The 57,354-nt window shown below is 62.2% G+C and carries 53 protein-coding genes and 1 pseudogene (1 of these 54 only partly in view); 28 read left to right on the forward strand and 26 right to left on the reverse strand.

The genetic code is table 11. The features are described 5' to 3' along the window. Positions 1-397: 397 nt before the first annotated feature. A complete protein-coding gene (locus B3397_RS02505; protein ID WP_296246970.1) occupies positions 398-1,618 on the reverse strand; it encodes a CaiB/BaiF CoA transferase family protein in 1,221 nt (406 codons plus the stop codon). 17 nt (positions 1,619-1,635) lie between these two features. Continuing rightward, positions 1,636-2,817, reverse strand: coding sequence for an acyl-CoA dehydrogenase (locus B3397_RS02510; RefSeq protein ID WP_296246972.1), 1,182 nt, complete (start codon positions 2,815-2,817; stop codon positions 1,636-1,638). 151 nt (positions 2,818-2,968) lie between these two features. Between B3397_RS02510 and B3397_RS02515 the strand changes: the two genes are divergently transcribed. From B3397_RS02515 to B3397_RS02585, 15 genes are all read left to right on the forward strand, one after another. Next, on the forward strand, positions 2,969-3,895 hold the full coding sequence (locus tag B3397_RS02515; protein WP_296246974.1) for a LysR substrate-binding domain-containing protein: 927 nt from the start codon (positions 2,969-2,971) through the stop codon (positions 3,893-3,895). 409 nt (positions 3,896-4,304) lie between these two features. Next, a complete protein-coding gene (locus B3397_RS02520) occupies positions 4,305-5,426 on the forward strand; it encodes a Re/Si-specific NAD(P)(+) transhydrogenase subunit alpha (RefSeq protein ID WP_296246976.1) in 1,122 nt (373 codons plus the stop codon). 11 nt (positions 5,427-5,437) lie between these two features. After that, positions 5,438-5,764 carry an NAD(P) transhydrogenase subunit alpha gene (locus B3397_RS02525; protein WP_213877942.1) on the forward strand — a complete coding sequence of 109 codons (327 nt, stop codon included), beginning with the start codon at positions 5,438-5,440 and terminating at the stop codon, positions 5,762-5,764. Further along, positions 5,761-7,194, forward strand: a complete 1,434-nt coding sequence (locus B3397_RS02530) for an NAD(P)(+) transhydrogenase (Re/Si-specific) subunit beta (protein ID WP_296246979.1) — start codon at positions 5,761-5,763, stop codon at positions 7,192-7,194. The genes B3397_RS02525 and B3397_RS02530 overlap by 4 nt, the downstream gene beginning before the upstream one ends. A gap of 178 nt (positions 7,195-7,372) precedes the next feature. Continuing rightward, entirely contained in the window at positions 7,373-8,866 is a 1,494-nt protein-coding gene (locus tag B3397_RS02535; protein ID WP_296246981.1) for an acetyl-CoA hydrolase/transferase family protein, read from the forward strand. A 319-nt stretch (positions 8,867-9,185) separates the two neighbouring features. Then, entirely contained in the window at positions 9,186-9,398 is a 213-nt protein-coding gene (locus B3397_RS02540) for a DUF1127 domain-containing protein (protein ID WP_296246983.1), read from the forward strand. A 259-nt stretch (positions 9,399-9,657) separates the two neighbouring features. Then, positions 9,658-9,975 (forward strand): DUF2388 domain-containing protein, encoded by a 318-nt coding sequence (locus tag B3397_RS02545; protein ID WP_296246985.1) that lies wholly within the window; start codon positions 9,658-9,660, stop codon positions 9,973-9,975. A gap of 137 nt (positions 9,976-10,112) precedes the next feature. After that, positions 10,113-10,406, forward strand: a complete 294-nt coding sequence (locus tag B3397_RS02550) for a DUF2388 domain-containing protein (protein WP_296246987.1) — start codon at positions 10,113-10,115, stop codon at positions 10,404-10,406. A 25-nt stretch (positions 10,407-10,431) separates the two neighbouring features. Further along, positions 10,432-10,752 carry a DUF2388 domain-containing protein gene (locus B3397_RS02555; RefSeq protein ID WP_296246988.1) on the forward strand — a complete coding sequence of 107 codons (321 nt, stop codon included), beginning with the start codon at positions 10,432-10,434 and terminating at the stop codon, positions 10,750-10,752. Further along, positions 10,749-12,707, forward strand: coding sequence for a DUF4105 domain-containing protein (locus B3397_RS02560; RefSeq protein WP_296246990.1), 1,959 nt, complete (start codon positions 10,749-10,751; stop codon positions 12,705-12,707). The genes B3397_RS02555 and B3397_RS02560 overlap by 4 nt, the downstream gene beginning before the upstream one ends. Positions 12,708-13,057: 350 nt before the next feature. Continuing rightward, positions 13,058-14,365, forward strand: coding sequence for a CitMHS family transporter (locus B3397_RS02565; RefSeq protein ID WP_296246992.1), 1,308 nt, complete (start codon positions 13,058-13,060; stop codon positions 14,363-14,365). An 87-nt stretch (positions 14,366-14,452) separates the two neighbouring features. Then, complete coding sequence (locus B3397_RS02570) at positions 14,453-15,193, forward strand: TerC family protein (protein ID WP_296246993.1); 741 nt, start codon at positions 14,453-14,455, stop codon at positions 15,191-15,193. A 277-nt stretch (positions 15,194-15,470) separates the two neighbouring features. Beyond that, positions 15,471-17,144, forward strand: coding sequence for a Na/Pi cotransporter family protein (locus B3397_RS02575; RefSeq protein WP_296246994.1), 1,674 nt, complete (start codon positions 15,471-15,473; stop codon positions 17,142-17,144). A gap of 88 nt (positions 17,145-17,232) precedes the next feature. Next, positions 17,233-18,669, forward strand: coding sequence for a M16 family metallopeptidase (locus tag B3397_RS02580; protein WP_296246996.1), 1,437 nt, complete (start codon positions 17,233-17,235; stop codon positions 18,667-18,669). Between the two features lie 53 nt (positions 18,670-18,722). Next, positions 18,723-19,763 (forward strand): DUF5924 family protein, encoded by a 1,041-nt coding sequence (locus B3397_RS02585; protein WP_414704336.1) that lies wholly within the window; start codon positions 18,723-18,725, stop codon positions 19,761-19,763. Here the strand turns inward: B3397_RS02585 and B3397_RS02590 are convergent. The 6 genes from B3397_RS02590 to B3397_RS02615 all read right to left on the reverse strand — a co-directional run bounded on the left by B3397_RS02590 (position 19,733) and on the right by B3397_RS02615 (position 25,094). Next, complete coding sequence (locus B3397_RS02590; RefSeq protein ID WP_296246998.1) at positions 19,733-20,974, reverse strand: nucleoside recognition domain-containing protein; 1,242 nt, start codon at positions 20,972-20,974, stop codon at positions 19,733-19,735. The genes B3397_RS02585 and B3397_RS02590 overlap by 31 nt on opposite strands. A 132-nt stretch (positions 20,975-21,106) precedes the next feature. Further along, on the reverse strand, positions 21,107-22,438 hold the full coding sequence (gene gltP, locus B3397_RS02595) for a glutamate/aspartate:proton symporter GltP (protein WP_296247000.1): 1,332 nt from the start codon (positions 22,436-22,438) through the stop codon (positions 21,107-21,109). A 612-nt stretch (positions 22,439-23,050) separates the two neighbouring features. Further along, positions 23,051-23,512: an inhibitor of vertebrate lysozyme family protein gene (locus tag B3397_RS02600; RefSeq protein WP_414704337.1), complete on the reverse strand. Its 462-nt coding sequence runs from the start codon at positions 23,510-23,512 to the stop codon at positions 23,051-23,053. An 11-nt stretch (positions 23,513-23,523) separates the two neighbouring features. Next, positions 23,524-23,688 carry a DUF1328 domain-containing protein gene (locus tag B3397_RS02605; protein WP_296247004.1) on the reverse strand — a complete coding sequence of 55 codons (165 nt, stop codon included), beginning with the start codon at positions 23,686-23,688 and terminating at the stop codon, positions 23,524-23,526. Between the two features lie 96 nt (positions 23,689-23,784). Continuing rightward, on the reverse strand, positions 23,785-24,069 hold the full coding sequence (locus B3397_RS02610; RefSeq protein ID WP_296247005.1) for a hypothetical protein: 285 nt from the start codon (positions 24,067-24,069) through the stop codon (positions 23,785-23,787). Between the two features lie 179 nt (positions 24,070-24,248). Beyond that, positions 24,249-25,094, reverse strand: coding sequence for a BON domain-containing protein (locus tag B3397_RS02615; protein WP_296247006.1), 846 nt, complete (start codon positions 25,092-25,094; stop codon positions 24,249-24,251). Positions 25,095-25,305: 211 nt separating this feature from the next. On the opposite strand from B3397_RS02615, the gene algB reads away from it, so the two are divergent. After that, positions 25,306-26,652 (forward strand): sigma-54-dependent response regulator transcription factor AlgB, encoded by a 1,347-nt coding sequence (gene algB, locus B3397_RS02620; protein WP_296247007.1) that lies wholly within the window; start codon positions 25,306-25,308, stop codon positions 26,650-26,652. Further along, positions 26,649-28,436, forward strand: a complete 1,788-nt coding sequence (locus B3397_RS02625; protein WP_296247008.1) for a KinB sensor domain-containing domain — start codon at positions 26,649-26,651, stop codon at positions 28,434-28,436. Before algB ends, B3397_RS02625 begins: the two co-directional genes overlap by 4 nt. A gap of 126 nt (positions 28,437-28,562) precedes the next feature. Here B3397_RS02625 and B3397_RS02630 read toward each other — a convergent pair whose 3' ends face one another. The 6 genes from B3397_RS02630 to B3397_RS02655 all read right to left on the reverse strand — a co-directional run bounded on the left by B3397_RS02630 (position 28,563) and on the right by B3397_RS02655 (position 35,415). After that, positions 28,563-30,182: an EAL domain-containing protein gene (locus B3397_RS02630; RefSeq protein ID WP_296247009.1), complete on the reverse strand. Its 1,620-nt coding sequence runs from the start codon at positions 30,180-30,182 to the stop codon at positions 28,563-28,565. A 77-nt stretch (positions 30,183-30,259) separates the two neighbouring features. Next, complete coding sequence (locus tag B3397_RS02635; protein WP_296247011.1) at positions 30,260-31,033, reverse strand: N-acetylmuramoyl-L-alanine amidase; 774 nt, start codon at positions 31,031-31,033, stop codon at positions 30,260-30,262. A 100-nt stretch (positions 31,034-31,133) separates the two neighbouring features. Further along, the gene (locus tag B3397_RS02640) at positions 31,134-33,080 is read right to left on the reverse strand and encodes a GGDEF domain-containing protein (RefSeq protein WP_296247013.1); all 1,947 of its coding nucleotides are present in this window, start codon (positions 33,078-33,080) and stop codon (positions 31,134-31,136) included. Continuing rightward, positions 33,077-33,955 (reverse strand): endonuclease/exonuclease/phosphatase family protein, encoded by an 879-nt coding sequence (locus B3397_RS02645; RefSeq protein ID WP_296247015.1) that lies wholly within the window; start codon positions 33,953-33,955, stop codon positions 33,077-33,079. Before B3397_RS02645 ends, B3397_RS02640 begins: the two co-directional genes overlap by 4 nt. 15 nt (positions 33,956-33,970) lie before the next feature. After that, a complete protein-coding gene (locus B3397_RS02650; RefSeq protein ID WP_296247016.1) occupies positions 33,971-34,606 on the reverse strand; it encodes a thiol:disulfide interchange protein DsbA/DsbL in 636 nt (211 codons plus the stop codon). A gap of 200 nt (positions 34,607-34,806) precedes the next feature. Next, positions 34,807-35,415: a c-type cytochrome gene (locus B3397_RS02655; protein ID WP_296247018.1), complete on the reverse strand. Its 609-nt coding sequence runs from the start codon at positions 35,413-35,415 to the stop codon at positions 34,807-34,809. Between the two features lie 168 nt (positions 35,416-35,583). Here B3397_RS02655 and yihA point away from each other — a divergent pair, with 168 nt between their 5' ends. Further along, entirely contained in the window at positions 35,584-36,222 is a 639-nt protein-coding gene (gene yihA / locus B3397_RS02660) for a ribosome biogenesis GTP-binding protein YihA/YsxC (RefSeq protein WP_296247021.1), read from the forward strand. Positions 36,223-36,599: 377 nt separating this feature from the next. Here the strand turns inward: yihA and polA are convergent, their stop codons facing one another. Beyond that, positions 36,600-39,365 carry a DNA polymerase I gene (gene polA / locus B3397_RS02665; protein ID WP_296247023.1) on the reverse strand — a complete coding sequence of 922 codons (2,766 nt, stop codon included), beginning with the start codon at positions 39,363-39,365 and terminating at the stop codon, positions 36,600-36,602. Between the two features lie 125 nt (positions 39,366-39,490). Between polA and B3397_RS02670 the strand changes: the two genes are divergently transcribed. Together B3397_RS02670 and B3397_RS02675 are read left to right on the forward strand one after the other, a co-directional pair. Continuing rightward, on the forward strand, positions 39,491-39,727 hold the full coding sequence (locus B3397_RS02670; RefSeq protein ID WP_414704338.1) for a DUF2782 domain-containing protein: 237 nt from the start codon (positions 39,491-39,493) through the stop codon (positions 39,725-39,727). Positions 39,728-39,791: 64 nt separating this feature from the next. Beyond that, positions 39,792-40,742 carry a homoserine kinase gene (locus tag B3397_RS02675; RefSeq protein ID WP_296247027.1) on the forward strand — a complete coding sequence of 317 codons (951 nt, stop codon included), beginning with the start codon at positions 39,792-39,794 and terminating at the stop codon, positions 40,740-40,742. 72 nt (positions 40,743-40,814) lie between these two features. On the opposite strand, the gene B3397_RS02680 is transcribed toward B3397_RS02675, so the two are convergent. Next, positions 40,815-41,735, reverse strand: a complete 921-nt coding sequence (locus B3397_RS02680) for a zinc ABC transporter substrate-binding protein (RefSeq protein ID WP_296247029.1) — start codon at positions 41,733-41,735, stop codon at positions 40,815-40,817. Positions 41,736-41,801: 66 nt separating this feature from the next. Here B3397_RS02680 and zur point away from each other — a divergent pair, with 66 nt between their 5' ends. The 4 genes from zur (at position 41,802) to B3397_RS02700 (ending at position 44,690) form a co-directional block, all read left to right on the forward strand. After that, positions 41,802-42,284: a zinc uptake transcriptional repressor Zur gene (zur, locus tag B3397_RS02685; RefSeq protein WP_296247031.1), complete on the forward strand. Its 483-nt coding sequence runs from the start codon at positions 41,802-41,804 to the stop codon at positions 42,282-42,284. Continuing rightward, entirely contained in the window at positions 42,284-43,054 is a 771-nt protein-coding gene (gene znuC, locus B3397_RS02690; RefSeq protein WP_296247033.1) for a zinc ABC transporter ATP-binding protein ZnuC, read from the forward strand. Before zur ends, znuC begins: the two co-directional genes overlap by 1 nt. After that, positions 43,047-43,829 (forward strand): zinc ABC transporter permease subunit ZnuB, encoded by a 783-nt coding sequence (gene znuB / locus B3397_RS02695; RefSeq protein ID WP_296247035.1) that lies wholly within the window; start codon positions 43,047-43,049, stop codon positions 43,827-43,829. The genes znuC and znuB overlap by 8 nt, the downstream gene beginning before the upstream one ends. A gap of 153 nt (positions 43,830-43,982) precedes the next feature. Continuing rightward, a complete protein-coding gene (locus B3397_RS02700) occupies positions 43,983-44,690 on the forward strand; it encodes a PA5502 family lipoprotein (protein ID WP_296247037.1) in 708 nt (235 codons plus the stop codon). Here the strand turns inward: B3397_RS02700 and katE are convergent. Beyond that, on the reverse strand, positions 44,687-46,873 hold the full coding sequence (gene katE, locus B3397_RS02705; RefSeq protein ID WP_296247092.1) for a catalase HPII: 2,187 nt from the start codon (positions 46,871-46,873) through the stop codon (positions 44,687-44,689). The two genes, B3397_RS02700 and katE, sit on opposite strands and share 4 nt — an antisense overlap. 249 nt (positions 46,874-47,122) lie before the next feature. On the opposite strand from katE, the gene B3397_RS02710 reads away from it, so the two are divergent. Genes B3397_RS02710 through B3397_RS02720 form a run of 3 tightly spaced genes read left to right on the forward strand, consistent with a single transcriptional unit; the run spans position 47,123 to position 49,617 of the window. Then, entirely contained in the window at positions 47,123-48,130 is a 1,008-nt protein-coding gene (locus B3397_RS02710; protein WP_296247039.1) for a methionine ABC transporter ATP-binding protein, read from the forward strand. Then, the gene (locus B3397_RS02715; RefSeq protein WP_296247040.1) at positions 48,130-48,801 is read left to right on the forward strand and encodes a methionine ABC transporter permease; all 672 of its coding nucleotides are present in this window, start codon (positions 48,130-48,132) and stop codon (positions 48,799-48,801) included. The genes B3397_RS02710 and B3397_RS02715 overlap by 1 nt, the downstream gene beginning before the upstream one ends. A gap of 42 nt (positions 48,802-48,843) precedes the next feature. Then, positions 48,844-49,617, forward strand: coding sequence for a MetQ/NlpA family ABC transporter substrate-binding protein (locus B3397_RS02720; protein WP_296247042.1), 774 nt, complete (start codon positions 48,844-48,846; stop codon positions 49,615-49,617). A gap of 104 nt (positions 49,618-49,721) precedes the next feature. Here the strand turns inward: B3397_RS02720 and B3397_RS02725 are convergent, their stop codons facing one another. From B3397_RS02725 to B3397_RS02745, 5 genes and pseudogenes are all read right to left on the reverse strand, one after another. Continuing rightward, positions 49,722-50,354: an SCO family protein gene (locus B3397_RS02725; RefSeq protein WP_296247043.1), complete on the reverse strand. Its 633-nt coding sequence runs from the start codon at positions 50,352-50,354 to the stop codon at positions 49,722-49,724. 4 nt (positions 50,355-50,358) lie between these two features. Continuing rightward, the gene (gene cyoE, locus B3397_RS02730; protein WP_296247045.1) at positions 50,359-51,252 is read right to left on the reverse strand and encodes a heme o synthase; all 894 of its coding nucleotides are present in this window, start codon (positions 51,250-51,252) and stop codon (positions 50,359-50,361) included. A gap of 137 nt (positions 51,253-51,389) precedes the next feature. Next, a pseudogene (locus B3397_RS02735) lies at positions 51,390-52,361 on the reverse strand (COX15/CtaA family protein); the annotation flags it as partial. 9 nt (positions 52,362-52,370) lie between these two features. Further along, positions 52,371-52,955, reverse strand: a complete 585-nt coding sequence (locus tag B3397_RS02740; protein ID WP_296247047.1) for a hypothetical protein — start codon at positions 52,953-52,955, stop codon at positions 52,371-52,373. Continuing rightward, positions 52,921-53,664 (reverse strand): SURF1 family protein, encoded by a 744-nt coding sequence (locus B3397_RS02745; protein WP_296247048.1) that lies wholly within the window; start codon positions 53,662-53,664, stop codon positions 52,921-52,923. The genes B3397_RS02740 and B3397_RS02745 overlap by 35 nt, the downstream gene beginning before the upstream one ends. Before the next feature lie 260 nt (positions 53,665-53,924). Here B3397_RS02745 and B3397_RS02750 point away from each other — a divergent pair, with 260 nt between their 5' ends. Beyond that, positions 53,925-54,137 (forward strand): twin transmembrane helix small protein, encoded by a 213-nt coding sequence (locus B3397_RS02750; protein WP_296247050.1) that lies wholly within the window; start codon positions 53,925-53,927, stop codon positions 54,135-54,137. Here the strand turns inward: B3397_RS02750 and B3397_RS02755 are convergent. The 4 genes from B3397_RS02755 to coxB form a co-directional block, all read right to left on the reverse strand. After that, a complete protein-coding gene (locus B3397_RS02755) occupies positions 54,134-55,021 on the reverse strand; it encodes a cytochrome c oxidase subunit 3 (RefSeq protein ID WP_296247052.1) in 888 nt (295 codons plus the stop codon). The genes B3397_RS02750 and B3397_RS02755 overlap by 4 nt on opposite strands. 133 nt (positions 55,022-55,154) lie before the next feature. Continuing rightward, positions 55,155-55,664, reverse strand: coding sequence for a cytochrome c oxidase assembly protein (locus B3397_RS02760; protein ID WP_296247054.1), 510 nt, complete (start codon positions 55,662-55,664; stop codon positions 55,155-55,157). A 1-nt stretch (position 55,665) separates the two neighbouring features. Then, entirely contained in the window at positions 55,666-57,255 is a 1,590-nt protein-coding gene (gene ctaD, locus B3397_RS02765; RefSeq protein WP_296247056.1) for a cytochrome c oxidase subunit I, read from the reverse strand. Positions 57,256-57,277: 22 nt separating this feature from the next. Next, positions 57,278-57,354: the 3' end of a cytochrome c oxidase subunit II gene (gene coxB / locus B3397_RS02770; protein ID WP_296247058.1), read on the reverse strand. Its footprint extends 1,051 nt past the window's final position; 77 of the gene's 1,128 nt are visible here — the last part of the coding sequence; its start codon lies off the right edge, out of view — the gene reads right to left on this strand; its stop codon occupies positions 57,278-57,280.

Below are 57,354 nucleotides of genomic sequence, written 5' to 3' on the forward strand. Positions count from 1 at the left end.
ATTCAATTGTTAAAGAGCGGTAGGTTGATTCTTTCGTCTCAACCGAGGCGCGCATTCTACGCTAGCCTCACATCCTGTCAAGCGTTTATTTTGAAGTTTTTCCGGAGAAACCTGAACAACTTCAACCACTTGACTCGCTTCGATCACTCGTTAGCGGGAGGCGAATTCTACAGCGTTTCAAACCGCTGTCAACCACCTTTTTCACCGCTATCGATCCAGAAGACCGAAACACCACCTCGCTGCTTACTTCGGTTAACTCATTGATAATCAAGGAGTTTTCCGTTTCGTCTGCGCCGGAAGTGGGGCGAATTATAGAGAGATTGGCGGGGGCGTCAACCGCTATTTTCAAAAAACTGTCACAAAGACGTTTACGTGCCTTGTCTCTCTATATAGATAGTCAGATCACTCCAGCGGCCTCGAAGCGATCACAGTCCGCATCGCCATAGCCGAGCACGCCTTGCAGCACCGCACGGGTGTGCTCGCCCAGCAATGGGGGCGCTCGCCTGTATTCCACCGGGCTGGCTGAAAGCCGTATAGGACTCGCCACCATTGGAACTTCACCAGCCTGGGCATGGGGCAGGGTGAGCGCCAGCCCTCGCGCCAGCACTTGCGGGTCCTCGAACACCTGCGACAGGTCGTTGATGGGGCCACATGGCACACCCACCGTTTCCAGCGCTGCGACCCACTCATTGGTCGTCCTGAAGACCGTGACTTGGCGTATCAAGGGAATCAACACCGCACGATTGGCCACTCGCTGCCTGTTGGTGGCAAATCGCGGATCGCTCGCCCAGCCCGGCTGACCGGCTACCGCGGCGAACTTGGCAAACTGGGCGTCATTACCCACCGTGAGGATGAAATCTCCATCGGCGGTCGGGAAATCCTGATAGGGCACTATATTAGGGTGCGCATTGCCCAGCCGTTGCGGCGCGACACCGGTGGTGAGGTAGTTCATGGCCTGGTTGGCCAAGCACGCTACCTGGACATCCAGCAGAGCCATGTCGATGTGCTGCCCGCAGCCTTCCCGCTCACGGTGGGCGAGGGCGGCCAGCACCGCGACCGTTGCATACAGCCCCGTGAGAATATCGGTCAACGCGACGCCTACCTTCGCGGGCCCCGCACCGTCTTCGCCGTCGGCGCGGCCGGTCAGACTCATCAACCCGCCCAGCCCTTGCACCATGAAGTCATAGCCCGGACGGCCCGCATATGGGCCGGTCTGGCCGAAGCCGGTGATGGAACAATAGATAAGCCTAGGGTTGATCGCCTTCAAGCTGGCATAGTCGAGGCCATATGCCGCCAAGCCACCTACCTTGTAGTTCTCGATCAGGATGTCGGAGCGCAACGCCAGAGCGCGCACCAATTCCTGTCCTTCCGGACGGGTGAAGTCGATGGTCACCGACTGCTTGTTGCGGTTCGCTGCCAGATAGTACGCAGCCTCACTGGTGTTGTGACCGGCAGCATCGCGCAGAAACGGCGGCCCCCAGGCGCGGGTATCATCACCGCTCACCGGCCGCTCGACCTTGATCACTTCGGCGCCCAGGTCCGCCAGTATCTGGCCGGCCCAAGGCCCGGCGAGCACACGGGACAGATCAAGTACGCGCAGATCGGATAATGCCCCCATGCTTCGCCCTCCTCTTATTAATAGAAGGCCTGGATGCCGGTCTGCGCGCGACCCAGGATCAAGGCGTGCACATCGTGGGTACCTTCATAGGTGTTCACCACCTCCAGGTTGACCAGGTGACGGGCGATGCCGAATTCGTCGCTGATCCCGTTGCCCCCGAGCATGTCGCGCGCCATGCGTGCGATGTCCAGGGACTTGCCGCAAGAGTTACGCTTCATGATCGAGGTGATCTCTACTGCCGCGCTGCCGTCATCCTTCATTCGCCCCAGACGCAGGCATCCCTGCAACGCCAGGGTGACCTCGGTCTGCATGTCGGCGAGTTTTTTCTGGATCAGCTGGTTGGCGGCCAACGGACGGCCAAACTGTTGGCGATCCAGGGTGTATTGGCGCGCGGTGTGCCAGCAGAACTCTGCCGCACCCAGCGCACCCCACGAGATGCCATAACGGGCGGAGTTCAGACAGGTGAAAGGCCCTTTGAGGCCACGCACATCGGGAAACATGTTTTCGTCAGGCACGAACACGTTGTCCATGACGATCTCGCCGGTGATCGAGGCGCGCAGGCCAACCTTGCCATGAATCACCGGCGCACTCAGGCCCTGCCAGCCTTTCTCCAGCACGAACCCGCGAATATCGCCGGCGTCATCCTTGCCCCACACCACGAACACATCGGCGATCGGGCTGTTGGTTATCCACATCTTGCTGCCACTGACCCGGTAGCCGCCGTCGACCTTGCGCGCTCGGGTGATCATCGCGCCCGGGTCGGAACCATGGTTCGGCTCGGTCAAACCGAAACAACCGATCCATTCGCCGCTAGCCAGCTTGGGGAGATATTTCTGCTTCTGTGCCTCGGTACCGAATTCATTGATGGGCACCATGACCAGCGACGACTGCACGCTCATCATCGAACGGTAGCCAGAATCCACGCGTTCCACTTCACGGGCTATCAATCCGTAACAAACGTAATTCAGACCGCTGCCGCCGTACTGCTCTGGGATCGTGGCGCCCAGCAAGCCGACTTCACCCATCTCACGAAAAATGGCCGGGTCGGTGCTTTCATGACGGAAGGCCTCCAGCACTCTGGGCGCCAGGCTGCCCTGGGCGAACTGGGCAGCACTGTCACGCACCATTCGTTCTTCTTCCGTGAGTTGCTGATCGAGCAACAGCGGGTCGATCCAGTTGAAGCTTGCCTTGCCGGCCATGAGTGCACCCTCGTTTCGAATTGTAATGTCATCAGCCTAGGCGTGGATGAGCAGTCCAACAATCGATGAATGCGCATAGGGTTGTGATAATTTCTCACTCCAGACAGCAGGAGATAGCTCCATACGCTGGTCTTGAGTGAGGAACCCGTACATGCGTCGCAAAATTCCCAGCACCACGGCCTTGGTGTGCTTCGAGGCCGCCGCCCGACACGAGAGCTTTACCAAAGCCTCCCTGGAGTTATCCCTGACCCAGGGCGCGGTATGCCGACAGATTGCCGGCCTGGAAGCGTTTCTCAATGTAGAGCTGTTCAGACGCTCACGGCGAGGCGTGAAGCTTACCGACGCCGGGCTGTCCTACAGTCGCCGGGTAGCTGCCCAGCTGGATGCCGTCGAGCGCGAAACCTTGTCGGTGATGGGACAGCAGGGCGCGGGTACCCTCGAGCTGGCGGTGGTGCCAACCTTCGGTACCCAATGGCTGCTCCCGCGGCTCAAGCAGTTCCAGCAACTTCATCCTGAAGTCACCGTGAACCTGACCAACCGGACCCGACCCTTCCTGTTCGCCGATACCGACTTTGATGCCGCGATCTACTTCGGCGATGGAGACTGGTCGGGCACCCAAGGCTATCGCCTGATGGCGGAGAACCCGGTACCGGTGTGCAGCCCCGACCAAATGGACGGAAAAGAACGGCTGTCTCCGGCGCATATCGCTACGCTGCCTTTATTGCAGCAGAGCACCCGACCCTACGCGTGGCGCCAGTGGTTCGGCAGCCAGGCGCTGAATGTTGCAAAGGACATGACAGGCCCCCGCTATGAACTATTCTCCATGCTGGCCCAAGCGGCGATGCACGGGATGGGTCTGGCGCTGATCCCGCCGTTCCTGATCAAGCGAGAACTGGAGGAGCGGCGCCTGGTGATTGCCAACCCCCATGCATTGACCAGCACCCAGGCTTACTACCTGATCATTCCGGAGCGCAAGGTGGAATCCGCTGTGCTTCAGGCCTTCCGTCGCTGGCTCAGCCTCGAGGCGCAGCGCTATGCCCTTGAAAGCATTGGCGATAGCGGCGAAGGAAGTCCGTAGTACGGCTGCGGAAATACCTACAGATGTACGTTTTTGACGCATTGTTGACAACTGTACAGGCACTACCCGAAAACCTGCTCAAGGTCGCGCTGCGCTTGGCCTTGAAGCAGATTGCACACCTTAAAAGCGTGAGCACCGAGAAATAGCCAAAAAATATTTCTGACGATGGTTACCACGCTAGGCACCTTGATATACAAGGCTTTGAGCTGTGTTGTTGCGTCAATCGGTCACACCGTGACTTGTAGTCTATTCGACGTACCCTTTCATAATCTGTTGAAGCACCGGACGAAGGCCTGCAAAATGCCGCGCCCCGCTGTGTTAAGGCGGGATCGTGCTGATCGGCCGCCCCGGATGCGCCACACGCAGCGCCTCGGTTCCACTAAGAAAAAGATCCAGCAGGAGAATTAACGTGCACATTGGTGTTCCTCTCGAAACGCAGACGGGCGAGACACGGGTTGCCGCAACCCCGGAAACCATCAAGAAGCTGGTTGCCCAGGGTCATCGAGTCACTGTCCAGAGTGGCGCCGGCGTACTGGCCAGCGTGACCGACAGCGCTTATGAAGCAGCAGGCGCAACCATCGCAAGTGCTGCCGACGCCTTCGGCGCCGAATTGATCCTCAAGGTCAATGCGCCCTGCGACAGCGAACTGGCGCAGATCCCAGCCGGAGCGGTGTTGATGGGGATGCTCAATCCCTTCAACAACGACACCATTGCCCGAATGGCCGAGCGTGGCATCACCGCCTTCGCGCTGGAAGCCGCGCCGCGCACCTCACGGGCCCAGAGCCTGGATGTGCTGTCATCGCAAGCCAACATTGCCGGCTACAAGGCCGTGCTGCTGGCGGCGCATCACTACCCGCGCTTCATGCCAATGCTGATGACCGCCGCAGGGACGGTGAAAGCCGCTCGCGTGCTGATTCTGGGCGCCGGCGTGGCCGGTCTGCAGGCCATTGCCACGGCCAAGCGGCTGGGTGCAGTGATCGAAGCGTCGGACGTGCGCCCGGCAGTGAAAGAGCAGATCGAGTCCCTGGGCGCGAAGTTTCTCGATGTGCCTTACGAGACCGACGAGGAGCGCGAGTGCGCCGAAGGCGTGGGGGGTTACGCACGACCCATGCCGGCCAGCTGGATGCAGCGTCAGGCCCAGGCTGTGCACGAGCGCGCCAAGCAGGCGGATATCGTCATCACCACGGCGTTGATTCCAGGCCGCAAGGCGCCGACGTTGCTGAGCGCTGAAACCGTCGCGCAGATGAAGCCCGGCTCGGTGGTCATCGACCTGGCGGCGCTGCAGGGCGGCAACTGCCCGCTGACCGTGGCCGATCAGGTCATCGTGCAGCACGGTGTGACCATCGTCGGGCCTACCAATCTGCCAGCGCTGGTCGGCGCCGATGCCTCGGCGTTGTACGCGCGCAACCTGCTGGACTTCATGAAGCTGCTGTTCGACAAGGACGGTCAGTTCACCATCAACCTGGAAGACGACATCGTCGCCGCGTGCCTGATGTGCCGCGACGGTCAGATCGTGCGCAAGAACGGCTGAGGATAAAAACAATGGAAGACATGCTGATCTCTCACGGTATCTACAACCTGATCATCTTCGTGCTGGCCATCTACGTGGGCTACCACGTGGTCTGGAACGTTACCCCAGCGCTGCATACCCCGCTGATGGCGGTGACCAACGCCATTTCCGCCATCGTCATCGTCGGCGCCATGCTGGCGGCGGCGCTGACGGTCACACCGCTGGGCAAGACCATGGGCACCCTGGCCGTGGCATTGGCTGCGGTCAATGTGTTCGGCGGCTTCCTGGTCACCCGCCGCATGCTGGAAATGTTCAAGAAGAAAGCTCCAAAAGTTAAGGACGAGGCTGCCAAACAATGAGCATGAACCTGGTAACTCTTCTTTATCTGGTGGCATCGGTGTGCTTCATCCAGGCCCTCAAAGGCTTGTCGCACCCCACCACGTCGCGACGCGGCAACCTGTTCGGCATGCTGGGCATGACCTTGGCCGTGCTGACGACCGTTGCGCTGATCTACAAGCTGGGCGCCGAACTCGCCACGGCGGGCATGGGTTACGTGATCGTCGGTCTGCTGGTCGGCGGCACCGCGGGGTCGATCATGGCCAAGCGTGTCGAGATGACCAAGATGCCCGAGCTGGTGGCCTTCATGCACAGCATGATCGGCCTGGCGGCAGTGTTCATCGCCATTGCGGCAGTCGTCGAGCCACAATCGCTGGGCATCGTGGCACAACTGGGGGATGCGATCCCGACCGGCAACCGCCTCGAACTGTTCCTCGGTGCCGCCATCGGCGCCATCACCTTCTCCGGTTCGGTCATTGCCTTCGGAAAGCTGTCGGGCAAATACAAGTTCCGCCTGTTCCAGGGCGCGCCGGTACAGTTCTCCGGCCAGCACAAGCTGAACCTGCTGATCGGTCTGGGAACCTTGCTGTGCGGCCTGACCTTCATGTTTACTGGCAGCTACCTGGCATTCAGCGTGATGCTGGTGCTGGCGTTCGTGCTGGGCGTGCTGCTGATCATCCCCATCGGCGGCGCCGACATGCCCGTGGTCGTGTCGATGCTCAACAGCTACTCCGGTTGGGCCGCTGCCGGTATCGGTTTCTCCCTGAACAACTCGATGCTGATCATCGCTGGCTCCCTGGTGGGCTCCTCGGGTGCGATCCTGTCGTACATCATGTGCAAGGCCATGAACCGCTCGTTCTTCAACGTCATCGGTGGCGGCTTCGGTGCTGCGGCTGACGCTGGCCCGGCGGGCTCGAAGGAAGCGCGTCCGGTCAAATCCGGCTCGGCCGACGATGCGACGTTCCTGCTGACCAACGCCGACACGGTCATCATCGTGCCTGGCTATGGCCTGGCGGTGGCCCGCGCCCAGCACGCGCTGAAGGAACTGACCGAAAAGCTGACCCACGCAGGCGTCACGGTGAAGTACGCGATCCACCCGGTGGCAGGGCGCATGCCTGGCCATATGAACGTGCTGCTGGCGGAAGCCGAAGTACCTTACGACCAGGTGTTCGAGATGGACGACATCAACTCCGAGTTCGGTCAGGCCGACGTGGTCCTGGTGCTGGGCGCCAACGACGTGGTCAACCCGGCGGCGAAAAACGATCCGAAGTCGCCGATCGCCGGTATGCCGATTCTCGAGGCGTTCAAGGCCAAGACCATCATCGTCAACAAGCGCTCGATGGCCAGCGGCTACGCTGGCCTGGATAACGAGCTGTTCTACCTGGACAAGACCATGATGGTGTTCGGTGACGCGAAAAAGGTCATCGAAGACATGGTCAAGGCCGTGGAATAACCCCGCGACAGCACGCCATGAACCCCGCCATCCGGCGGGGTTTTTTACGCCTGGTGTAAAAGTGTTTTACGGCCAGAGCCGCCAAATAGACCCCTCCATGCGACCTTGGTAGCGGGACTTGGCATCCCTCGATTCACTAGACTTCGCACCACGTTTTTAGCTTCCCGAGATAATGACCATGTACCGCGACCGTATTCGCCTGGCATCCCTGCACGACAAGATAATGAGCGCGGCAGACGCCGCCGCACTGATCGAAGACGGCATGACCGTCGGCATGAGCGGCTTCACCCGAGCCGGTGAAGCCAAGGCCGTGCCCCAGGCCCTGGCCGAACGAGCCAGGCAGACGCCTCTGAAAATCAGCTTGATGACCGGGGCCAGCCTCGGCAACGACCTGGACAAGCAACTGACCGAAGCCGGCGTGCTGTCCCGACGCATGCCCTTTCAGGTCGACAGCACGCTGCGCAAGGCCATCAACGAAGGCTCGGTGATGTTCATCGACCAGCACCTGTCCGACACCGTGGAGCAACTGCGCAACCGCCAGATCAAAGCAGTGGACCTGGCGGTGATCGAATGCGTGGCCATCACCGAGGACGGCCATCTGGTGCTCAGCACGTCAGTGGGCAACTCGGCCAGCTTTGCCATTCTGGCCAGACAGGTGATCGTCGAGATCAACCTCGCCCAGCCGCTGGAGCTCGAAGGCCTGCACGATGTTTATATTCCAAGCTACCGCCCCACGCGATTGCCCATCCCGGTACTGAAGGCCGACACCCGAATCGGCAATGGCGCGGTGCAGATCGACCCCGCAAAAATTGTCGGTATCGTCATCGGCAACCAGCCTGATTCGCCCTCCACGGTACTGCCTCCGGATGAGGACACCCAGGCCATTGCCCGTCACCTGGTGGAATTCTTCAAGAGCGAAGTGGATGCCGACCGATTGAGCAGTAGCCTGATGCCGTTGCAGGCGGGCATCGGTACCATCGCCAACGCCGTGATGCACGGATTGCTGGATTCACCGTTCGAGAACCTCACCATGTACTCGGAGGTACTGCAGGACTCCACCTTTGACCTCTTCGATGCGGGCAAGCTGGCGTTTGCCTCGGGCAGTTCCATGACGCTGTCGGCCCGCAAGCACGCCGAAGTGTTCAGCGACTTCAACCGCTACAAGTCGCGCCTGGTGCTGCGCCCACAGGAGATCTCGAATCATCCTGAAGTCATTCGACGGCTCGGTATCATCGGCATCAACACCGCACTGGAATTCGACCTGTACGGCAATGTCAATTCCACCCACGTCTGTGGCACGCGCATGATGAACGGCATCGGTGGCTCGGGCGATTTTGCCCGCAATGCTCACCTGGCAATCTTCGTCACCAAATCCATCGCCAAGGGTGGCGCGATTTCCAGCGTGGTGCCCATGGTCAGCCATGTCGACCATACCGAACACGATGTGGACATTCTGGTGACCGAGCAGGGCCTGGCGGACCTCCGTGGGCTGGCGCCGCGAGAGCGGGCCCGGGCGATCATCGACAACTGCGTGCATCCGAGCTATCGGACAGCGCTGAACGACTATTTTATCGCTGCCTGCGAGCGCGGCGGACATACGCCGCATATCTTGCGTGACGCACTGGCCTGGCACAGCAATCTGGAAGACACAGGACGCATGCTGGCCGTGTAAGGCGTTACAGTTTCAGGCTGCTTCCCACGCAGCGGGGGCAACGCCCTTGCGAGAAAACAGCATATTCATATAACTGTACTACTGTACTGGTGATTAAACCCTCCAATTGCCGCTCCATAACCGGCCGCGAGGATAAAATGCACGATTAGAGTGCAGACCAGTACAGTTGCCTCATTCCAGAGCAAAACAGTGCCTTCAAACTTCCAACTGCGCCCGCACAATACAGGTGAACTGTGCCTACTGTTCCGCCCGCACGAGGCTCAGAATGGGCACCAGTAAACCACTACTCAGACCCGCCACAAGCGGAAGGATGTAAACCATGGAACGTACACTCAGTTCCGACCTGTTCCAGAACAACACTGCTACTGCTCAAACTTCTGCTCCTCTGCGCCTGTTGGCCAACCTGATGCTGTGGCAGCGCCGTATCGCCAGCCGCCATCAACTGGCTCGCCTGGATGCTCGTCTGCTGGCCGATGCCGGTATCAGCGAAGCCCAGCGTTGCGAAGAGTTGAGCAAGCCGTTCTGGCGTTGATGCAACGCCCGCTGGTTCGAGGGCACTAGCCCCCACTGCCAGCACTGAATTCCAAAACCCGTCGCGGGCAACCGCTGACGGGTTTTTTTATGGAAATCAAAAAGTTAAAGCCAGGCATTACAGTTATTGACTGACGAAAATCGACCATTACAGTTGAGCAATATTGCGGGCGCTGTGGTCTGACCGCTGGCGCCGACTGCATTCAGGCGCTCTAATACTCATACAGCGCCTACCTTTGCCACAGCCCAGGAGAATCATCATGTCCCGTATCCACTTGTTCGGTGCCGCACTGTTGTTGGCCATGGCCAGCGGTGCCCAAGCCTCAAGCTTCGTGGTCACCACCGACGCCGTCGTGCGCGGCGTGAACGCGTCCACCAACGCGACTTCGGATCTGTCGTCCTCGCTGCGTGATGACAAGATCGTGCGTGAGGCCCGTGACGACGCCGCCAGCTTCGTGGCCAGCCAAGGCGATATCCGTGGCGTGAAACTGGAAAGTGCCTTTGCCCACATTCGCCAGCAGGCGCCGCAACTGCAAGCCAACGATGCGCAGTTGGCACAGGCCATCCTGGCCATCTGAATCGAACGGGCGGCGGGCCTGGCAATAAATGGAAATGAAACTTCCTGCAGAGTGCCGGCCAGAGAAACCTGGCCGGTAGCCCTGAGGGACGTGTTCCGCTAGCCTTGCCGGGTCTTTTGTCTAACAGTCGAGCACCGATGCGTTATCTGTTATTTGCCGCCAGCACCTTGGTATGGGCGTCCCAGGCCTGGGCCTTCGACGTCAGTACGCAGTCGACGGTGATCGCCGGCTACGTCACCAGCAAGGTCACTTCCGCCCCGTTCGATAACAAGCTGGTACTACGCGCCCACGACGACGCCGCAGCCTTCGTCGCCAGTGACGGCGACCTGCGTGGCGCGCGTCTGCAGGCTGCCCTGGGCTACCTGCGACAACACCACCCAAGGCTTGCCGCCAGCGACCTTGAACTGGCGCAAGCGATTCTCGTCCAATAAACACCTCGTATTTCGGAGAAGCTCCATGCGTACCCCGCTGATCGCCGCCACCCTTGGCCTGTTCCTGCTGGCCGACCTGGCTCAGGCACAAACCGTTGTGGCCACCAGTAACATCATTGTCCGCGCCTTCGGCCGCTCCATCGATTTCACCTCCGATACGACGACCTCGATCCGTGATTCCAAAGTCGTGCTCCAGGCCAAGGATGACGCTGCCAGCTATGTCGCCAGCCAGGGCGATATTCGTGGCGCGCAACTGGAAGCCGCGTTCGATACCCTGCGCAGCCGGCTACCCGAGGCGCGCAGCGCCAGCGATCAGGATCTTGCCGAAGCCATTCTGGCGCTGTGAGCATTGCAAGGGCCTGGCTGCTGGCCGGCAGCCTGCTGCTGGCCGGCCCTGCCTTGGCCGACCTGCATCTGGCCCTCGACAGCCATGGCCTGAACCCACAGCAGGTGCAGGCCACCCAGGCGCTGCTGGACGACGCCATGCGGGCGCTGCCGCCGAGCCTGATACGCGATCTGGATCGGCGCATCGACGTCAGCTGGTCGTCGCGCATGCCAGACAATGCCTATGGGCAGGCCTCGCTGGTATCGAGCCTGGCGCTGAATCTCAACCAACTGCCCGGCCTGACCGATGGCTCATCGGCCAGCCAGCGGACCAATCGCCCCCATGGCACCGTGCGTGAAGAGTTGTTGGCAACGGTGCTGCATGAGCTGACCCATATCTATGACCGCGCACGCCTGTGGCCGGCCAGCGAACGCAGCCTGATCAACCGCTGCGCCCGCCAGACCGGCAGCGTCGGCAAGATTGGCCAGGCCGATGAATGCCGCGGCCAGGACGCGCGACGCTTCACCCTCAGCGACGACCCGCGCTTGCTCGATCTGGCCGGTTGGCAACAATACGTTGGTCGGCGTGGGGAGCGCGAAGAGCAGAACCGGCAGATCGTGCGCAGCCCGGACATCTACGAGGTCAGCAGCCCGAAAGAGTTCGTGGCGGTCAATATGGAATATTTCCTGCTCGACCCCACCTACGCCTGCCGACGGCCGGCGCTGTTCGAGTACTTCAAGGCGCACTTCGACTGGGCGCCGGCCAGGCAGCAGAGCTGCGCCGAGGGGCTGCCGTACCTCAATGCCGGCAGTGACTTCGCCAAAACGCCCTTGGGCAAGATCGATCCGCAACGGGTCTACGCGGTGGACTACCTGCTGGCCGAAGCCAATCAGAATTGGGCCAGCCGCTGGGGCCACAGCATGCTGCGCCTGGTGATCTGCGCGCCGGGACGACCGCTCGGACCCAACTGCCGTCTGGACCTGGACCAGCACCTGGTGCTGTCGTACCGCGCGTTCGTCAATGATGTACAGCTGTCGACCTGGGGTGGGTTGATGGGGCAGTACCCCTCGCGACTGTTCGTGCTGCCGTTGTCCCAGGTGATCGACGAGTACACCAAGACCGAACTGCGCAGCCTGGCCTCGGTGCCCTTGAAGCTGAGCCGCCAGGAGGTCGAATCGCTGGTGCGCCATGCCGCCGAGATGCACTGGAGCTACGACGGCAGCTATTACTTTCTGTCCAACAACTGCGCCGTGGAAAACCTCAAGCTGCTGCGCAGCGGGACCCACAATCCGAAGCTCGAAAGCGTGGACAGCATCCTGCCCAATGGTCTGCTTGAGGTGCTGCAAGGGCGCGGGCTGGCCGATGGCAGCGTGCTGGATGACCCACGCGAGGCGTTGCGCATGGGCTACCGGTTCGATTCATACCGCGATCGCTATCAGGCCATGTTCACGGTGCTCAAACAGCACCTGGCGATCCCCCAGGACAGCGTCGAGGCGTGGTTGGCGCAGAGCGCGCTCGAGCGCAGGCGATGGTTCGCCCAGGCCGACCTGCGCACCAGTGCTGCCTTGCTGCTGTTGGAGCAGGCCAGCTATCGCCAGCAATTGCTGCTGGCACAGGAAGAGGTCAAGCAACGCTACCTGGGCGCGCGGGAACTGGGCGATGGCAGCGTGGCCAACGCCAACCAGACGCTGCAGGCGATTCTGGCCAACAGCGGCTTTCTCAGCCGCCCCGCCGAGTTGCTGGACAGCGGCGGCTATGGCCTGCCGCAGACGGCGGAATGGCAACGCCTGGAATCGGAAAGCAGCCAGCGTCAGCAGCAGCTGCAGCGCTTGAGTACCGACCTGGACAAGGAGGTGAGGGCGCTGCTGACCGAGGATCGGGCCAGGGAAATTGCGGCCAACGAGGCCAACCTGAAGCAGGTGGGTGAGCATTTGCGGGCGTTGCACAAGGCGGCTGGGGGGCTGGTGTTGCCTTGAGAGGGGCATCACGACAGTGGCGGCGCAAGTTGCGTTTGATGGCGCCGCTGTTGTTCAGGTTGACAGGGGGAAAGGGGGACGCGGCTTACGCCGCTGCTACGTGATGGGGCAACGAAAGGTTGGCGAAAGCTTACCCGCATAGCATCCACTCACCCCCGGCGTCAGACCGGCCGGCCAGATCGAGCGATCCAAGCGCGCGATCGGCCCTTTGAACAACAACAATGGTGAAACCGATGTCCTTGATTACCCGTGCTCGCACCGCCCCCCCTCCGATAGTCCAAGCCACCGCCGTTTCTCGCTGAACCCCACTGGTTCCTCGTCCCTAGCCGCGCTACGCCTGGAGTATCCCCATGCTGACTTTCCTTGGCTTCGCCATGGTCATCACGTTCATGTTCCTGATCATGACCAAGCGCCTGTCCGCGCTGATCGCCCTGATCGTGATTCCAATCCTGTTCGCCCTGTTCGGCGGCTTCGCGCCGAAGATCGGCCCGATGATGCTCGAAGGCATCACCAAGCTCGCGCCGACCGGCGTGATGCTGATGTTCGCCATTCTGTACTTCGCCCTGATGATCGACTCAGGCCTGTTCGACCCGGCAGTGCGCAAGATCCTCAAGCTGGTCAAGGGTGACCCGCTGAAAGTGTCGGTCGGTACCGCAGTATTGGCCTTGATCGTTTCCCTGGACGGCGACGGTGCCACCACCTACATGATCTGCGTGGCGGCCATGCTGCCGCTGTACAGCCGACTGGGCATGAGCCCGCGGATCATGGCTGGCCTGATCATTCTGGCCGGCGGCGTGATGAACATGACCCCTTGGGGTGGCCCGACGGCACGTGCTGCCAGCGCCCTGCATGTCGATCCTTCGGACATTTTCGTGCCGATGGTGCCGGCCATGGCGTTCGGCGTCATCGCGATCCTGGTGATTGCCTATATGTACGGCAAGCGGGAACGTGTGCGCCTGGGTGAGCTGCACCTGCCTGGCGACGAAGTGGACCATAGCGAAATCAGCGTGTCGCAGTTCCCGGATGCCCGTCGTCCGAAGCTGATCTGGTTCAACGGTGGCCTGACCCTGCTGTTGATGGTGACCTTGATCATGGGCCTGCTGCCGCTGCCGGTGCTGTTCATGATCGCCTTCAGTATCGCCATGATCGTCAACTACCCGTGCCTGGAGGCACAGAAGGAGCGTATCGCCGCTCACTCCGGTTCGGTGCTGGCAGTGGTCGGGCTGATCTTCGCTGCGGGCATCTTCACCGGCATTCTGTCGGGTACCGGCATGGTCGACGCCATGTCCAAGAGCCTGCTGGCGGTGATCCCGGATGCCATGGGGCCGTACCTGGCCGTGATCACGGCGCTGGTGAGCATGCCGTTCACCTTCTTCATGTCCAACGACGCGTTCTACTACGGCGTCCTGCCGGTGCTCGCCGAGGCAGCTGCACATTACGGCATCACGCCGGTGGAAATGGCCCGTGCCTCGATCGTCGGTCAACCGGTGCACCTGCTCAGCCCCCTGGTACCGTCGACCTACCTGCTGGTGGCCCTGGCTGGCATTGAGTTCGGCGATCACCAGCGCTTCACCTTGAAGTGGGCAGTGCTGGTCTGCCTGTGCATAATGTTGGCCGCGCTGGCGATGGGGATCTTTCCGCTGTTCAGCAGTCTATAAAACTCATTCGATCGGCAGCGACGCGGCTTACGCCGCTGCTACAGGCGTACCCGCTGCCGATCAAGCATTCGACACGAAGGACTTCACATGGAATGGTTCACCAACCCGGAGATCTGGGTTGCTTTCTTGACCCTGACGGCACTTGAGATCGTCCTGGGTATCGACAACATCATCATGATCTCGATCCTCGTCAGCCGCATGCCCAAGCACATGCAAGCACGCACACGGATCTTCGGCCTGGCGCTGGCCATGGTCACGCGCATCCTGCTGCTGTTGTCCATCACCTGGGTCATGCGCCTGACCGCCGACCTGTTCGTCGTCTTTGGCCAGGGCATCTCCGGACGTGACCTGATCCTGTTCTTCGGTGGCCTGTTCCTGCTGTGGAAAAGCTCGCAAGAGATCTACCACGGCATGGAAGGCGAGGAAGAAGGCGGCGATGAAGTGGCCGGCAAGGGCGGCAACTTCATCTACACCATCATCCAGATCGCGATCATCGACATCGTCTTTTCGCTGGACTCGGTCATCACTGCCGTCGGCATGGTGTCCCACGTCCCAGTGATGGTGGCGGCAATCATCGTTGCCGTGCTGGTGATGATGGTCGCCTCGGGCACCATCAGCCGCTTCATCGACCAGCACCCTTCGCTGAAGATGCTGGCGCTGTCGTTCCTGCTGGTAGTGGGTACGGTGCTGATCGCCGAAGCCTTCGACGTGCATGTGCCCAAAGGCTATGTGTATTTCGCCATGGCGTTCTCGCTGGCGGTGGAAGCGGTGAATATCAAGATGCGTACCGCGATTGCCAAGAAGCGGCGGGAGTCGCAGGGGGAGTAGGTTCGAGATTAGGGGTGGATGGTCCCCTCACCCCGGCCCTCTCCCTGAGGGAGAGGGAGCTAAAAGCAGGGAGAGGGCTGGGGTGAGGGGACCATGCACCACCGACCCCCAGCCATACCCCCGCCTGAGCCTCAACCCCAAAATATGACACTTTTGTTTCAAACAACTTATTCCCTGTGCCATGCTGGCACCCAGGCCAAAGGCCGACTAAAGCTTAAGCCATAAGCACTATCTTCGAACTTGCCCCACTGGGGCGTCTATCAGGGGGCCGTCGTCTATGCTGACCCTGCTCAATCTGCTTTCCGCCGTGGCCTTGCTGATCTGGGGCACACACATCGTGCGCACCGGCATTCTGCGGGTATACGGCACTGCGCTGCGGCGCCTGCTCAGCCAGAACATGTCCAGGCGGCCGCTGGCTTTCATCGCTGGCATCCTGGTAACGGCTGTGGTGCAGAGCAGCAATGCCACCGCCATGCTGACCACCTCGTTCGTAGGCCAGGGCCTGATGGCGCTCACCCCGGCATTGGCGATCATGCTCGGCGCCGACGTTGGCACCGCCCTGATGTCGAGGGTACTGACCTTCGACCTGTCATGGCTGTCACCGCTGCTGATCTTCTTGGGGGTGATCTTCTTCCTTTCGCGCAAACAGACCCGTCTCGGCCAGATGGGCCGGGTAGGCATCGGCCTGGGGCTGATCATCCTGGCGCTGCAGCTGATCGTCGAAGCCGCTGCGCCCATCACCCAGGCGCAAGGGGTGAAGGTACTGTTTGCTTCGCTGACCGGCGATATCCTGCTCGATGCCCTGGTCGGCGCACTGTTCGCCATGGTGTCCTATTCGAGCCTGGCGGCAGTGTTGCTCACCGCTACCCTGGCCGAGGCCGGGGTGATCAGCCTGCCGGTGGCGATTGGCCTGGTCATCGGCGCCAACGTCGGCAGCGGGTTGCTGGCGTTCATGTCCACCAACATGCAGAACACCGCCGGCCGCCAGGTGGCCCTGGGCAGCCTGCTGTACAAGCTGCTGGGGCTGATACTGGTCATTCCCGTGCTCGACCCGCTGGCGCATTGGATGGACAGCCTGAACTATGACCCCCAGGCACTGGTGATCGGTTTTCACGTGATCTACAACAGCCTGCGCTGCGTGATCATGCTGCCCTCGGTGGGTTGGATGTCGCGTTTGTGCGCCTGGATGCTACCCCAGCGACCAGACACCCAAGGCAGTGCCAAACCTCGCCATCTGGACCCGGCGGCACTCGGCACGCCGAGTCTGGCGCTGGCCAACGCGGTGCGAGAGACCCTGCGCATCGGCGATATCATCGAAGCCATGCTGGGGGCCATGGGCAATGTGCTGCGCGGGACCCAGACCGCAGTGACGCAGCAGGTGCGCTCGCTCAACGACGACGCCGAGGCCTTGTACAGCTCCATCAAACTGTACCTGGCGCAGATGCCGCGAGAAGACCTGGGCGAACAGGACAGCCGGCGCTGGGCGGAAATCATCGAGCTGGCCATCAACCTCAAACTGTCCGCAGATTTGATCGAACGCATGCTGCGCAAGGTCCAGCAGCAAAAGACCTCGCAGCGCCGCTCGTTCTCGGAAGTCGGCCTTGAGGAACTGGCGGGCCTGCACAGCCAACTATTGGCCAACCTGCGCCTGGGGCTCTCGGTATTTCTCAGCGGCGACCCGGAAAGCGCACGTCAGCTGCTTCGGGAAAAGCGTCGCTTCCGCGCTCAGGAACGTCGATTGGCCCATGCGCATGTCAGCCGCTTGCAGCGCAAGGTGGTGCAGAGCATCGAAACCAGTTCGCTGCATCTGGAGCTTATCGCCGACATGAAGCGTCTCAACTCGCTGTTCTGCGGCAGTGCCTATGTGGTGCTGGAAAACACCGACACCGGCGCTTTGCTCCCGGAACGCCAACAGCCCGTCGACGAACTGGACGTCAACCATCCGGCCTGAGTTGCCCTGGCCACCCACAGCGCTATGAACGTCTGGTAGGGTTGGGAGTCTGTTCCCATGACGTAGCCGATTCGGATGGAAGGGATTCATGCATGAGCAGGTGAAGAGCGCAGCCACCGCAAGCTGGTTACGCGCCGGGCTGCTGGCGGCATTGCTGCTGACCTTGGGCCGTGACGCCTGGGCGCTGGACCGCTTTCAAGTCGAGGGCTACCTGCTTCCCAATGGCCTGCAGGTGCTGCTCAAGCCGGGTGACGAGCGTGCGCACGTGTCCGTCCGCCTGGTGGTGGGGGTTGGCTTCGACGACTTTTCCTGCGCCGACCAGGAACTGCCTCATCTGCTCGAACACCTGCTGTTCAGTGGCATCGACGACAGCGGCGAAGGAGGCCTGGAAGAGCGCATGCAGGCCCTGGGCGGCGAATGGAACGCCTTCACCAGCAGTGCCGATACCACCTTCGTGATCGAAGCGCCGGCGCGCAATCAGCGCAAGGTGCTGGACCTGCTGCTGGCCGCCGTCACCCAGACCCGCATCGACGAGAAAGCCCTGCAGACCTCGAAGAAGATTGTCGAGCGTGAGGACGGCGGCCACTATTCCCATTTGCAGCGCCTGCTGGACCGTCAGGACCTGGGCCACAGCGCCAGCAATCAATTGGCGGTCGAGCTGGGCCTGAAATGCCCGGAGCGGGCAGACGTCAACACACTCACCCTGGAGCAGGTGCAGACCGTACGGCAGAACTGGTATGCGCCGAACAACATGAGCCTGATCGTGGTCGGCGGCCTGGACAAGCTGTTGCCGGCCTATCTGGAACGCAGCTGGGGCGAACTGGAAGCCGTCGAGCCCAGCGATCATCAGGACCTGCGTTCGGTCACCCACACCGCCGAGCCCGAACGTGACCTTACCAAGGGCTGGTTGGGGGACGGCGCCAAAGTCCACCTGTTCTATCTGGAGCCAACGCTGCAGGTGGAAAATCCAGCCACCCTGGACCTGCTGCAAAACTACCTGGACTGGGCGTTGTACCGCGAGCTGCGGCTCAAGCATGGGTTGTCCTACGGGCCATGGGTAGCCCGGGAATCGTTCGGTGACAGCGGCTTGCTGAGCATGAATGCGGATGTCGATCGTGCCGACCTGGGCGAAACCGGCCTGGTGCTCGGCCAATTGGTGCAACGCCTGCAGGAGGAGGGCCTGGACCCCGCCACCTTCGACCGCCTGAAGAACCTGGCGATCTCTCGACAGGCCTGGGCGGCTCAGGGCAATAGTGCGGTGGCCGACTATTACTGGGGCGCGCTGACCGATTACGTCGACGGACGCTTCACCAACCCGGCCAGGCAAATCCAGCAGGTCAGCCTCAAGGAAGCCAACGCTGCCATGCGCGAAATGTTCGGCAAGCCTGGCTATATACGGGTGGAAAGGCCGCTGCTGAGCTATGACCAGTTGTATGAGCTGGCCTGGGCGGCACTGGCAGGCCTGCTCGCGTTGCTGCTAGTCATTGCTTTCTGGCGGCGGCGCCGACGCGCCGCCAAGCGTTAACCCAGGCAAGTCGGTATCCTGTTGCCGATTGCCCTGCCTGTTGTGTGAAGCCGATGCCGTATTACGTCCAGCGCCTAATCGAACTTATCAAGCGCTACCCTGGCGTCATTGCCCTGGGTGGCTTCATTTCCGGTATCGGCAGCTTTGTGCTGGTAGATCGCCAGGCGGGCCTGGCCAGCTGGATCGCCGTGGTCATGCTGCTGACCTGGGTCTGGCTGATGCTGGAGAACACCTTCACGCAACTGTTCACCCGGGTATTCAAGCGCGAGATCCCGCAGCCGGTGTTGCGCTACGCGACGCAGATGATTCACCAGGAAAGCTTGTTCTTCGTCCTGCCGTTTTTCTATATCACCACCACCTGGAACAGCGGTCAGCTGATCTTCACCGGCTTGCTGACGCTGGCAGGCCTGGTGTCGATCATCGATCCGCTTTACTACAAGTGGGTCGCCCCGCGGCGCTGGCTGTTCATGGCCTTGCATACCCTGACCCTGTTCGCGGCCATGTTGACGGCATTGCCGATCATTCTGCACCTGACCACCGACGAAAGCTTCAAGTTGGCCCTGGCCACGGCGATGCTGTTGTCGTTCCCCAGCCTGGCGGTGAGCTTCCCGATCAATCACTGGCGGCGTGGCGTGGCACTGTTGCTGGTGACGCTGGCCATCGGTGGCGCCGGCTGGATGCTGCGCTCCTGGGTGCCACCGGCGACCCTGTGGCTGACCGAAGTGGCGGTGACCACCGAGCTGGACAACCAGAATCGCACCCATGGCGACAGCCTCGATACCGTGACCGCGGCACAGGTGCGCAGCTCAGGCTTGTATGCCTACACAGCGATCAATGCCCCGCGCGGGCTGGACGAGCGCATTTATCATGTGTGGCAGCAGAACGGTAAGGAAGTCGACCGCATCGCCCTGGATATCCATGGCGGCCGCAAGGAAGGCTACCGCGCCTGGACCCACAAGCAGAACTTCCCGGGCAATGTGGCCGGTAACTGGCAGGTCCGGGTGCTGACCGAAGACGGTCAGATCGTCGGCGTGCTGCGCTTCAAGGTCACCGACGACGCGGCTCAGGCCGCCGTGGCGCCAAAGAACCAGTAGCACACCACGATCGCGGCGATCACCCCGGCCAGGTCCGCCAGCAACGCGCAGCCCACCGCGTGGCGGGCACGCTGGATACCCACTGCACCGAAGTACACCGCCAAGACATAGAACGTGGTTTCGGTGCTGCCCTGGATGGTCGCTGCCACCAGTGCGGGAAAACTGTCCACGCCATGGGACTGCATGGTTTCAATGAGCATGGCGCGGGCGGCGCTGCCGGAGAACGGCTTGACCAGGGCCGTGGGCAGGGCATCGACGAAGCGGGTGTCCATGCCCAGCCACTGGATCAGGTGGCGAATGCCGTCCAGGCCGAATTCCAGCGCGCCGGATGCACGCAGGACACCCACCGCGCAGAGCATCGCCACCAGGTACGGCAGCAAGCTCTTGGCCACATCGAAGCCTTCCTTGGCGCCCTCGACGAAGGCTTCATACACCTTGACCTTGCGCAATGCGCCGATCACCAGGAACAGGATGATCAGGCCAAACAGCGTCAGGTTGCCCAGAATCGAGGACAACCCCGCCAGCGCGGTGGCTGACAGCGTGCCGAGGAAGGCCATGAAGGCGCCCAGCAGCAGGGCGCCGGGGATCATGTAGGCCAGCACCACCGGGTCCCACAGGCGCAGGCGCTGCATGAACGCTACCGCCAGCAGGCCGACGATAGTGCCCACGGTGGTGGCCAGCAGGATAGGCAGGAACACCAGGGTGGGGTCCGGGGCGCCTTGCTGGGCGCGGTACATGAAGATCGACACCGGCAGCAGCGTCAGTGACGAGGCATTGAGGACCAGAAACAGGATCTGGGCGTTGCTCGCCGTGGTCGCACTGGGGTTGAGTTCCTGCAGCGAACGCATCGCCTTGAGCCCGATGGGCGTGGCGGCGTTGTCCAGGCCCAGGCCGTTGGCGGCGAAGTTCATGGTGATCAGGCCCAGGGCCGGATGTCCGCGGGGGACTTCAGGCATCAGGCGAGCGAACAACGGACCGAGCACCTTGGCCAGCCAATCGACGATGCCGGCCTTCTCGGCGATTTTCAGGAAGCCCAGCCAAAGCGTCAGGGTGCCGAACAGCAACACCATGACTTCTACCGACAGCTTGGCCATGGCGAACAGGCTTTCGACCATGGCCGCGAAGATGCCAGCGTTGCCGCCCACCAGCCATTGGCCAAAGGCAGAGATGGCTGCCACCAGAAAAAAACTGAGCCACAGGCCGTTGAGCATCGGGCGTTCCCCTGTTTTGAAGATGCCGGGGATGATAGCCCAAAGGGGGTGGTGAGTCTGTGGGGGTGGGGTGAATGTGGGGGCGCTATCGCGGGCAGAGCCCGCTCCCACAGGCTCTGCCGCGCCTGCAGGTTATTCCGGGGCGCGCTGGCCTTCGGCTGCTACCGCCTTGCTGCGCAGGTGGGGCAGTGAGTTCCAGTAGCGTTCGCCCTTGGCGTCGTCGTACATGCCTTCCCAACGGGCGATGACCAGTACGGCCAGGGCATTGCCGATCACGTTCAGCGCGGTACGGGCCATGTCCATGATGCGGTCGACGCCGGCAATGAATGCCAGGCCTTCCAGCGGGATACCCACACTGCCCAAGGTCGCCAGCAGTACCACGAAGGAAACCCCGGGCACGCCGGCGATGCCTTTGGAGGTGACCATCAGGGTCAGCACCAGCATCAGCTGCTGGCCGACGGACAGATCAATGCCGTACAGCTGGGCAATGAACAGCGCCGCGATGCTCTGATACAGGGTCGAGCCGTCGAGGTTGAACGAGTAACCGGTCGGCACCACGAAGCTGCTGATGGCCTTCGGTGCGCCATAGGCTTCCATCTTCTGGATCACGCGTGGCAACACGGTCTCGGAGCTGGCGGTGGAGTAGGCCAGCACCAGCTCGTCCTTGAAGATGCGGAACAGCTTGAACACCGAGAAGCCGAACAGCCGGGCAATCAGGCCCAGCACGCCGATGGCGAAGAACAGGATGGCAACGTAGACCAGGATGACCAGCTTGGCCAACGGCAGCAGGGAGGCGAAACCGAAGTTGGCAACGGTGACGGCGATGAGTGCGAAGACGCCGATGGGTGCGTAGTTCATGATCATGTGCGTGACCTTGAACATGGTTTCCGACACGCCCTGGAATATCTTCACCAACGGCTCGCGGGTTTCGCCCGGCAGGCTCGACAGTCCCAGACCGAACAAGACCGAGAAGAAAATGATCGGCAGCATGTCGCCACGGGCAATTGCCGCGAACACGTTCGAAGGGATCAGGTTGAGGATGGTGGCGATGAAGGCGTGATCATGCTGCACCTCGGCCGTGGTTTTCTCGTACTGGGAGATATCCACGGTGCCCAGGGTGCTCATGTCGATACCCAGGCCTGGGTGGAAGACATTGGCCAGGCCCAGTCCCACCAGGATCGCGATGGTGGTGACGACTTCGAAGTAGATGATGGTCTTGAGACCGATGCGGCCCAGCTTTTTCGCGTCGCCGACACCGGCGATGCCGACGATCAGGGAAGAAATAACGATCGGGATGACGATCATCTTGATCAGGCGAATGAAGATATCGCCTGCCGGTTGCAGCACATTACTGATCCACCAGGTCTTCTCGGCACTGAAGTGATTCAGGAACGCCCCCAGGGCGATGCCCAGCACCAATCCGATGAGAATCTGCCAGGCGAGGCTCAGTTTTGCCTTCTTCATGTCGTTACCCTTTTCAAGTCAACTCGTAATGCCCGGCGGGCAGCAATCAGCGGCTCGCTGGACATTCGTAGAGGGTCTTCCCCGGCCAGTGCCTGAGCGGTCTGGCCAACGAAAAAAGGCGCAACTATTCAGATGCATCCGCGCATCGTCTAATGCCGGAAATGACTACCCCATGCCTAATCGGCATAATCTTTTCGATGTGTGGACGGTTCAGCCGTGCGAGAGCACCTATGCGTTCGGATTGCCGATGCCGGGAGAGGGCGCGCACAGCGGCCTGGGAAAACCCGATAAAACAGACAGATAGAATCGTTCGACAATCCGAACGGTTATCCAAAGGAAAGGCTTGATACAAATAAATGCGATGGATGGCCTGCTGATGCAGGGCGCATGAGCGGTGCGCAAGTCCGACCTTCTCTACAAGGTACACGGACCTGCGCAACGGCTGTCACCTGACCCGGCCCAGCGGGAGGCACTCCCTGTACCCCTAGATCACTCCGATTCAACTGCATCAGAACAACCCGGCCCCATGGTCATGACGGGCACGTTATGGGCACCCGCCATTTGCTCCGATGCTTGCAGGTCGACGCTACGGTTCCCTGCGAACGCATCGGGTCAATACCAGTTCGGATCCTTGCGCAGCTGCTCCATGAGCATCTGCTGCATGCCCTCATCGGGCTTGCCCAGGAAGCGATACGTCGCATGGCGCGTCGGCGATTTGTCAGCCGGAAGCCCGGCAGGGACTTCCACCAACAGCGCGTAGGCATCTTCCTTGTCCATGCTGAACGCCACCAGCAAGCGCTTGCTGCGACAGCCATCAGATGTCTCGCAAAGCGGGCCCACCAGGTAGCTGTCGCCGTCTTCCTCGACAACGGTCATCTGTTCAGGGGAAGCACCGCTCAGATTGATAATCCAATCTGGCAGTCGCTCCTCATTCTTGACGACTCCCTGCCAGGTATCGCGGTACTCGGTGCTCGAGCCGAGCAGCTCGTTGACGCGAGACTGGCCATCGTTGGCCGCCGATGCCATTGCACTGCTACCCAATAGCAGTGCAATGGCAACTCCCTTGAGCGTCATGCTGGCCATGGTCAGCCTCGACCGCGACGGCCAAAGATGAACGAGGCGATGAACAACACCAGGAATACAACGAACAGGATCTTGGCGATACCTGCGGCGGTGCCGGCGATACCACCGAAGCCCAGTACAGCAGCGATGATGGCAATGATCAGGAATGTGACAGCCCAACTCAGCATGGTATTACTCCTTGGTTTTTGGAACTCTGTGGAGGCTACTGCCACCGGTTACCGCCTGGTTGAATCCAGGCGTGGAAAAATCGGATCAGTTCGTGATCAAAAGACCCAGCTCTGGGTATGGGGAGCCGGCTCGGTGGATTGCACACGTTCGATGTTTTGTGCGGTCTGCGGACCTACCCATTGGGCACTGGCGGGGTTGAGCCGCGCGGTATCTACCAATCGGGTCTGCGAGGGCAGCAAATGCTGGTCGGGCTGTGCTGCAACCCAGCGACCGTACTGTTGAACCGCCACCAGCGTGACCAACACCGCAAGCACCAGAAACAGCACCTGACGTACTGGCTGGGAAGAAGCGGACACTTGGGCGGCGTATGGGCGGTTCATCCAGTAACTCCTTCCACGAGGTGGCATCATTCGTTGTTCGTGGAAGAACTATTGCAGCCTGCATGCCAACCTTTGCTACATAAATAATCTTATATAAATCAATAGCTTACAAAACTATTACTGCCAGTCCGACTAGCAACCTGCACGATACCCCCTGTAGTGTCGGGCTATTTGCACGATCAGATTACGGGCTTGGAAACCTTCAGCAGATCGGCATCGACACCGCGCACCCCACGGATGTTGCGCGCCACCTCTACCGCGAGGGTTTTCTGCTCGGAGCTGGTCACTTCACCCTTGAGACTGACCATGCCAGTGCGGGTCTCGACATCGATTGCCAGGCCGTCGAGGTCTCGGTTGAGCACCAGGCTCGCCTTGACCTTGCTGGTCACCCAGGTGTCGCTCAGGGCCTCTTCGGTTTTTTTGGCCTGGGTTTCGGCCCGGGTGGTGGCCGTGTCGGCAGCGCCGAGGCTGATGAGATTGTTGACCTGGTAGACACCATCGGTATTGGTTGCCAGTGTTCCGGCCAGTTGCTTGGCATCAGCGGTCTGAGCCTGGCCCTTGAGTGTCACTACCGAGTCGTTAGTGGTGACCACGATATCCAGCGCCTGGGTACTGGTATTCCATAACAGCTTGGACTTGACGATGGCGGTCAGGGTGGCGTCTTCCAGGTGCTGGGCGAACTGCTGTCGCCCGCCGGCGTGTTCGGCCAGTTGCGGGTCCAGGGCCAATTGGTTGTCGACCTTGTCGATGCCTTGGGTGTTGAGGGCAACCTGCTCGGCCAGTTCCTTGTCCACTTCGTCTTCCACTTTGCCAGTCAGGGTGGCGGTACCGTCGGCGACTTTCACGCCAAACTCGAAACCACTGAGTTGGCGATTCAGCGCCAATGCGGTCCAGATCGATCCCTCCTGCCGGGCCGCCTGTAACTGGCTCGTAAGGTCTGCGGTGGCCGCTTGAGTGGACAGGGAAGAGAAAGCCAGCAACGCCGTGGTTGCGGTGGCCAAGGCAAGTCGATTGAAGCCGTGCATGAAAGGTCTCCTTCAAATTCAGAACATCGGATGAACGTGGCAATGCCTGTGCCAAACTTTTTTACTGCTGAAAGATCTGACAATTCATAGAGTTAGAAATGTCCCCTGGTTATAGCTACCATGCAGGCTGCCGAATCGATCAGAATCGACCATGCAACCTGCCCGACTTTTCCGGGACTAACGAAGAAATTTCTCAAAGGAGCGTCGGTAAATGGAATCTGGCACGGAGCATAAAGGCCGCATTCTGCTGGTGGACGACGAGTCCGCCATCCTGCGTACCTTCCGTTATTGCCTGGAAGACGAGGGCTATAGCGTGGCGACTGCCAACAGCGCGACCCAGGCCGACACCCTGATGCAACGCCAGGTCTTCGACCTGTGCTTCCTGGACTTGCGCCTGGGCGAAGACAACGGCTTGGACGTGCTCGCCCAGATGCGCATTCAGGCGCCTTGGATGCGCGTCGTCATTGTCACCGCGCACTCGGCAGTGGACACCGCAGTCGATGCGATTCAGGCCGGTGCCGCGGACTATCTGGTCAAACCTTGCAGCCCGGACCAACTGCGCTTGGCCACAGCCAAGCAACTCGAAGTTCGCCAGCTGTCGGCGCGGCTCGAAGCGCTGGAAGGCGAGGTGCGCAAACCCAAGGATGGCCTGGACTCTCACAGTCCGGCGATGATGGTCGTACTGGAAACCGCGCGCCAGGTCGCCGGTACCGATGCCAACATTCTGATTTTGGGTGAATCCGGTACGGGCAAGGGCGAGCTGGCCCGGGCCATCCACGGCTGGAGCAAGCGCGCCAAGAAAGCCTGCGTGACGATCAACTGTCCCTCGCTGACGGCTGAACTCATGGAAAGCGAGCTGTTCGGTCACAGCCGCGGCGCGTTTACCGGCGCCAGCGAGAGCACCCTGGGTCGCGTCAACCAGGCCGACGGCGGCACGCTGTTTCTCGACGAGATCGGCGATTTTCCGCTGACCTTGCAGCCAAAACTGCTGCGTTTCATTCAGGACAAGGAGTACGAGCGCGTCGGCGACCCGGTCACACGCCGAGCGGACGTGCGCATTCTGGCCGCGACCAACCTCAACCTCGAGGACATGGTGCGCGATGGCCGCTTCCGCGAAGACCTGCTCTACCGTCTGAACGTCATCACCCTGCACCTGCCGCCGCTGCGTGAGCGCAGCGAAGACATCCTGACCCTGGCTGACCGTTTCCTGGCGCGTTTCGTCAAGGAATACGCGCGCCCCGCACGAGGCTTCAGTGAAGAAGCTCGCGCCGCGCTGTTGAACTACCGCTGGCCGGGCAATATCCGTGAACTGCGCAACGTGGTGGAGCGCGCCAGCATCATCTGTGCCCAGGAGCGCGTGGAGATCAGCCATCTGGGCATGGCCGAGCAACCGGCCAACAATGCGCCGCGCATTGGCGCAGCCTTGAGCCTGGACGAGCTGGAAAAAGCCCATATCGGCGCGGTGCTGGCGACCAGCGACACCTTGGACCAGGCGGCGAAAACCTTGGGCATCGACGCTTCGACGCTGTACCGCAAACGAAAACAGTACAACCTATGAAACTGGCGATGAAGCTGCGCACGCGGCTGTTCCTGAGCATTTCGGCGCTGATCACCGTGGCGTTGCTGGGGCTGATCCTGGGGCTGGTCAGCGTGATGCAGATGGCAGCCTCCCAGGAGAGCATGCTGCGCAGCAATTTCATCACCCTGGACGTTGGCCTGAAGATGCGCCAGAACCTGGGCGACCAGCTGGTGATGATGCTGGACGCCGATCCCGATACCCATGCCATCGAGCGGGCGCAGGCGCAATTTCAGACCCTGGTGGATCAGGGCATTGCCCACGAGCAGGAGCATGGAGATCATTTTGGCTTTACCCAGTCGGCCAATGACTACCAGGCTTTCCTGGAGGAATATCGACGCACCGCCCAGCGCGAACTGCCGCTGAGCCAGAATCCACCCCTGAGCCAGGCCTTCAACACCCTTCGCACCGGGCTGATCGCCTCTTACAAGCAAACCCTGTTGACAATCACCACCCTGGAACAGCAGGCGCATCACCGCGCCATGCTGGTCTCCGGGCTGCTGGGCATGGTCGGCCTGGCGGTGCTGATCATCGGTTTCTTCACTGCCCATGGCATCGCGCGACGTTTCGGCGAGCCCATCGAGGTGCTGGCCAAGGCCGCCGATGACATCAGCCAGGGCAATTTCGATGTGAAGTTGCCAGTGTCGCCCGCCGCCGAGCTCAACCAGTTGGCCAGCCGTTTCGGCACCATGGCCGACGCCCTGCGCCAGCATCAGGCGACCAATGTCGATGAGCTGCGCGCGGGTCAGCAGCGTTTGCAGGCCGTGCTGGACAGCATCGATGATGGCTTGCTGATGATCGATCGCGAGGGCCGGCTGGAGCATTTGAACCCGGTCGCCCAGCGTCAGCTTGGCTGGAACGACCACCGCCGGGGCATGGGACTGGGTGCCGCGCTCGAGCGCCCCGACCTGGACGAACAGCTCAACCTGATCCTGCGTGGGGGCACCCTGGAACGTGCACTCGAAGACCTGAGCTTCGAGGTCGACGGCGAAGCGCGGTTGATGTCCTACAGCCTGACGCCGGTGACGCACACCGAAGGGCATATCCTCGGCGCGGTCATGGTGCTGCATGATGTCACCGAGCAGCGCGCCTTCGAGCGCGTGCGCAGCGAGTTCGTGTTGCGCGCCTCCCATGAGCTGCGCACGCCCGTCACCGGCATGCACATGGCTTTTGGCTTGCTGCAGGAGCGGGTGCATTTCGATCCGGACAGTCGCGAGGCTGACCTGCTGACCACCGTGAACGAAGAAATGCAGCGCTTGATGCAGTTGATCAACGACCTGCTGAATTTTTCCCGCTACCAGAACGGCCTGCAGAAGTTGACCCTGGCGCCGTGTGCGCTGGATGACTTGCTCAACCGCGCCCATGAGCGTTTTGCATCCCAGGCCGGCCACCGAGGCATCGAGCTGACGGTTGAATTGCAAGAGGGCTTGCCACGGCTGCATGCCGACCAGGCACAGCTGGACAAGGTGCTCGACAACCTGGTGGACAACGCCCTGCGCCATACGCCCGAGCAGGGCCATATCCGCCTGCAGGCGCGGCGGCACGCTGACCGGGTGATCATCAGCGTCGAAGACAACGGTGAAGGTATCGCCTATGGGCAGCAGGGGCGCATCTTCGAGCCATTCGTGCAGGTGGGCCGCAAGAAAGGCGGCGCTGGGCTCGGGCTGGCGCTGTGCAAGGAAATCGTCCAGCTGCACGGCGGGCGAATGGGCGTGTATTCGCGGCCGGGGCAGGGGACGCAGTTCTATATGACGTTGTCGATCTAGTCGCAGATGTTCGGCGGCTCGGCGGGCGCCATCAAAGGCACTGCTCGCATCCACACGGCACCCTGAAGAGCCCCCTGTGGGAGCGGGCTCTGCCCGCGATGAGGCCAGATGCCCTGACAGGGATACCTAGGCTTCATCCTCCACCCGGCGCCCCACCCGGCGCCTGCCTTTGGTGATCAGTTCCTTGAACTGCCGGGCATTCAGCGCCTGGGCAAACAGCCAGCCCTGACCGAAATCAACGCCCTCGCTCTTGAGCAGCAAGGCCTGGGTTTCGTACTCGATACCTTCGGCAATCACGCCCAGATCCAGGGCATGGGCCATGCGGATGATATGTGGCGCCACACCACTGCTTTCGACGTCGTCGCCCAAGGCATCGATGAAGGCCTTGTCGATCTTCAGGCAATCCACCGGCAAGCTTTGCAGATACGCCAGGCTGCAGTAACCGGTGCCGAAGTCATCGATCAGCACCTTGTGCCCGACGTCGCGCAGCGATTGCAGGTTGTCGCGGGCAACGTCGACATCGATCAACGAGCGTTCGGTCACCTCGAAAGCGATCTGCTGTGGCGCCACCCGGTACAGGGAAAGTAGCCGGTCGACCACATGGCCGATACGCGGGACTTCCACATCGCAGGCCGCCAGGTTGATCGAGATATACAGGTGGGGATTGGCCCGCAGCAACTGGCCCAGCTGCTCGAGGGCCTGTTGCAGTACGAAGTCGGTGATCTGGCGGATTTGCCCACTGTCCTCGGCCAACGGAATGAACAGATCGGGACTGGTCAACGTACCGTCGGGACGGCGCCAGCGGACCAGGGCTTCGGCACCCACGCAGCGGCGATTGCTCAGGTCGAAGATAGGCTGGTAGAGCACCTGCAATTCACCCCGGCGCAGCGCGCCATGCAGTTCTCCGCCCATGGAGCGGCGCTGCTGAATCAGCTGCAGCACCAGCCAGCCGATGCACAAGGCGACCACCAGGCTGCCAGGGAACAGTAGCCACAGCGGCGTATTGAACTTGGGCAGCACGTTGCTGCGTGGGGTGATCAACACCAGTTGGAAGTCGGGGGACTTGGTGGACATTCGATAGATGAGCCGGTCAGGCGTCACCTGCAAGGCGTCTTCGGCATCGGCTTTCCAGCCGGAAACAGGTGGCCAGGGCTGGCTGGGCCCCAGCACCGGGATGGCCCGACGGCCCTGGTCGAGAACCACCAGCAAGCTGCCGCCGGCAGGCAGGTCGACCACGTCGGTCAGGTGGCCCCGCGAGGTGGAAACGCGAAAGGGCCCCCGGCCCAGCATCAAGGCTGCCCAGTTGTCGTTGGGCTGGGTGGTGGTATTGAGCCAGTAGCTGTAGGTGAAGCCCTGGATGTCCGGCGCGCGATTGAGATCGGCCACGTCCTTGCCCTGGCGGTTGGAGCAGCGCTGCTGGCCATTGTTGAAGGTGGCCTCGAAGACGAAGCGGTAGTCGAAGCCGATCTTCTCCAGTGCATCCATCATCTGCGGTCCGCAATGGCGGACCGGCTGGGCCTCGAGAGCGTCCACACCTTCACGCAACTGGCCGAATATCTGCTCCAGACGCAGCAGGAAGCGTTCGCCACTGGCATTCATCTGCTGGCTTTCGCTTTGCTGGATCTGATGCGTGATCAGGGCAAAACTGGCGGCGCACAGCAGCAAGGCGCTCGCCAATGCAGCAAGCATGGCCAGCACCCAGGGACGGTAGATAAATCTGCGGAGGCGCAACAGTGCCACTGACATCGACGTTCATCCAGATTGATACAGCAATGTATATCAACTGGATGACGTTTAGCGCGTCATTTGCGTGCCGGTTGCGGCTATTTCCCGTTCAGCACCTGCAAAATAGCGGCACTTTGTGCGTCAGGCTCGCCGTTGTACAACTCGGGACGGAAGTGCATCTGGAACGCCGCCAGGACGTGACGGGTAGCGATGTCGAGTTCACCGGTCTGCGGCACTGCATAGCCGAAGCGGGCCAACTGCTGCTGATACCAGGCAATGCTCGGTGGGTTCAGGTCGAAATAGGCCTTCTGCCGGGCCACCGCGTTGGCGTTCGGCCAGACCCCAAGGCCCGCGTCCGCCAGGCGCTTCCAGGGGAACAGCGGGCCGGGGTCCATTTTGCGCAGGGGCGCGATATCGCTGTGGCCGATGATATTGCGCGGGGCGATCCCGTTGCGCTGCACGACGTCCTTGAGCAAGGCAATCAGCGCTTGCACCTGGCCTTCGGTGTAGGGATACCAGACACGGCCAGCCGGGGTGTCCTGGTAGCCGGGGTTGACGATCTCGATACCGATGGAGCTGGAGTTGAGCCAGGTCCGGCCATCCCATTCGCTCTCGCCGGCGTGCCAGGAGCGGCGGCTCTCGTCCACCAGCTGGTAGACGGTTGGCGGCTGGTCACCGATCAGGTAGTGACTGCTGACCTCGCCGCGGGTGAGCAGCTCGAGCGAGCGCTGGGTGGAGGCGGAGGTGTAGTGCAGCACCACGAACTGGACACGGTTGTCCTGGTTGGCGGAAGGGTGGCTACGATCGATGACCAGGCCAGTGGAGCAACCGGCCAGTAGGAGAGTGCCAAGAATCAGGGCGAGCAGCTTCATGGTGGGTACAACGCGGGCAGTGGTTATAATGCAATAGTGTAACGGAATTGGGCGTTTGGCGTCAGCGGGGGTGGAGGATCGCCTCAGGGCAAAACCCGGATCACGGTGCCAGCTCCACGCGATTGCGGCCCGCATCCTTGGCGCGGTAAAGGGCTTGGTCCGCACGTTTGAGCACGACGTCAGGGTTGTCCCCCGGCCGGAACATCGCCAGGCCGGCGGAAACCGTGATGGTCACTCGCTGCCCTTTGAAGTGAAATGGGCAGCGCTCGATGGCTTCGCGCAGGCGGTTGATCAGACGTGCTCCGGCGCCCAGCTCGCTGGCGGGCATCAGGATGACGAACTCCTCGCCGCCGAAACGGGCAATGAAATCATCGCCACGCAGGCCTTTGCGCAGCACGTTGGCGATGATCTTCAACACCTTGTCGCCAGCCTGGTGGCCATAACCATCGTTGATCGACTTGAAGTGGTCCAGGTCCAGTATGCCGAGCAGCAACTGGCCACCGTCGCTGACCAGGCGAGCCTGTTCCCTATCGAGGCGCTCGCTCCACGCCGCGCGGTTGGGCAGGCCCGTGAGGGGGTCGATCAGCGCTTTCTGTCGCTGCTCTTCCAGGTGCTCGCGGTAGCCCAATGCTTCCTGCTCCATGCTGGCGACCCGCTCGGCCAGCCCCTGCAGGCGAGCGGCGACTTCCTGCTCGCGCTCATCGCGCTTGAGGCGGTGCTGGTCGATGGTGCCCAACAGGCCTTCCAGGCGGTGCTCCAGGATATGCTTGAGGCCCTGGACGTCGGTAGCGCCCTGCATGCTGCTTTGCAAACCATCGACCTGTTCGCGCAACTGGTTATCCAGCGCCTGCGCTGCGCTGCGGCTGTCGGCATGGCCGTCGCTGGCGGCTTGCAGGTGGCCTTGAAACAGCTCCAGGCGCTCGTTGAGCTGTTGCAGATAGGTCTCGAATTCGTGCTGGCCACTGTCGTTGATTGCCAGCATGAGCACGGCGAGGTCATCCAGTACGGGCAGTAATTCGTACCAGTTGAGGCCGTGCTCCAGGCGCTCGCGCATCGAGGTGGCCTGGGGTTGGTAGCGCTCGGGAAGGCTCAATTCGCCGAGCAAGCCCAGCAGCGTCTCTTCGATATGGGTGGCCACCGAGCTGTAGGACGGCTCGGCAGACGCGGGCAGGGCGTAGAGCGGGTCTTCGTCGGGATCGTCGGGATCGATCGCGGCCAGTGCCTGGGCCATGACGTCGGGCAAGGGCAGGGTGTCGAGGAATGGGACGGCCCGGATGTGGGTCGGTGAGGTGGTTGAGGCCTCCGGGAGATCGGCGATGGAGGGTTTCCTCACCTCAGCCCGCTCCCTGGGGGAGAGGGCACCGTCCAGGGTGGTGGCGGATGATGCGTGCTGGGCATCTGCAACCTGGGGAGCAGGTTCGCGTTGCGGATCGGAACCGGGCTCCCGGGTAGCCAATGCCGGCGGTTCATCGTCGGCTTGCGCTGGCGGGCTGGCCTGGGGTGCGAGCGTGCCATCGTCCTGCTCCGTGCTGCCGAACAGCCGCTGCAGCAAGCCGGGGCGCTGCGCATGCACGGGGGCTTCGAAGGCGTTCAGTGCCTGCCCCTGCAAGCCACTGAGTTCGCCCAGCAACAACGGAATCTCCCGTGCCTGACCCGCACGCTCCTCGAGACCCTTGGCCAACTTCTTCAGGGGTTTGCTGACTTCACGGGGCAGCGGCAGGGCCTGCAACTGGGTGACCAGCGCATTGAGCGCAGTACCGATCTGCTGGACACGCACCTGACGGCGCTGTTCGGACTCCAGCACGGCGGTTTCCAGACGTGGAATCAGGCCGGCGAGCCTTGCGTCCATGTCATCGGTACGCACCACCTCGCGCATCTCCTTCATGCAGGCATCCACGGCGCGGTCGCTGCCTTCGGCGGCCAGGGTGCTGCGTACCAGGCCGCGACGCAGCAGGTCGAGCCGGGCATTCCAGCGTCGCTCGAGTTTTTCCTGCTGGTCGACGCTCTTGAGGTACTTCTCTTTCCAACGCTGGGCGTCTTCGCTCATGCCAGCGGCCTGCCAGGATCAGGGCTCAAGGCAGGATAGGCGTCCGCCACCAGCGAGTCCGGCAACCGGATCTCCACCGCGACGGGCAAGTGGTCCGAAATCGGCTGGGCCAGCACCTGGAATTTCTCCAGGGTAAGGGTGGGGCTGAGCAGTATGTGGTCCAGGCAACGTTGTGGACGCCAACTGGGGAAGGTGGCCTCGGCCTGGGGTGCAAGCAGGCCCAGGTCACGCAGTGGCGAATTGAGCAACAGGTCGTTGGCGTGGGTGTTCATGTCGCCCATCAGAATCTGGTGGCGATAACCGCCGATCAGTTCGCGAATGTAGGCCAGCTGCAGCATGCGCGTCTTGGTACCCAGCGCCAGGTGCATCATGACCACCACCAGCGCATCCTCGCCTTCGCCAAAGCGCGCCAGAATCGCGCCGCGCCCGGCCGGACCGGGCAGCGGGTGATCTTCCAGGCTCCACGGGCGCAGACGACTGAGCACACCGTTGCTGTGCTGGGCGAGCTTGCCGAGGTTGCGGTTGAGCTGCTGGTACCAGTAGGGAAAGCCACCCAGCTGGGCCAAGTGCTCGACCTGGTTCACGTAGCCGGAGCGATGGCTGCCGCCATCGGCCTCTTGCAGGGCAACCAGGTCGAAATCGGCGAGCAGGGCGCCGATCTTCTGCAAATTGGTGCCGCGGCCGACATGGGGCAACAGGTGCTGCCAGCCGCGCGTCAGGTAGTGCCGATAGCCTTGGGTGCTGTTGCCCACCTGAATGTTGAAGCTGAGCAGGCGCAGACGACCGTCTTGCGGGAGACCGCTGGCCTGCAGGTGTTGCTCGTTGACCCGTGGATCACACAGGCCAGCGACTCGTTGGCTGCGAAAGCGCCGCACCGGGAATGGCGCCGCTTACTTGGCGGCGCGCTCCTTGGCGATCAGCTGGTCGGCAACGTTCAGGGTTTGCTCCGGACCGCCGGCGGTGCCCAGGTCGAAGCGGTACTTGCCGTTGACGATCATGGTCGGTACGCCGGAAATCTCGTATTTCTTGGCGAGCTCCTTGGCCTTGGCGATCTGGCCTTTGATGGCGAAGGAGTTGAAGGTTTGCAGGAACTTGTCCTTGTCGATGCCCTGAGTGGCGACGAACTCGGCCATGTCTTGTGGGTCGGTCAGGCGCTTGTGTTCTTTCTGAATGGCGTTGAACACCGCGTTATGCACCTTGTGCTCGACCCCCATGGCTTCCAGGGTCAGGAACAACTGGCCGTGGGCATCCCAAGGGCCGCCGAACATGGCGGGGATGCGAACGAAGTTGACGTCGGCGGGCAGTTTCTCGACCCAAGGATTGATGACGGGCTCGAAGGCGTAGCAATGCGGGCAGCCATACCAGAACATCTCGACGACTTCGATCTTGCCCGGTTCGGCGACAGCAACAGGGCTGGCCAACTGAACGTAGGTCTTGCCGGCTTCCAACGGTACATCGGCGGCCTGGGCGGTGACACCGAAAGCGCTGGCAAAGGCCAGTACGGCGCCGAAAATCAGATTACGCATGCGTGACTCCTGAGCAGTGATGTACACCGGGTTGCGAACAGCGATGAGACTGGGCCAGCCGGATTCAGTTCGCTAGTGTAACGGCTGTTGTGTCAAAAAAGAGTGGCTGCGCGCAGCGATTAAGGGAATTTCATGGGGAAGCAGATGTAACATTTGGTGTGCTCAAGGCGCCCCATCGCGGGTAGAACCTGCTCCCACCTTCAATGCAGCCCTTGAATGTACGCCGCCAGCGCCTCGATCTCCTGGTTGCTCAGCTTCGCGGCGATCGCGCGCATGACCAGGCTGTCGCCGTCGTTGACGCGCTTTCCTTCGCGAAAATCAGTCAGCTGTTTGGTGACATAGGCGGCATGCTGGCCGCCCAGGTGCGGGAAGCCGGCCAGGCCGTTGCCGGTGCCATCCGGAGAGTGGCAGCCGGTACAGGCTGGCAATCCCCTGGCCAGGTCCCCGCCGCGAAACAGCTTTTCTCCGCTGGCCACGAGCGCTGGATCGGCGGCGCCTACCGACGGCTTCTGGCTGGCGTACCAGGCAGCGATATCAACCAGCGCGTTATCGTCGAGGTTGTTCAGCATGCCGGTCATCTCCGGCACGGCACGGCGGCCCGATTTGATATCGTGCAGCTGCTTGTTCAGGTATCGTTCGCCCTGGCCCGCCAGTTTCGGGAAGTTGGGCGCGGGACTATTACCGTCCGGTCCATGGCAGGCGGCGCATATCGCCGTGTTGACCTGCCCCGCCGCCGGGTCGCCGGCCGCAAGTGCCGTGCTGGTTGCCGCGAGGGTCAACAGCAGGCTCATTATTATTTTTCTGCTCATCGGCTGATCCAACCACGAAGGGTAAGAGTTGGGACCCTGTGTAATATGTAGCAGGCTCAGCCGCTTTTCGCCTTGCCCGGCAGCACTACCGGGCAAATTCACCCACCTGTTCTGCGGCACTATATACTTCGCCCCATTGCAACGGGCTTAGCCCCCACCGGAAATCACATGCAACTGAAGAATCCCATCCTGGGCCTGTGCCAACAGGCTACCTTCTCACTCAGCGCGGCCAAGGTCGACCAATGCCCGGATGATGAGGGTTTCGAGGTCGCGTTCGCCGGCCGTTCGAACGCCGGCAAATCCAGTGCCTTGAATACGCTGACCCATGCCAGCCTGGCACGCACCTCGAAAACACCGGGCCGCACCCAACTGCTGAACTTCTTCAATCTGGACGATGAGCGCCGCCTGGTCGACCTGCCAGGTTACGGCTATGCCAAGGTGCCGATCCCCCTCAAGCAGCACTGGCAGCGCCACCTGGAGGCGTACCTGGGCAGCCGGGAAAGCCTCAAGGGCTTGATCCTGATGATGGACATCCGCCATCCCATGACCGACTTCGACCTGTTGATGCTCGATTGGTCGGTGGCCAGCCACATGCCCATGCACATTCTGCTGACCAAGGCCGACAAGCTGACCTACGGCGCGGCGAAGAATACCCTGCTCAAGGTTCAGGCGGAAATCCGCAAGGGCTGGGGGGATGCGGTGAGCATTCAGTTGTTCTCGGCACCCAAGCGTCTGGGGCTCGAAGAGGCCTATACGGTGTTGGCGCGCTGGATGGAGTTGCCGGACAAGGAAGCCGCCGAGGGCTGAATTTCAGGCAAAAAAAACCCCGGACTTCGTATGGGGAGGGGGAAGTCAGGGGTTCAAGTTCCGGACCGCTAGGGTGAGGTCCAGATATCTGCCAACACTTAACACAACATAGGAGCATCGAAAGGCTTCTCAGCCAATCACCACTTCTGACCGGAGATGGCAGGGGGAGTTCCTTGGCAGATGAAAACTATTTGCGATAAGTCGTTGGTTTCATGTGGAGTTCAGGGTTTTCATGTGCGGTGGTGACGGGGCTGGCGCTTTCGCGGCTGGACGCCGCTCCTACAGGGGGGCGCGGTGTCTGTAGGAGCGGCGTGCAGCCGCGAAGGGGCCGGGACCGGCGCTACGAAATCTGGATGCGCTGGTGACGGGCGGATCGATCAGTGCGCCTCGTCCCAGTTCGAGCCGACGCCGACTTCCACCAGCAGCGGCACGTCCAACTGCGCCGCACCGCTCATGTGCGGGCGGATCTGGGTGCTGATCTGCTCGACCAGGTCTTCACGCACTTCCAGTACCAGTTCATCGTGCACCTGCAGAATCACCCGGGCATCCAGGCCGCTTTCGGCCAACCAGCCGTCCACCGCCACCATGGCGCGCTTGATGATGTCGGCAGCCGTGCCCTGCATCGGGGCGTTGATCGCGGTACGCTCGGCGCCTTTGCGCAGGGCCGGGTTCTTGGCGTTGATGTCCGGCAGGTACAGCCGGCGCCCGAACAGGGTCTCGACGAAGCCCTGTTCGGCCGCCTGGGTACGGGTGCGCTCCATGTAGTCGAGCACGCCGGGGTAGCGGGCGAAATACCGATCGATATAGGCCTGCGACTGCTTGCGGTCGACGCCGATCTGCTTGGCCAGGCCAAAGGCACTCATGCCGTAGATCAAGCCGAAGTTGATCGCCTTGGCGCTGCGGCGCTGATCGGTCGTCACCTCGGCCAGTTCCACGCCAAACACTTCGGCAGCCGTGGCCCGGTGCACGTCCAGATCGTTCTGGAAGGCATGCAACAGGCCGGCATCCTTGGCCAGGTGGGCCATGATGCGCAATTCGATCTGCGAGTAGTCCGCCGCCAGCAGGCGATAACCCGGCGCTGCTACGAAGGCCTGGCGGATACGGCGGCCTTCTGCGGTGCGGATGGGGATGTTCTGCAGGTTCGGATCGCTGGACGAGAGCCGCCCGGTCGCCGCCACCGCCTGGTGATAGGAGGTATGGATACGCCCGGTACGCGGATTGATCTGCTCGGGCAGGCGATCGGTGTAGGTGCTCTTGAGCTTGCTCATGGAGCGGTACTGCATCAGCACCTTGGGCAGCGGGTAATCCTGCTCGGCCAATTCCGCCAGCACGGCTTCGGCGGTGGAGGCCTGGCCCTTGGCAGTCTTGTTGAGAATCGGCATGCCCAGCTTTTCGTAGAGAATCACCCCCAACTGCTTGGGGGAGCCCAGGTTGAACTCTTCGCCGGCGATGGCAAAGGCTTCGCGCTCCAGCGCTACCATCTTCTCACCCAGCTCGACGCTCTGGATGCCCAGCAGCTTGGCATCGACCAGCGCGCCCTGGCGTTCGATCCTGGCCAGCACCGGCACCAGCGGCATCTCGATGTCCTGCAATACCGGCACCAGGCTGGGTACGGCATTGAGCTTGGCCTGGAACAGCTGATGCAGGCGCAGGGTGATGTCGGCATCCTCGGCCGCGTAAGGGCCGGCCTGCTCCAGAGCGATCTGGTCGAAGGTCAGCTGCTTGGCGCCTTTGCCGGCGATGTCCGGGAACTTGATGGTGGTGTGGTTCAGGTACTTGAGCGCCAGGCTGTCCATATCATGACGCGTGGCGGTGGAATCCAGCACGTAGGACTCCAGCATGGTGTCGAACGCCACGCCCTGCACCTGGATACCGTTGGCTTGATCGCCCCCGATGGCGCAATTGGCCAGGATATTCATGTCGTACTTGGCGTGCTGGCCGACCTTGAGCTTGGCCGGGTCCTCGAGCAACGGCTTGAGGGCCAGCAGCACGGTGTCGCGATCGAGCTGCTCGGGCACGCCCATGTAGGAATGCGTCAGTGGAATATAGGCCGCCTCGTGGGGCTCGACCGCGAAGGAGATACCCACCAACTGGGCTTTCTGTGCGTCCAGCCCGGTGGTTTCGGTATCGAAGGCAAACAGCTCGGCCTGCTTGAGCTTGTCCAGCCAGGCATCGAAACGAGCCTGATCGAGGATGGTTTCATAACGCGCTTCGATGGCCGCGACCGGTTCTTCCACCGGCGCCAGCTGCTCGCCGGCGCGCTTGGCGTCGCGCTGCACTTCGTCGACCCAGCTGCGGAATTCCAGCTCGCTGTAGATCTCCATCAGCGCGTCGCGATCCGGCTCGCCGCACATCAGTTGGTCGACTTCGATATCCAGCGGGACGTCGATCTTGATGGTGGCCAGTTCATAGGACAGGAACGCCATCGCCCGGTGTTCCTCGAGCTTGGCCGGCAGGGTCTTGGCCCCACGAATGGCCAGCGTCGGAACCTTGTCGAGGTTCTCGTAGAGTTCCTTGAGGCCGCCGCCGATGCCCACCAGCAGACCCTGGGCGGTTTTTTCACCCACGCCGGGGACGCCGGGGATGTTATCGACCTTGTCGCCCATCAGCGCCAGGAAGTCGATGATGTGCTCCGGCCCCACACCGAACTTCTCTTTCACGCCGGGAATGTCGAGCACGCTGCCGGTCATGGTGTTGACCAGGGTGATATGGCCATCGACCAGCTGCGCCATGTCCTTGTCACCGGTGGAGATCACCACCGGGCGGTCCGCTGCCGCGCTGCTGCGCGCCAGGGTGCCGATGACGTCGTCGGCCTCGACGTTGTCCACGCACAGCAGCGGGTAGCCCAAGGCGCGCACAGCGGCGTGCAGCGGCTCGACCTGGACGCGCAGATCGTCGGGCATGCTCGGGCGGTTGGCCTTGTAGTCGGCGTACAGGTCGTCGCGAAATGTCCCGCCCTTGGCGTCGAATACCACCGCGAACGGGCTGTCCGGATACTGCCGGCGCAGACTCTTGAGCATGTTCAACACGCCCTTCACCGCGCCGGTCGGCATGCCCTTGGAGGTGGCCAGCGGCGGCAATGCGTGGAATGCCCGGTACAGATAGGAGGAACCGTCCACGAGGACGAGAGGAGCTTTGCTCATGAGCAGAATCAACCTTTTCGGCGAGCCCGGCGTTAGAATGCCCGGAACTATGACAACAAAGGGACAAGGTTATCATGCGCAACGTAAAACGCTCCTTGCTGGCTGCCGTTCTACTGATCAGCCCGATGATGACCCTGGCCGCGGACGACGCGCCTTCGGCCGACCCGGACGTGACCATCCGCCAGGACGGCGACAAGACCATCCAGGAGTTCCGCCAGAACGGGTTCCTGTACGCGATCAAGATCACGCCGAAACACGGCAAGCCTTATTTTCTGGTGCGCGCCGACGGTACCGATGACAATTTCATCCGTTCGGACCAGCCCGACATGCTGATTCCGGCCTGGAAGATCTTCGAGTGGTAAGGCTGCCACCCTCAACTTCAACCGGGCGCCGCGGCTGCGGCGCCAGTATGGGCAAATCTACGACATGTCTGTGTTCACACCCCTGACCCGCGCCGAGCTGGAAACCTTTCTCGCCCCCTATGGCCTCGGCCGTCTGCGGGACTTCCAGGGCATTGCCGCTGGCACCGAGAACAGCAACTTCTTCATCAGCCTGGAACAGGGTGAGTTCGTATTGACGCTGGTGGAACGCGGTCCTACCCAGGACCTGCCGTTCTTCATCGAGCTGCTCGACGTGCTGCACGATGCCGATCTGTGCGTGCCCTACGCCTTGCGCACCACCGACGGCGTGGCGCTGCGTGAGCTGGCGGGCAAGCCGGCGCTGTTGCAGCCGCGTCTGGACGGCAAGCACATCAAGACGCCGAACAACCAACACTGCGTGCAGGTGGGCGAGTTGCTGGGGCATATCCACACCGCCACCCAGGCCACGCCTCTGGAGCGCAAGACCGATCGTGGCCTGGCCTGGATGCTGGAGGAAGGCGCCACCCTGGTGTCCCATCTGGACAGCGGCCCGGCGGCGATGCTGCGTGATGCCCTGGCCGAGATCGAGGCGCATCAGGCTCAGATCCTGGCGCTGCCGCGGGCCAACCTGCACGGCGATCTGTTTCGCGACAACGTGATGTTCGAAGGAACCCACCTGACCGGGGTCATCGACTTCTACAATGCCTGCTCGGGACCGATGCTCTACGACCTGGCGATCACCGTGAATGACTGGTGCTCGGACGAGCATGGCGCCCTCGATGCTCCGCGCGCGCGCGCGCTGCTGGGCGCTTATGCGGCGCTGCGGCCATTCACGGCTGCAGAGGCGCAGCTGTGGCCGCTGATGCTGCGGGTGGCCTGTGTGCGGTTCTGGCTGTCACGGCTGATTGCGGCCGAGTCCTTTGCCGGGATGGATGTATTGATCCACGACCCCAAGGAGTTCGAAGAGCGGCTGAAGTTGCGCCAGCAAGTGGGGGTAGCGTTGCCGTTTGCATTCTAAAGTAGAACCCTCCCACAGGGCGTGCAGATCCCTGTGGGAGCGGCGTCCAGCCGCGAAGAGGCCCGCAAGGCATCACAAGGCCTCCAGACACCCCGCCAGACTGTTGGCCAGATTGTTCAGCAGCAACTCATAACCGGTCGCCGTGGCGTCTTCGAACCCCCCCAGCGCATCCAGCTCAGCCAGGGTCACCGGCAGCCCCGCGGTGAGGGTCTGCGCCAACCGCGGCCGCATCGGCGGCTCGCTGAACACGCACGTCTTGCCCACTTCCTGCAACCGCGCGCGCATCGCCGCCACATGCTGGGCCCCCGGCTGGACTTCGGCGGCCACGGCAAAGACCCCGGCATGCTGCAAGCCGTAAGCCTCTTCGAAATAGTCGAAGGCCTCGTGAAAGACAAAGTACGGCTTGCCCCGAACGTCTGCCACCCGCGCCTGCAGCTGTTTGTCCAAGCCATCCAGGCGGGCGACGAAGGCCTGCAGGTTGCTCTGGTAGCGGGCGGCATTGGCTGGGTCGGCGGCAGCCAGGTCGGCGGCCATGCGCGCGGCGATCACCCGAGCGTTGACCGTGGACAGCCACAAGTGCGCATCCAGGCTGCCGGGGCGGTGGTCATGATCGTGGTCGGACGCGTCCTCGGCGTGGGAGTGGCTGTCCTCGGCGAAGCGCCGCAGGTGCAGCCCCGGCAGGTCCTGGATGGCCACGGTGGGCTTGCTGCGGCTGAGCAGTACACGGGGCAGGAAGCCTTCCATGTCCGGACCGATCCAGTACACCAGATCCGCTTCGCCCACCCGGCGCACGTCCGAGGGACGCAGGGCGAAATGGTGCGGCGAAGCACCGGGTGGCAGCAGTACTTCGGGGCTGCCGACGCCCTCCTGCACGGCGGCGGCAATCAGCTGCACCGGCTTGATGCTGGTGAGCACGCGAACTTCGGCATGAGCGGGGAGCGCGATCAGCACGCTGGCGAGAAAACCGACAAAAAGCGTAAAAAGACGGGACACAATGAACACTCTCGGGGGCAGGAACGGGTAACATAATAACGTCTCTATCAGAAATCGTCGCCGCCCATGCCTAAAACACCTCTGGCCAGCCTTCCTCACGACCACTCCCATTGCGTCAACAGCGCCCTGAGCGAAGCCGATGCCCTGTGCTCCAAGCAAGGCGTCCGTCTGACCGCCCTGCGACGCCGCGTGCTGGAACTGGTCTGGCAAAGCCACAAGCCGCTGGGTGCCTACGACATCCTGGCGGTGCTGAGCGATCAGGACGGCCGCCGCGCCGCACCACCCACCGTGTACCGGGCGCTGGATTTCCTGCTGGACAACAACCTGGTGCACCGCATCGCTTCGCTCAACGCTTTCATCGGCTGCAACCACCCCGAGCATGCGCACCAGGGCCAGTTCCTGATCTGCCGCGACTGCCACGTGGCCGTGGAGCTGGAGCAGAAGACCATCAGCGATGCCATCGTCAACAGCGCGCTGGGTGTCGGCTTTGCCGTGGAAGGTCAGACCGTGGAAGTGGTCGGCCTGTGCGCGGCCTGCCAGGGGGCTTGATGAGCGATGCCCTGATCCGCCTGGACCAGGTCACGGTCGATTTTGCCGGGCAGAGCGTGCTCGACAACATCCACCTGTGCGTCCAGCCCGGCGAAATCGTCACCTTGATCGGCCCCAACGGTGCCGGCAAGACCACGCTGGTACGGGCCGTGCTCGGGCTGCTCAAACCCGATTCCGGCAGCGTCTGGCGCAAGCCCCGGCTACGTATCGGCTACATGCCGCAGAAACTGCACGTCGACCCCACGCTGCCACTGTCGGTGCTGCGCTTCCTGCGTCTGGTGCCGGGCGTGGACCGCCGACGAGCGCTGGCCGCGCTCAATGAGGTGGGCGCCGAACAGACCATCGACAGCCCGATCCAGACCATTTCCGGTGGCGAGATGCAGCGGGTGCTGCTGGCCCGCGCTCTGCTGCGCGAGCCCGAGCTGCTGGTACTCGACGAGCCCGTGCAGGGCGTCGACGTGGCCGGCCAGGCCGAGCTGTATGCCTTGATCACCCGACTGCGCGACCGCCACGGGTGCGGTGTGCTGATGGTTTCCCACGACCTGCACCTGGTGATGAGCACCACCGACCAGGTGGTGTGCCTGAACCGCCACGTGTGCTGCTCCGGCCACCCGGAGCAGGTCAGCGGCGACCCGGCCTTCGTCGAGCTGTTCGGCAGCCATGCCCCGAGCCTGGCGATCTATCACCACCATCATGACCACGCCCACGACCTGCACGGCGCGGTGGTCAGCGAACCCCATGTACACGGAGACGGCTGCAAGCATGGCTGATTTTCTTCTTTACGCCTTGCTTGCGGGCCTTGCCCTGGCGGTGGTTGCCGGCCCTCTGGGCTCGTTCGTGGTGTGGCGGCGCATGGCCTACTTCGGCGATACCTTGTCCCATGCCGCGCTGCTGGGCGTTGCCTTGGGCTTCGTGCTCGACGTCAGCCCCGCACTGGCAGTGACGGTTGGCTGTCTGTTGCTGGCGATCCTGCTGGTGACACTGCAACAGCGCCAGCCACTGGCCTCGGACACACTGCTGGGCATTCTTGCACCGAGCACCCTGTCCCTGGGCCTGGTGGTGTTGAGCTTCATGCACGATGTACGCATCGACCTGATGGCCTATCTGTTCGGCGACCTGCTGGCGATCAGCCCGGCGGACCTGGCCTGGATCATCGGCGGCAGCGTGGCGGTGCTGTTGCTGCTGGTGGCGCTGTGGCGGCCGCTGCTGGCGGTGACGGTGCACGAAGAGCTGGCCCGGGTGGAGGGCCTGCCGGTGGCGGGCCTGCGCATGGCCTTGATGCTGTTGATCGCGGTGGTGATCGCAGTGGCGATGAAAATCGTCGGGGTATTGTTGATCACCTCCTTGCTGATCATTCCAGCGGCGGCGGCGCAACGTCATGCGCGCTCGCCCGAGCAGATGGCGCTGGGCGCCAGTGTGCTGGGCGTGGTGGCGGTGTGCGGCGGCTTGGCGATGTCGTGGTTCAAGGACACACCGGCAGGGCCTTCCATCGTGGTGTGTGCGGCGCTGTTGTTCCTGCTCAGTTTCGCCTTGCCCAAGCGGTAGGTGGGGTGTCGGGGGAGGCCTTTGCGCGGCGCCACGCCGCGAAGGGGTTCTCCCTGACACACTGTGGAACACCGATTTTCACCCCCCATATTTTCCCAAATCCCCCCACGGTGTAGACTTGGCCGTTTTTTGGGCAAATAGAGAGTCGTAGCAATGAAGCCGTTCGCCTCCCGTTATCTGCTACTTGCCGTATTTTCACTGCTGTTGGCAGCCTGCCAAACTCAGCCGAGCGACACCGCCGCCCAGGCGCAGCCCGATGCCTGGGCGCAGCTGGAGCACAATATCGCCACCAGTGAGCTGGCCACTGCAGAAGACCAGCTGGCCAAGCTGCAGGCGCAGACGCCCGACGATCCCCGCGTGAACGAAGCTCAGCGGCAGTTGGCCGAAGCGTATCTGCAACGCAGCCAGGTCATGCTGCAAAAAGGTGACGTGAATGCCGCGGCCACCGCACTGAGCCGGGCCAGGGCGCTGATGCCTCAGGCACCCGCACTGATCGGCGGCGTCAACGGTGCCATTGCGCAGGCGCGCAAAGCCGAGCTGGAAAAAGCCGAGGCCGCACTCAAGGCAGCCGAAGCCCGGCCCAAGGCGCTGGTGCTGGACCCTGACGCGAGCATTTCATACGTACCGCTGAAGATGCACAGCGCACCGCAGTTACGCGCACAGATGGACGATATCGCTACCGACGTCGTGCATTTCCAGTGTGATGTGATCGTTCAGGTTGCCCAGCCGGGCGAGTATCGCCGCCTGGCAGACCTGCTCAAGGATCGAGTGAGCGAACAGTTGCCGGAGATGCAACTGAAAGTCGGCCGCCGTGTAGTACACGGACAGCCGACTCAGGTAGTGCTTATACCGCGCCGTTAAGCCGGGATGGCCTTGGCCGCCGGCTCACGATCCCATACCCGGTGCTGGGCAATGGCGGCGATGAAGGCCTTGATGGTCTTGTCATCGTCGCCCACCAGCAACCCGGCATCTTCCTGCAGACGCAACGCATCGAGCAGCGGCTTGGCATCCTTGCTGATACCGATCGCCTTGAGGTGCTTGTACGCCTCGAGCAGGTAGTGCAGCGCCACGCCGTCAGTGCTCAACGCTTTCACCGAATCAGCACCACCCGGCACCCACACGGCATCGAACGCCACCGATGGCAGGCCTTCGGCTGATGCATCCACCGGCAGCGACTTGCCGTCGGCGGTCGTGACCGGTGCACTGGTAGGGCCCAGCACCTTGGCGTGAGCGCCTTCGGCGGTCAGGGCTTTCTTCAGCGCATCGATGGCCTTGCTGTCCACACCGTTGGCCACCAGAATCGCAACCTTGCGGCTCTTGATATCGCCGGACAACAGGTTCATCTGGCTCAGCGCCGGCGATTCCTTCAGCGACGAAGGCTTGACCGATACCGTACCTTTTTTCGGCGCCGGCAGACCCAGGTTGGCAGCCACGCGGGAAGCCAGTTCCAGATCGATGTTGGCCAGGATTTCGTTGACCTGACGGGCACGGATGTACTCGCGATCCACCTTGCCCAGCTCGAAGCTATAGGCCGAAATGATGTGCTCCTTCTCGGCATGGCTCATGCTGTTGAAGAACAGCGTGGCTTGGGAGAAGTGATCGGCGAACGATTCGCTGCGCTCACGCACCTTGTGCGCCTCGATGCGCTCCGGATAGGTTTCGAAACCGCCATCCACCGGGCCTGGTGGGGTTTCCTTGGGCCAGCCGCCATCAATCGAGTTGGGCTCGTAGGACGCACGACCCTTGTCGATGGTGGTGCGGTGCTGAGCATCACGTTGACCGTTGTGGTTCGGCGCGACAGGACGGTTGATCGGGATCTCGTGGAAGTTCGGACCGCCCAGACGGCTGATCTGGGTGTCGGTGTACGAGAACAGACGACCTTGCAGCAATGGATCGTTGGAGAAGTCGATGCCCGGCACGATGTGGCCAGGGCAGAACGCAACCTGCTCGGTTTCCGCGAAGTAGTTGTCCGGGTTGCGGTTGAGCACCATACGGCCCAACGGGGTCACCGGCACCAGCTCTTCCGGAATGATCTTGGTGGGGTCGAGCAGGTCGAATTCGAACTTGTGCTCGTCTTCTTCCGGGACGATCTGTACGCCCAGTTCCCACTCGGGGTAGTCACCCATCTCGATGGATTCCCACAGGTCGCGGCGGTGGAAATCGGTGTCCTTGCCGGCCAGCTTCTGCGCTTCGTCCCACACCAGCGAGCAGGTGCCGAACTTCGGCTTCCAGTGGAACTTGACGAACGTCCCCTTGCCTTCGCCGTTGACGAAACGGAAGGTGTGGATGCCGAAACCCTGCATGGTGCGCAGGCTTTTCGGGATAGCCCGGTCAGACATGGTCCACAGCACCATGTGCGCCGACTCAGGCACCAGCGAGACGAAGTCCCAGAAGGTGTCGTGCGCCGAACCGCCGGTAGGGATTTCGTTGTGAGGCTCGGGCTTCACCGCATGCACGAAGTCCGGGAACTTGATGGCGTCCTGAATGAAAAATACCGGCATGTTGTTGCCCACCAGGTCGAAGTTGCCTTCGTCGGTGTAGAACTTGACGGCAAAACCGCGCACGTCACGTACCGTGTCACCCGAGCCACGTGGGCCCTGCACAGTGGAGAAACGCACGAAGACCGGGGTCTGCTTGCCCGGGTCCTGAAGGAAACCGGCCTTGGTCAGCGCCGCATGGCTTTCATAGGTTTCGAAGAAACCATGGGCCGCCGTGCCACGGGCATGGACGATACGCTCAGGAATGCGCTCGTGGTCGAAGTGGGTGATCTTCTCACGCATGATGAAGTCTTCGAGCAGCGACGGCCCGCGTGCTCCAACCTTCAGGGTGTTCTGATTGTCGCTGATTTTCACGCCATGGTTGGTGCGCAGCGCTTGGCCAGTGCCGTCGGAGCGGAATTGCTCCAGGGCTTCGATCTTGGCGTTGCTGTTCTGGCGGTCCGGCGTGTCGGTGCCGGCGGCTTCGCTCTTGCCGGTAGTGGGTGTCTTGTTGCTCATCGGGCCTAAACTCCTTGATTCACGGCTGTCCGTTCGGCGGACTTGGATACGTACCCTCGCCTGATCACGGCAGGCATGGGCCGGGGATACTTATGAGATGACCGGACGAATTGAATGGACGTTCCTTTTATTTTGAATCGACACGCCGGATGGAGCGGGCAGCGACCTTTAGTCGCGTTATCGCCAAAACGAAGGTGGGTGACGAAATAAATGCTAAGAACCTCTAAACGGCTAGGCTAAAATGCGCGCCCGGCTATCCGCTGCCCCCTTATTCATGCGCCCCACAAGGTTCGCTACGTGATCGAGTTTCAAGATGTCCACAAGACCTACCGCGTGGCCGGTAGGGAAATCCCGGCACTGCACCCCACTCGCCTGAGTGTGCCGGCAGGCCAGGTGTTCGGCCTCATAGGCCATTCCGGCGCAGGGAAAAGTACCCTGCTGCGCCTGATCAATCGCCTGGAGAACCCCAGCGGCGGCACCATCATCGTCGACGGTGAAGATGTCACCGCGTTCGATGCCGATGCCTTGCGGGGCTTCCGCCAACAGGTCGGGATGATTTTCCAGCACTTCAATCTGCTGGCGTCCAAGACCGTTGCCGACAACGTCGCCATGCCCCTGAGCCTGGCCGGCAAGCTGTCACGCCGGGAGATCGACCAGCGCGTGGCCGAACTGCTTGCGCGGGTAGGCCTGGCCGACCATGCGAAAAAATACCCCGCTCAGCTCTCCGGTGGGCAGAAGCAGCGGGTGGGCATCGCCCGCGCGCTGTCGACCAACCCCAAGATCCTGCTGTGCGACGAAGCGACCAGCGCGCTGGACCCGCAGACCACCGCTTCGGTGCTGCAACTGCTGGCCGAGATCAACCGTGAACTGAAGCTGACCATCGTGCTGATCACCCATGAAATGGACGTGATCCGCCGCGTCTGCGATCAGGTGGCAGTCATGGATGCCGGCGTGATCGTCGAGCAGGGCTCGGTGGCCGATGTGTTCCTGCACCCGCAACACCCCACCACCAAGCGCTTCGTCCAGGAACACGAACAGGTCGACGAGAAAGAGCAGCGTGACGACTTCGCCCACGTCGCCGGCCGTATCGTGCGCCTGACGTTCCAGGGCGATGCCACTTACGCACCGCTGCTGGGCACCGTGGCCCGTGAGACCGGCGTGGATTACAGCATCCTGGCCGGGCGTATCGACCGCATCAAGGACACCCCCTACGGGCAGCTGACCCTGGCCATCACCGGTGGTGACATGGACGCCGCATTCGCCCGCTTCACTGCGGCAGACGTTCACATGGAGGTGCTGCGCTGATGGAACTGATCAATTTCTTCGCCACCGTGGACTGGAGCGAAATCTGGCAAGCGACCCTCGACACCTTGATCATGCTGGGTGCATCGCTGCTGTTCACCGTGGTACTGGGTCTGCCGCTGGGCGTGCTGCTGTTCCTCACCGGGCCACGGCAAATGTTTGAGAAGCCGCGGCTGTACGCCCTGTTGTCGTTCGTCGTCAACGTGGTGCGCTCGCTGCCGTTCATCATCCTGATCATTCTGCTGATCCCCACCACCGTCGTGCTGGTGGGCACGTCGCTGGGCGTTCCGGGCGCCATTCCGCCACTGGTGATCGGTACGGTGCCGTTCTTCGCGCGCCTGGTGGAAACCGCCCTGCGTGAAGTCGACCGCGGCATCATCGAGGCCACCCAGGCCATGGGCGCCAGCACCCGACAGATCATCAGCCGGGCACTGTTGCCCGAAGCCATGCCCGGCATCATCGCCGCCGTGACCGTGACCACCATCACCCTGGTGTCCTATACCGCGATGGCCGGCGTGGTCGGCGCGGGCGGCCTCGGCGACCTGGCCATCCGCTACGGTTACCAGCGTTTTCAGGACAACGTGATGTACGTCACGGTGATTATCCTGATTTTGATGGTCCAACTGTTGCAGATGATCGGCGACCGGCTGGTCGTGCACTTTTCCCGCAAATAATCACCGGTTGGGCCCGTCAGGGCCCCGACAAGGAAACTCCATATGAAACGATTACTGGCCGCCTTTGCCGCCGTCGCCGCGCTGTCTGCCCACGCCAACGAAAGCCTCACCGTGGCTGCCACCGCCGTGCCTCATGCCGAAATCCTCGAATTCGTGAAGCCGCAACTGGCCGCCGAAGGCGTGGACCTGAACATCAAGGTGTTCACCGACTACATCCAGCCCAACGTGCAGGTTGCCCAGAAAGCCATGGACGCCAATTTCTTCCAGCACCAGCCGTACCTGGACGAGTTCAACAAGGGCAAGGGCACTGATCTGGTCGCCGTGACCGGCGTGCACCTGGAGCCATTGGGCGGCTATTCCAGCAAGATCAAGGCGCTGAGCGAGCTGGGCAATGGCGCCAATGTGGTCATTCCCAACGACGCCACCAATGGTGGTCGCGCGCTGTTGCTGCTGCAAAAGCACGGCCTGATCCGCTTGAAGGACCAGAGCGATATCCTGGCAACCACCAAGGACATCGTCGAGAACCCCAAGGAACTGAAGATTCGTGAGCTGGAAGCGGCCACCATTCCGCGGGTGCTGACGCAGGTGGACCTGGCGCTGATCAATACCAACTATGCGCTGGAGGCCAAGCTGGATCCGTCCAAGGATGCGCTGTTCATCGAGGGCAATGACTCGCCGTATGTGAACATCCTGGTGTCGCGCCCGGACAACAAGGATTCGCCAGCCATGCAGAAGCTGGCGGCGGCCCTGCACAGCCCTGAGTTGAAGCAGTTCATTATCGACAAGTACAAAGGCGCGGTGTTGCCGGCGTTCTGATGGTTTTTTGGGGGGATCTGGGGTGAAGGGTCCCCTCACCCCAGACCTTTCCCTGAGGGAGAGGAGGCTAAAAGCAGTACGCGGTCGGCTTCCGCTCCCGGAACCTAATCGCCCCTGACCAATCCTGGCAACTGCGCCACCATCTTCTGGTTATTCACCGGCCCCCGCACAAACCCCCGCTGTCGCCCATCCGGGCCGATCAAGGCCAGATTAGCGCTGTGTTCCACCAGGTAGTTCGGCTTGCGGGTATCTGCCGGGATGAACGGGATGCTGATGCCTTTGGCCAGTGTCTCCAAGGTCTCCACCGAGGCCACCAGACCGGTGAAATTCGACTTGAAATAGCCCAGGTACTGCTTGAGCTGGGCGGGTGTGTCGCGGTTCGGATCGACACTGATCAGCACCACCTGCAGGCGCTCACGGGTGGCCTCCGGCAGCTGGTTCTGTACATCCCGCAGGTTGGCCAGGGTAGTGGGGCAGATGTCCGGGCAGAAGGTGTAGCCGAAGAACAGCAACGACCATTTGCCTTTGAGCTGATCCATGGCCACGGTGTTGCCATCCTGGTCGGTCATCTGCACCGGGGGCACCGCGCGGCTCTGGGGCAAGAGGATGATGCCAGCATCGATCAGGGCGACATTGTCGGCACTGTGGCGCTCGCTGAGCACCTTGTTGACGGTCAGGCCCAGGATCAGGGCCACGATGGCAGCGAGAATGAAGACGGTTTTCTGGACTCGGGTCATAGGCTCATAACGTCAGCGGCAGATAGTGATCGACCAGCAGGGCGATGAACAGCAGGAACAGGTACCAGATCGAGTACTTGAACGTGGCGATCGCCGCATGGGGTTGCGCGCCACGGTACAACACCCAGGCCCAATGCAGGAAGCGCAGCCCCAGTACCAGGGCACAGACCAGATAGACCAGACCGCTCATGCGGATCACGAACGGCAACAGGCTGACCGCCAGCAGGGCAAAGGTATACAGCAGGATATGCAGCTTGGTGTAGGCCTCGCCGTGGGTCACCGGCAGCATGGGGATATCGGCCTTGGCGTATTCGAGCTTGCGGTGGATGGCCAGCGCCCAGAAATGCGGCGGCGTCCAGGTGAAGATAATGAGCACCAGCAGCAACGGTTCGGCGCCGAGCTGGCCGGTCACGGCAACCCAGCCCAGCAGGGGCGGCGCGGCACCGGCCAGACCGCCGATGACGATGTTCTGGGGCGTGGCGCGCTTGAGAAAGCCGGTGTAGATCACGGCATAGCCCAGCAGCGAGGCCAGGGTCAGCCACGCGCAAAGGGGGTTGGTGAAGGCCAGCAGCACGCTCTGGCCAGCCAGCGCCAGCAACAGGGCGAACACGAGCGCCGCCGTGGGCGCGACCCGGCCTTCGGCGATCGGGCGCTTGTGGGTCCGCGCCATCAGGGCATCGATGCGCCGGTCGACCACGTGGTTGACCACGGCGGCGCCCGCAGCGCAAAGGCCGATGCCCAGGTTGCCGAACAGCAGCACCGGCCACGGCACCCAGGCCGGGGTGGCCAGCAACATGCCGATCAGGGAGGTGATCAGCATGAGCAGGACGACCTTGGGTTTGGTGAGCTCCAGGTAGTCGCGCCACAAAGGTTGGGCGAGGGCGTGGGAGGGGGTCATGGGGTGGGGCCTCGGGATGGACGTTGCAGGGTCCCCTCACTCCAACCCTCCCGGGCCGCCGTATGGCCCTGGGGCAGGGGGAGGCGATCAGCGTCAGCAGCAGCGCCATCGTCCAGCACGAATCCCGTCCTCGGCACCCGAACCCGATAATTCACCCACACCATCACCAGCAGCAACACCGCCCCGCCCAGGTTATGCGCCACAGCCACCACCAGCGGCAGGCCGAACAGCACATTGCTCAGGCCCAGCCCCACCTGCAACCCCAACGCCCCCAGCAGCAACCCGGCCAGCCTGCCAAGGCCCGCCCGGCGCAGTTGCCAGGCCAGCGCCAGCAGGCTCAGGCTCACCGTAACCGCGCCTACCCTGTGGGTGAAGTGGATGGCCGTGCGCGCCTCACTGCCCAATTGGCCGCCCAGGTAACTGGGGCCGATGTGTTGGGTCAGGTGAAAGCCGTTGGCGAAATCCATGGGCGGTATCCATTGACCGTGGCAGGTGGGCAGGTCGAGGCAGGCATAGGCAGCATAGTTGGCGCTGACCCAGCCGCCCAAGGCGATTTGCCCGATCACCAGCACCAGCCCGACCCGCGCCCACAGGCGCAGGCGTCTGGGCAATCGGGTCAGGGCGGGCAGTTGGCCGGACAGCCGGAGGGTGAGCAGGAACAACAGGCTCAATGTGGTGAAGCCGCCCAGTAGATGGGACGTCACCACTTGCGGCCAAAGCTTCAGGGCGACTGTCCACCAACCGAATGCCGCCTGGGCCATGACCACGTTGAGCAGCAGCATGGGCAAGCGGAACGGCTGCCCAGGCTGGCCATGCAGACGAAGCGCCTGAACGGCCAGCACGCCGATCAGCAGTGCCAGAGCGCCAGCGAAATAGCGATGGATCATTTCGTTCCAGCCGTGATGGCTCAGCACCGGCTGGTCCGGGAAACGCAGCTGCGCATGGGCCAGTTGCAGCTCGGTCCTGGGCACGCTGAAATAGCCGAAGCATCCTGGCCAGTCGGGACATCCCAACCCGGCGTGAGTCAACCGTGTGTAGGCGCCCAGCAGCACCACCAGCAGCGCCAGCACGGTAGCGAACAGCGCGAGACGATAGCCTGGCTTGCTCATCCCATTCCCCTAGCCGATGTTGGACAGCTTGAGCAGGTGGCGCATGTCGTTGAGCAGATCCTTGCCCTTGACCGTTGCGTCGTAGCGCAGCACCAGGTTGCCATGGGGGTCGACGATCCAGAGCTGGGGCTCATGCAGGCCGGGCGTCTGTGATCGATACCGGCCGATATCCAGGCCCAGGCGCTGCAGGCGCGGGTACTCACGGGACAGCAGTGCCTGATAATCGGCGGCCAGGGGTTCGGCGGCTGCCAAGGCATGGCTGGCCCGCGATGCATCGCGGCCCAGGCCGACCTGAATCTGCCGGGCCAGGTACACCAGCTGCTGGCATTGCTGAGCGCATTGCGCCGGTGCGGTGACCAGCAACTGCCAGCGCTGTTCGTCGGCCTGCACGCCGAGCTGTTCGCGGCTCATGCCGTTGCCGATCATCTGCCCGTGGTAGCTGCGCCCGTCCGGGACCCAGAACTGGAATTTGTACATGAAGGTCGCCAACACCATCGGTCCGACTGCAACGGCCAGGATCAGCAGCAGTTGCAGACGGCCGCGGCGGCGCCGGGCCGGGTCAGGTGCGTTCAGCGGGTTCAGTGCCACGCCCATGGGGGGTCTCCTTTTTGTAGTCGTGCCACGCGAGGTAGAGGTACAGCACCACCAGGACGCTGGACATGGCGAACCACTGCACGGCATAGCCGAGGTGTTTTTCCGGGCCCATGTTGACCACCGGCCAGTCCAGCCGGTAAGCGGCAGGGCCTGGGTCCAGACGCAACTCCTGGACAAAGCCGGTACGGCCGAGCTGAGTCCAGAGCGTCGCCGGTTCTACGGCCGTGACCAGGCGCGGCCATTGCCCGGTAGGGGTGGTGTCGCCGAGCTGAAAAGCGCTACCTGGCGCAACGTAGATCCAGGCCTGAAGGGTCAAGGGCTGGCGCGGTGTGGTGTAGGTGGGCGGCGTGCGGCGATCCGGCCAGGGCAGCCAACCGCGGTTGATCAGGACCCACAGGCCACTGGGCTGGTCGTGAAAGGGCTGCAGCAATTCGATTCCGACCTGGCCGTCGCGCTGGCGGTTGTCCAGCAGCAGGGTGTGATCAGGGTCAAAGGTGCCGCGCAGTGTGACGCGACGAAAGTCGGGGTCGGGCAGGGTGCTCAGATCGGTGCCGAGCATGGGCGCGGCTTCGCGGTGAGCAGCCCAGGTGTCCAGCAGTTGCTGCTTCTGCGTGCCGCGGTCCAGTTGCCAGAAGCCGAGGGTGATCATCAGGGGCAGCAGCACCAGCAGGACCAGGGTAGGGGCGAGGCGGGGGCGCAAGGGCTTCATGCTGGCCTGCCTCTGGCGTTTGCAGGTCCGGCCCCATCGCGGGTAGAACCCGCTCCCACAGGATATCGCAGCGACAAAGACCCTCTAGAAGCAGGCTCTGCCCGCGATGGCACCGCAGACCCTGTAGAAGCATGCTCTGCCCGCGATGGCGCTGCATACCCTGTGGGAGCGGGCTCTGCCCGCGATGGGGCCGGCGCTGGCGACGCTATGCTTATGCTCATGTGCCCTCCCTCCCACGCTTCATTTCCAGGACCTGTGCCATGCTCAAGATCGCCATCGTGCTGATGCTGCTGGCTACCGTGGCCAGCCTGTTCAGCGGGCTGTTCTTCCTGATCAAGGACGACAGCCAGTCCAATCGCCTGATCACCGCGCTTACGGTACGCGTCACCCTGGCGGTGACGACCCTGGCGCTGGTCGCCTGGGGTTTCTACAGCGGCCAGCTGGTGTCCCACGCGCCCTGGCTGGCGCATTAGATGACATACACAAAGATGAACAGCCCGACCCATACCACATCGACGAAGTGCCAGTACCAACTCGCCGCTTCGAAGCCGAAATGCTTGTCGGCGCTGAAATGCCCTCGCAGGATGCGCACCAGCATCACGATCAGAATCAGCGTGCCCATGGTGACGTGGGCACCGTGAAAGCCGGTGAGCATGAAGAACGTGGCGCCGTAGATCCCCGAGCCCAAGGTCAGCCCCAGCTCGTGATAGGCCTCCCGGTACTCGAACGCTTGCAAGGCCAGGAAACACAGCCCCAGCCCGATAGTCGCCGCCAGCCACAGTTTCAGCGGGGTGCGATGGCCCTTGCGCAAGGCGTGGTGGGCAAAGGTGATGGTGACACTGGAGCTGACCAGCAGCGCAGTGTTGATCAGTGGCAGATGCCAGGGGTCGATGGTGCCCTGGGGTGGCGGAAACAGTTTCGGGTCCGGGGTGTGCAGCAGCGGCCAGGCATATTCGAAATTCGGCCACAGCATGTGCGCAACACCCTTCGAACCTTCGCCCGCCAGCCAGGGCCCGGCCCACATGCGCACGTAGAACAGCACGCCGAAGAAGGCGACGAAGAACATCACTTCGGAAAAGATGAACCAGCCCATGCCCCAGCGAAAGGAACGGTCCAGCTGTGGACTGTAGAGGCCGGCGCGGCTTTCCCTGATGACGGCACCGAACCAGCCGAACATCATGTAGGCGATCACCAGCGCCCCGGCGAAGAAGATCCACGGGCCATGGGAGGCGGAGTGCCCGGCCTTGAGGTCATTGAACCAGGTGCCCAGGCCGAAGAAGGTCACCAGCAGGCCGACCGTGGCGATGATCGGCCATTTGCTCTGGGCCGGGACGTAGTATTGCTGGGGGGTGGCCATTAGGGGTGTTCTCCTGGGGGTACGGGTGTGCACTTTCCGGCCCCTTCGCGGCTGCACGCCGCTCCTACAAAAGGCACCTGACCTGTAGGAGCGGCGTACAGCCGCGAAGACGCCGGCACAGCCAACACAACACTCATCGCCCGGTGATATCGAACAGCGTGTACGCCAACGTCAGGTGCCGGACGTCACTGGGCAAGTCTCGATCAACGATGAAGCGCACCGGCATCTCGATCCGCTCGCCTGGCTGCAACACCTGTTGGGTGAAACAAAAACATTCGGTCTTGTGAAAATACGCCGCCGCTTCGGCAGGGCTGATGCTGGGCACCGCCTGGGCCTTCATCACCTGATCGGTGGGATTGCGTGCGGTAAAGATCATCTCGGTCACCTGCCCCGGATGCACCTGGACCTGATCGGCACGTGGATGAAAATCCCAGACCATGTCGATGGCGTTGGTGGACATGAACTGCACCCGTACCTCACGGCTCTGGTCCACCACCTGGCTGCCCTCATAGGGCCCGCCGGTCTTGCCATTGATGCCGAACGCCTTGCACATCACGTCGTACAGGGGCACCAGGGCGAAGCCAAAGGCGAACATGAGCACGGCCAGCATCAGCAACCGGGTGACCAGCGATTTGAGCGCCATGTCAGTCCACCTCCGGCGGCGTGGTGAAGGTGTGATAGGGCGCCGGGGAAGGCACCGACCACTCCAGGCCCTCGGCCCCGTCCCAGGGCTTGGCGGGTGCTGGCACGCCGCCGCGGATGGTCTTGATGACGATGAACAGGAAGAAGATCTGCGTGGCACCGAAGGTGAAGGCGCCGATCGAGGACACCATGTTGAAGTTGGCGAACTGCAGGTTGTAGTCCGGCACCCGCCGCGGCATGCCGGCCAGGCCGACGAAATGCATGGGGAAGAAGGCCATGTTCATGCCCACGAACGACAGCCAGAAATGCAGCTTGCCCAAGGTTTCGTCGACCATGTGGCCGGTCCACTTCGGCAGCCAGTAATAGGCCGAGGCAAAGATGCCGAAGATGGCCCCTGGCACCAACACGTAGTGGAAGTGCGCCACCACGAAGTAGGTGTCGTGGTACTGGAAATCCGATGGCGCGATGGCCAGCATCAATCCGGAAAAACCGCCGATGGTGAACAGGATGACAAAGGCGATGGCGAACAGCATCGGCGTTTCGAAGGTCAACGAGCCCTGCCACATGGTGCTCACCCAGTTGAACACTTTCACCCCGGTGGGCACCGCGATCAGCATGGTGGCGTACATGAAGAACAGCTCGCCGACGATCGGAATGCCTACCACGAACATGTGGTGCGCCCAGACGATGAACGACAAAAAAGCGATGGCGGCGGTGGCGTAGACCATGGAGGTATAGCCGAACAGCGGTTTGCGCGAGAACGCCGGAATGATCGAGCTGACCGCGCCGAAGGCGGGCAGGATCATGATGTACACCTCCGGATGGCCGAAGAACCAGAACACATGCTGGAACAGCACCGGATCGCCACCGCCGGCGGCGCTGAAGAAGCTGGTGCCAAAATGGATATCCATCAGCATCATGGTCACGCAGCCCGCCAGCACCGGCATTACCGCGATCAACAGGAAGGCGGTGATCAACCAAGTCCAGACGAACAGCGGCATTTTCATCAGGGTCATGCCCGGAGCGCGCAGGTTGAGGATGGTGGCGATCACATTGATCGCCCCCATGATCGAACTGATGCCCATGATGTGGATGGCAAAGATGAAGAAGGTCACACTGGCCGGCGCGTAGGTGGTGGACAGCGGCGCATAGAAGGTCCAGCCGAAATTGGGACCGCCACCGGGCATGAACAAGGTCGAGACCAGCAGCAGGAACGCGGCGGGCAGCAGCCAGAAACTGAAGTTGTTCATGCGCGGCAGGGCCATGTCCGGCGCGCCGATCATCAGCGGGATCATCCAGTTGGCCAGGCCGACGAAGGCCGGCATCACCGCGCCGAACACCATCACCAGGCCGTGCATGGTGGTCATCTGATTGAAGAACGCCGGCTCGACGATCTGCAGACCCGGTTGGAACAGCTCGGCGCGGATCACCATGGCAAACGAGCCGCCGAGCAGGAACATGCAGAAGCTGAACCACAGGTAAAGGGTGCCGATGTCCTTGTGATTGGTGGTCAGCACCCAACGCATCAGGCCTTTGGCCGGACCGTGGGCATGCTCGCCCTGGTTGCTGTGGTCGTCGATGACTGCACTCATGTCCTGTCTCCCGGGCAGCGGCTCATCGAGCCTCGGCCTGTTTCAGTTCCAGCACGTCTTTGGGGGTGAGCATGTCGCCCTTGTTGTTGCCCCAGGCAT

The organism is Pseudomonas sp. UBA4194 (assembly GCF_002379585.1).
Lineage (GTDB): Bacteria > Pseudomonadota > Gammaproteobacteria > Pseudomonadales > Pseudomonadaceae > Aquipseudomonas.

Bases quoted from the DNA above. Each gene is read 5' to 3' on its own strand.
- B3397_RS02505 (WP_296246970.1), bottom strand. From the start codon at position 1,618: ATGGGGGCATTATCCGATCTGCGCGTACTTGATCTGTCCCGTGTGCTC.
- B3397_RS02510 (WP_296246972.1), bottom strand. From the start codon at position 2,817: ATGGCCGGCAAGGCAAGCTTCAACTGGATCGACCCGCTGTTGCTCGAT.
- B3397_RS02515 (WP_296246974.1), top strand. From the start codon at position 2,969: ATGCGTCGCAAAATTCCCAGCACCACGGCCTTGGTGTGCTTCGAGGCC.
- B3397_RS02525 (WP_213877942.1), top strand. From the start codon at position 5,438: ATGGAAGACATGCTGATCTCTCACGGTATCTACAACCTGATCATCTTC.
- B3397_RS02530 (WP_296246979.1), top strand. From the start codon at position 5,761: ATGAGCATGAACCTGGTAACTCTTCTTTATCTGGTGGCATCGGTGTGC.
- B3397_RS02535 (WP_296246981.1), top strand. From the start codon at position 7,373: ATGTACCGCGACCGTATTCGCCTGGCATCCCTGCACGACAAGATAATG.
- B3397_RS02540 (WP_296246983.1), top strand. From the start codon at position 9,186: ATGGAACGTACACTCAGTTCCGACCTGTTCCAGAACAACACTGCTACT.
- B3397_RS02545 (WP_296246985.1), top strand. From the start codon at position 9,658: ATGTCCCGTATCCACTTGTTCGGTGCCGCACTGTTGTTGGCCATGGCC.
- B3397_RS02550 (WP_296246987.1), top strand. From the start codon at position 10,113: ATGCGTTATCTGTTATTTGCCGCCAGCACCTTGGTATGGGCGTCCCAG.
- B3397_RS02555 (WP_296246988.1), top strand. From the start codon at position 10,432: ATGCGTACCCCGCTGATCGCCGCCACCCTTGGCCTGTTCCTGCTGGCC.
- B3397_RS02565 (WP_296246992.1), top strand. From the start codon at position 13,058: ATGCTGACTTTCCTTGGCTTCGCCATGGTCATCACGTTCATGTTCCTG.
- B3397_RS02570 (WP_296246993.1), top strand. From the start codon at position 14,453: ATGGAATGGTTCACCAACCCGGAGATCTGGGTTGCTTTCTTGACCCTG.
- B3397_RS02575 (WP_296246994.1), top strand. From the start codon at position 15,471: ATGCTGACCCTGCTCAATCTGCTTTCCGCCGTGGCCTTGCTGATCTGG.
- B3397_RS02580 (WP_296246996.1), top strand. From the start codon at position 17,233: ATGCATGAGCAGGTGAAGAGCGCAGCCACCGCAAGCTGGTTACGCGCC.
- B3397_RS02585 (WP_414704336.1), top strand. From the start codon at position 18,723: ATGCCGTATTACGTCCAGCGCCTAATCGAACTTATCAAGCGCTACCCT.
- B3397_RS02590 (WP_296246998.1), bottom strand. From the start codon at position 20,974: ATGCTCAACGGCCTGTGGCTCAGTTTTTTTCTGGTGGCAGCCATCTCT.
- gltP (WP_296247000.1), bottom strand. From the start codon at position 22,438: ATGAAGAAGGCAAAACTGAGCCTCGCCTGGCAGATTCTCATCGGATTG.
- B3397_RS02600 (WP_414704337.1), bottom strand. From the start codon at position 23,512: ATGACGCTCAAGGGAGTTGCCATTGCACTGCTATTGGGTAGCAGTGCA.
- B3397_RS02605 (WP_296247004.1), bottom strand. From the start codon at position 23,688: ATGCTGAGTTGGGCTGTCACATTCCTGATCATTGCCATCATCGCTGCT.
- B3397_RS02610 (WP_296247005.1), bottom strand. From the start codon at position 24,069: ATGAACCGCCCATACGCCGCCCAAGTGTCCGCTTCTTCCCAGCCAGTA.
- B3397_RS02615 (WP_296247006.1), bottom strand. From the start codon at position 25,094: ATGCACGGCTTCAATCGACTTGCCTTGGCCACCGCAACCACGGCGTTG.
- algB (WP_296247007.1), top strand. From the start codon at position 25,306: ATGGAATCTGGCACGGAGCATAAAGGCCGCATTCTGCTGGTGGACGAC.
- B3397_RS02625 (WP_296247008.1), top strand. From the start codon at position 26,649: ATGAAACTGGCGATGAAGCTGCGCACGCGGCTGTTCCTGAGCATTTCG.
- B3397_RS02630 (WP_296247009.1), bottom strand. From the start codon at position 30,182: ATGTCAGTGGCACTGTTGCGCCTCCGCAGATTTATCTACCGTCCCTGG.
- B3397_RS02635 (WP_296247011.1), bottom strand. From the start codon at position 31,033: ATGAAGCTGCTCGCCCTGATTCTTGGCACTCTCCTACTGGCCGGTTGC.
- B3397_RS02640 (WP_296247013.1), bottom strand. From the start codon at position 33,080: ATGAGCGAAGACGCCCAGCGTTGGAAAGAGAAGTACCTCAAGAGCGTC.
- B3397_RS02650 (WP_296247016.1), bottom strand. From the start codon at position 34,606: ATGCGTAATCTGATTTTCGGCGCCGTACTGGCCTTTGCCAGCGCTTTC.
- B3397_RS02655 (WP_296247018.1), bottom strand. From the start codon at position 35,415: ATGAGCAGAAAAATAATAATGAGCCTGCTGTTGACCCTCGCGGCAACC.
- yihA (WP_296247021.1), top strand. From the start codon at position 35,584: ATGCAACTGAAGAATCCCATCCTGGGCCTGTGCCAACAGGCTACCTTC.
- polA (WP_296247023.1), bottom strand. From the start codon at position 39,365: ATGAGCAAAGCTCCTCTCGTCCTCGTGGACGGTTCCTCCTATCTGTAC.
- B3397_RS02670 (WP_414704338.1), top strand. From the start codon at position 39,491: ATGATGACCCTGGCCGCGGACGACGCGCCTTCGGCCGACCCGGACGTG.
- B3397_RS02675 (WP_296247027.1), top strand. From the start codon at position 39,792: ATGTCTGTGTTCACACCCCTGACCCGCGCCGAGCTGGAAACCTTTCTC.
- zur (WP_296247031.1), top strand. From the start codon at position 41,802: ATGCCTAAAACACCTCTGGCCAGCCTTCCTCACGACCACTCCCATTGC.
- znuC (WP_296247033.1), top strand. From the start codon at position 42,284: ATGAGCGATGCCCTGATCCGCCTGGACCAGGTCACGGTCGATTTTGCC.
- znuB (WP_296247035.1), top strand. From the start codon at position 43,047: ATGGCTGATTTTCTTCTTTACGCCTTGCTTGCGGGCCTTGCCCTGGCG.
- B3397_RS02700 (WP_296247037.1), top strand. From the start codon at position 43,983: ATGAAGCCGTTCGCCTCCCGTTATCTGCTACTTGCCGTATTTTCACTG.
- B3397_RS02715 (WP_296247040.1), top strand. From the start codon at position 48,130: ATGGAACTGATCAATTTCTTCGCCACCGTGGACTGGAGCGAAATCTGG.
- B3397_RS02720 (WP_296247042.1), top strand. From the start codon at position 48,844: ATGAAACGATTACTGGCCGCCTTTGCCGCCGTCGCCGCGCTGTCTGCC.
- B3397_RS02725 (WP_296247043.1), bottom strand. From the start codon at position 50,354: ATGACCCGAGTCCAGAAAACCGTCTTCATTCTCGCTGCCATCGTGGCC.
- cyoE (WP_296247045.1), bottom strand. From the start codon at position 51,252: ATGACCCCCTCCCACGCCCTCGCCCAACCTTTGTGGCGCGACTACCTG.
- B3397_RS02740 (WP_296247047.1), bottom strand. From the start codon at position 52,955: ATGGGCGTGGCACTGAACCCGCTGAACGCACCTGACCCGGCCCGGCGC.
- B3397_RS02745 (WP_296247048.1), bottom strand. From the start codon at position 53,664: ATGAAGCCCTTGCGCCCCCGCCTCGCCCCTACCCTGGTCCTGCTGGTG.
- B3397_RS02750 (WP_296247050.1), top strand. From the start codon at position 53,925: ATGCTCAAGATCGCCATCGTGCTGATGCTGCTGGCTACCGTGGCCAGC.
- B3397_RS02755 (WP_296247052.1), bottom strand. From the start codon at position 55,021: ATGGCCACCCCCCAGCAATACTACGTCCCGGCCCAGAGCAAATGGCCG.
- B3397_RS02760 (WP_296247054.1), bottom strand. From the start codon at position 55,664: ATGGCGCTCAAATCGCTGGTCACCCGGTTGCTGATGCTGGCCGTGCTC.
- ctaD (WP_296247056.1), bottom strand. From the start codon at position 57,255: ATGAGTGCAGTCATCGACGACCACAGCAACCAGGGCGAGCATGCCCAC.